50 protein-coding genes and 3 pseudogenes (1 of these 53 only partly in view) are annotated in these 54,615 nt (G+C 68.5%); 27 read left to right on the top strand and 26 right to left on the bottom strand.

The genetic code is table 11. The features are described 5' to 3' along the window. Positions 1 to 800: the 3' portion of an AAA family ATPase gene (locus ACIDOCELLA78_RS000000102115; protein WP_249675397.1), read on the top strand. Its footprint begins 10 nt before the window's first position; only the last 800 of its 810 coding nucleotides appear in the window; its start codon lies beyond the left edge, outside the window; it ends in the stop codon at positions 798 to 800. 10 nt (positions 801 to 810) lie between these two features. Here ACIDOCELLA78_RS000000102115 and ACIDOCELLA78_RS000000102110 read toward each other — a convergent pair. Then, positions 811 to 1,775, bottom strand: a pseudogene (locus tag ACIDOCELLA78_RS000000102110) (tyrosine recombinase). On the opposite strand from ACIDOCELLA78_RS000000102110, the gene aroB reads away from it, so the two are divergent. Both aroB and ACIDOCELLA78_RS000000102100 read left to right on the top strand, forming a co-directional pair. Then, the gene (gene aroB, locus ACIDOCELLA78_RS000000102105) at positions 1,755 to 3,413 is read left to right on the top strand and encodes a 3-dehydroquinate synthase (RefSeq protein WP_201728179.1); all 1,659 of its coding nucleotides are present in this window, start codon (positions 1,755 to 1,757) and stop codon (positions 3,411 to 3,413) included. The pseudogene ACIDOCELLA78_RS000000102110 and the gene aroB overlap by 21 nt on opposite strands. 9 nt (positions 3,414 to 3,422) lie before the next feature. Further along, entirely contained in the window at positions 3,423 to 4,094 is a 672-nt protein-coding gene (locus tag ACIDOCELLA78_RS000000102100) for an FMN-binding negative transcriptional regulator (RefSeq protein WP_201728178.1), read from the top strand. Here ACIDOCELLA78_RS000000102100 and ACIDOCELLA78_RS000000102095 read toward each other — a convergent pair. Further along, positions 4,027 to 4,569 carry a hypothetical protein gene (locus tag ACIDOCELLA78_RS000000102095; RefSeq protein WP_249675391.1) on the bottom strand — a complete coding sequence of 181 codons (543 nt, stop codon included), beginning with the start codon at positions 4,567 to 4,569 and terminating at the stop codon, positions 4,027 to 4,029. The genes ACIDOCELLA78_RS000000102100 and ACIDOCELLA78_RS000000102095 overlap by 68 nt on opposite strands. Positions 4,570 to 5,078: 509 nt before the next feature. Between ACIDOCELLA78_RS000000102095 and ACIDOCELLA78_RS000000102090 the strand changes: the two genes are divergently transcribed. Further along, positions 5,079 to 5,618 (top strand): cytochrome b, encoded by a 540-nt coding sequence (locus ACIDOCELLA78_RS000000102090; RefSeq protein ID WP_201728177.1) that lies wholly within the window; start codon positions 5,079 to 5,081, stop codon positions 5,616 to 5,618. On the opposite strand, the gene ACIDOCELLA78_RS000000102085 is transcribed toward ACIDOCELLA78_RS000000102090, so the two are convergent. Beyond that, positions 5,610 to 6,422, bottom strand: coding sequence for a TIGR00282 family metallophosphoesterase (locus ACIDOCELLA78_RS000000102085; RefSeq protein WP_201728176.1), 813 nt, complete (start codon positions 6,420 to 6,422; stop codon positions 5,610 to 5,612). The genes ACIDOCELLA78_RS000000102090 and ACIDOCELLA78_RS000000102085 overlap by 9 nt on opposite strands. Before the next feature lie 121 nt (positions 6,423 to 6,543). Between ACIDOCELLA78_RS000000102085 and ACIDOCELLA78_RS000000102080 the strand changes: the two genes are divergently transcribed. After that, entirely contained in the window at positions 6,544 to 7,917 is a 1,374-nt protein-coding gene (locus tag ACIDOCELLA78_RS000000102080; protein WP_201728175.1) for an FAD-binding oxidoreductase, read from the top strand. A 40-nt stretch (positions 7,918 to 7,957) separates the two neighbouring features. Here ACIDOCELLA78_RS000000102080 and ACIDOCELLA78_RS000000102075 read toward each other — a convergent pair whose 3' ends face one another. Together ACIDOCELLA78_RS000000102075 and ACIDOCELLA78_RS000000102070 are read right to left on the bottom strand one after the other, a co-directional pair. Next, entirely contained in the window at positions 7,958 to 8,446 is a 489-nt protein-coding gene (locus tag ACIDOCELLA78_RS000000102075) for a biopolymer transporter ExbD (protein ID WP_201728174.1), read from the bottom strand. Between the two features lie 4 nt (positions 8,447 to 8,450). Then, a complete protein-coding gene (locus ACIDOCELLA78_RS000000102070; RefSeq protein WP_201728173.1) occupies positions 8,451 to 9,122 on the bottom strand; it encodes a MotA/TolQ/ExbB proton channel family protein in 672 nt (223 codons plus the stop codon). Positions 9,123 to 9,410: 288 nt separating this feature from the next. Here ACIDOCELLA78_RS000000102070 and ACIDOCELLA78_RS000000102065 point away from each other — a divergent pair, with 288 nt between their 5' ends. Next, positions 9,411 to 10,463 (top strand): aldo/keto reductase, encoded by a 1,053-nt coding sequence (locus ACIDOCELLA78_RS000000102065; protein ID WP_201728172.1) that lies wholly within the window; start codon positions 9,411 to 9,413, stop codon positions 10,461 to 10,463. 126 nt (positions 10,464 to 10,589) lie between these two features. Here the strand turns inward: ACIDOCELLA78_RS000000102065 and trxA are convergent, their stop codons facing one another. The 5 genes from trxA to tsaE all read right to left on the bottom strand — a co-directional run bounded on the left by trxA (position 10,590) and on the right by tsaE (position 17,772). After that, on the bottom strand, positions 10,590 to 10,916 hold the full coding sequence (gene trxA / locus ACIDOCELLA78_RS000000102060; protein WP_201728171.1) for a thioredoxin: 327 nt from the start codon (positions 10,914 to 10,916) through the stop codon (positions 10,590 to 10,592). A 64-nt stretch (positions 10,917 to 10,980) separates the two neighbouring features. Further along, entirely contained in the window at positions 10,981 to 14,448 is a 3,468-nt protein-coding gene (addA, locus tag ACIDOCELLA78_RS000000102055) for a double-strand break repair helicase AddA (RefSeq protein ID WP_201728170.1), read from the bottom strand. Continuing rightward, entirely contained in the window at positions 14,445 to 15,272 is an 828-nt protein-coding gene (locus ACIDOCELLA78_RS000000102050) for a PD-(D/E)XK nuclease family protein (RefSeq protein WP_249675388.1), read from the bottom strand. The genes addA and ACIDOCELLA78_RS000000102050 overlap by 4 nt, the downstream gene beginning before the upstream one ends. Continuing rightward, positions 15,263 to 17,326, bottom strand: a complete 2,064-nt coding sequence (locus ACIDOCELLA78_RS000000102045; protein ID WP_249675386.1) for a hypothetical protein — start codon at positions 17,324 to 17,326, stop codon at positions 15,263 to 15,265. Before ACIDOCELLA78_RS000000102045 ends, ACIDOCELLA78_RS000000102050 begins: the two co-directional genes overlap by 10 nt. Next, complete coding sequence (tsaE, locus tag ACIDOCELLA78_RS000000102040) at positions 17,323 to 17,772, bottom strand: tRNA (adenosine(37)-N6)-threonylcarbamoyltransferase complex ATPase subunit type 1 TsaE (protein WP_201728169.1); 450 nt, start codon at positions 17,770 to 17,772, stop codon at positions 17,323 to 17,325. Before tsaE ends, ACIDOCELLA78_RS000000102045 begins: the two co-directional genes overlap by 4 nt. 69 nt (positions 17,773 to 17,841) lie before the next feature. Between tsaE and ACIDOCELLA78_RS000000102035 the strand changes: the two genes are divergently transcribed. The 4 genes from ACIDOCELLA78_RS000000102035 to egtD all read left to right on the top strand — a co-directional run bounded on the left by ACIDOCELLA78_RS000000102035 (position 17,842) and on the right by egtD (position 21,065). Next, on the top strand, positions 17,842 to 18,861 hold the full coding sequence (locus ACIDOCELLA78_RS000000102035; protein WP_201728168.1) for an NAD(P)/FAD-dependent oxidoreductase: 1,020 nt from the start codon (positions 17,842 to 17,844) through the stop codon (positions 18,859 to 18,861). 82 nt (positions 18,862 to 18,943) lie between these two features. Further along, positions 18,944 to 19,756, top strand: a complete 813-nt coding sequence (locus ACIDOCELLA78_RS000000102030) for an SUMF1/EgtB/PvdO family nonheme iron enzyme (RefSeq protein ID WP_283770818.1) — start codon at positions 18,944 to 18,946, stop codon at positions 19,754 to 19,756. Further along, positions 19,663 to 20,181 (top strand): SUMF1/EgtB/PvdO family nonheme iron enzyme, encoded by a 519-nt coding sequence (locus tag ACIDOCELLA78_RS000000102025; protein WP_307850877.1) that lies wholly within the window; start codon positions 19,663 to 19,665, stop codon positions 20,179 to 20,181. The genes ACIDOCELLA78_RS000000102030 and ACIDOCELLA78_RS000000102025 overlap by 94 nt, the downstream gene beginning before the upstream one ends. Beyond that, the gene (egtD, locus tag ACIDOCELLA78_RS000000102020) at positions 20,124 to 21,065 is read left to right on the top strand and encodes an L-histidine N(alpha)-methyltransferase (protein WP_201728167.1); all 942 of its coding nucleotides are present in this window, start codon (positions 20,124 to 20,126) and stop codon (positions 21,063 to 21,065) included. The genes ACIDOCELLA78_RS000000102025 and egtD overlap by 58 nt, the downstream gene beginning before the upstream one ends. Positions 21,066 to 21,171: 106 nt before the next feature. Here the strand turns inward: egtD and ACIDOCELLA78_RS000000102015 are convergent, their stop codons facing one another. Then, the gene (locus ACIDOCELLA78_RS000000102015) at positions 21,172 to 21,942 is read right to left on the bottom strand and encodes an enoyl-CoA hydratase-related protein (RefSeq protein ID WP_201728166.1); all 771 of its coding nucleotides are present in this window, start codon (positions 21,940 to 21,942) and stop codon (positions 21,172 to 21,174) included. Positions 21,943 to 22,150: 208 nt separating this feature from the next. Here ACIDOCELLA78_RS000000102015 and ACIDOCELLA78_RS000000102010 point away from each other — a divergent pair, with 208 nt between their 5' ends. From ACIDOCELLA78_RS000000102010 to ACIDOCELLA78_RS000000101985, 6 genes and pseudogenes are all read left to right on the top strand, one after another. Further along, entirely contained in the window at positions 22,151 to 23,167 is a 1,017-nt protein-coding gene (locus ACIDOCELLA78_RS000000102010; RefSeq protein ID WP_201728221.1) for a site-specific DNA-methyltransferase, read from the top strand. Beyond that, entirely contained in the window at positions 23,164 to 24,072 is a 909-nt protein-coding gene (locus ACIDOCELLA78_RS000000102005) for a YicC/YloC family endoribonuclease (RefSeq protein ID WP_201728165.1), read from the top strand. The genes ACIDOCELLA78_RS000000102010 and ACIDOCELLA78_RS000000102005 overlap by 4 nt, the downstream gene beginning before the upstream one ends. A gap of 6 nt (positions 24,073 to 24,078) precedes the next feature. Further along, positions 24,079 to 24,692, top strand: a pseudogene (gene gmk, locus ACIDOCELLA78_RS000000102000) (guanylate kinase). Between the two features lie 51 nt (positions 24,693 to 24,743). After that, positions 24,744 to 24,950, top strand: a complete 207-nt coding sequence (locus ACIDOCELLA78_RS000000101995; protein WP_174502592.1) for a DUF3311 domain-containing protein — start codon at positions 24,744 to 24,746, stop codon at positions 24,948 to 24,950. Between the two features lie 12 nt (positions 24,951 to 24,962). Continuing rightward, a complete protein-coding gene (gene mctP / locus ACIDOCELLA78_RS000000101990) occupies positions 24,963 to 26,492 on the top strand; it encodes a monocarboxylate uptake permease MctP (RefSeq protein WP_201728164.1) in 1,530 nt (509 codons plus the stop codon). Positions 26,493 to 26,569: 77 nt separating this feature from the next. Then, complete coding sequence (locus ACIDOCELLA78_RS000000101985; protein WP_201728163.1) at positions 26,570 to 27,763, top strand: MFS transporter; 1,194 nt, start codon at positions 26,570 to 26,572, stop codon at positions 27,761 to 27,763. Here the strand turns inward: ACIDOCELLA78_RS000000101985 and ACIDOCELLA78_RS000000101980 are convergent. Together ACIDOCELLA78_RS000000101980 and ACIDOCELLA78_RS000000101975 are read right to left on the bottom strand one after the other, a co-directional pair. After that, the gene (locus tag ACIDOCELLA78_RS000000101980; RefSeq protein ID WP_201728162.1) at positions 27,739 to 28,521 is read right to left on the bottom strand and encodes a class III extradiol ring-cleavage dioxygenase; all 783 of its coding nucleotides are present in this window, start codon (positions 28,519 to 28,521) and stop codon (positions 27,739 to 27,741) included. The two genes, ACIDOCELLA78_RS000000101985 and ACIDOCELLA78_RS000000101980, sit on opposite strands and share 25 nt — an antisense overlap. Then, complete coding sequence (locus ACIDOCELLA78_RS000000101975) at positions 28,521 to 28,946, bottom strand: DoxX family protein (protein WP_201728161.1); 426 nt, start codon at positions 28,944 to 28,946, stop codon at positions 28,521 to 28,523. Before ACIDOCELLA78_RS000000101975 ends, ACIDOCELLA78_RS000000101980 begins: the two co-directional genes overlap by 1 nt. 98 nt (positions 28,947 to 29,044) lie before the next feature. Between ACIDOCELLA78_RS000000101975 and ACIDOCELLA78_RS000000101970 the strand changes: the two genes are divergently transcribed. Next, the gene (locus ACIDOCELLA78_RS000000101970) at positions 29,045 to 30,013 is read left to right on the top strand and encodes a LysR family transcriptional regulator (protein ID WP_201728160.1); all 969 of its coding nucleotides are present in this window, start codon (positions 29,045 to 29,047) and stop codon (positions 30,011 to 30,013) included. On the opposite strand, the gene ACIDOCELLA78_RS000000101965 is transcribed toward ACIDOCELLA78_RS000000101970, so the two are convergent. The 3 genes from ACIDOCELLA78_RS000000101965 to ACIDOCELLA78_RS000000101955 form a co-directional block, all read right to left on the bottom strand. After that, entirely contained in the window at positions 29,932 to 31,380 is a 1,449-nt protein-coding gene (locus ACIDOCELLA78_RS000000101965) for a lyase family protein (RefSeq protein WP_201728159.1), read from the bottom strand. The two genes, ACIDOCELLA78_RS000000101970 and ACIDOCELLA78_RS000000101965, sit on opposite strands and share 82 nt — an antisense overlap. A gap of 61 nt (positions 31,381 to 31,441) precedes the next feature. After that, positions 31,442 to 32,761 carry an AAA-associated domain-containing protein gene (locus tag ACIDOCELLA78_RS000000101960; protein ID WP_201728158.1) on the bottom strand — a complete coding sequence of 440 codons (1,320 nt, stop codon included), beginning with the start codon at positions 32,759 to 32,761 and terminating at the stop codon, positions 31,442 to 31,444. Positions 32,762 to 32,770: 9 nt separating this feature from the next. Beyond that, positions 32,771 to 34,504, bottom strand: a complete 1,734-nt coding sequence (locus tag ACIDOCELLA78_RS000000101955; RefSeq protein WP_201728157.1) for an ABC transporter permease subunit — start codon at positions 34,502 to 34,504, stop codon at positions 32,771 to 32,773. A gap of 197 nt (positions 34,505 to 34,701) precedes the next feature. Between ACIDOCELLA78_RS000000101955 and dnaN the strand changes: the two genes are divergently transcribed. Further along, positions 34,702 to 35,826 carry a DNA polymerase III subunit beta gene (dnaN, locus tag ACIDOCELLA78_RS000000101950; protein WP_201728220.1) on the top strand — a complete coding sequence of 375 codons (1,125 nt, stop codon included), beginning with the start codon at positions 34,702 to 34,704 and terminating at the stop codon, positions 35,824 to 35,826. Positions 35,827 to 35,870: 44 nt separating this feature from the next. Here dnaN and ACIDOCELLA78_RS000000101945 read toward each other — a convergent pair whose 3' ends face one another. Next, the gene (locus tag ACIDOCELLA78_RS000000101945) at positions 35,871 to 37,364 is read right to left on the bottom strand and encodes an acetyl-CoA hydrolase/transferase family protein (protein WP_201728156.1); all 1,494 of its coding nucleotides are present in this window, start codon (positions 37,362 to 37,364) and stop codon (positions 35,871 to 35,873) included. A gap of 270 nt (positions 37,365 to 37,634) precedes the next feature. Between ACIDOCELLA78_RS000000101945 and ACIDOCELLA78_RS000000101940 the strand changes: the two genes are divergently transcribed. After that, positions 37,635 to 38,102, top strand: a complete 468-nt coding sequence (locus ACIDOCELLA78_RS000000101940) for a host attachment protein (RefSeq protein ID WP_201728155.1) — start codon at positions 37,635 to 37,637, stop codon at positions 38,100 to 38,102. A gap of 10 nt (positions 38,103 to 38,112) precedes the next feature. On the opposite strand, the gene ACIDOCELLA78_RS000000101935 is transcribed toward ACIDOCELLA78_RS000000101940, so the two are convergent. Continuing rightward, complete coding sequence (locus ACIDOCELLA78_RS000000101935) at positions 38,113 to 38,832, bottom strand: tRNA1(Val) (adenine(37)-N6)-methyltransferase (protein WP_201728154.1); 720 nt, start codon at positions 38,830 to 38,832, stop codon at positions 38,113 to 38,115. Next, a complete protein-coding gene (locus tag ACIDOCELLA78_RS000000101930; protein ID WP_201728153.1) occupies positions 38,829 to 39,035 on the bottom strand; it encodes a DUF2007 domain-containing protein in 207 nt (68 codons plus the stop codon). Before ACIDOCELLA78_RS000000101930 ends, ACIDOCELLA78_RS000000101935 begins: the two co-directional genes overlap by 4 nt. Before the next feature lie 154 nt (positions 39,036 to 39,189). Here ACIDOCELLA78_RS000000101930 and ACIDOCELLA78_RS000000101925 point away from each other — a divergent pair, with 154 nt between their 5' ends. Together ACIDOCELLA78_RS000000101925 and ACIDOCELLA78_RS000000101920 are read left to right on the top strand one after the other, a co-directional pair. Beyond that, positions 39,190 to 40,179 (top strand): polyprenyl synthetase family protein, encoded by a 990-nt coding sequence (locus ACIDOCELLA78_RS000000101925; RefSeq protein ID WP_201728152.1) that lies wholly within the window; start codon positions 39,190 to 39,192, stop codon positions 40,177 to 40,179. 24 nt (positions 40,180 to 40,203) lie between these two features. Next, entirely contained in the window at positions 40,204 to 41,049 is an 846-nt protein-coding gene (locus ACIDOCELLA78_RS000000101920) for an alpha/beta hydrolase (RefSeq protein ID WP_201728151.1), read from the top strand. Positions 41,050 to 41,135: 86 nt separating this feature from the next. Here ACIDOCELLA78_RS000000101920 and ACIDOCELLA78_RS000000101915 read toward each other — a convergent pair whose 3' ends face one another. Beyond that, positions 41,136 to 41,933 (bottom strand): phospholipase D-like domain-containing protein, encoded by a 798-nt coding sequence (locus ACIDOCELLA78_RS000000101915; protein ID WP_249675381.1) that lies wholly within the window; start codon positions 41,931 to 41,933, stop codon positions 41,136 to 41,138. Next, positions 41,921 to 42,538, bottom strand: a complete 618-nt coding sequence (locus tag ACIDOCELLA78_RS000000101910; RefSeq protein WP_249675378.1) for a phospholipase D-like domain-containing protein — start codon at positions 42,536 to 42,538, stop codon at positions 41,921 to 41,923. The genes ACIDOCELLA78_RS000000101915 and ACIDOCELLA78_RS000000101910 overlap by 13 nt, the downstream gene beginning before the upstream one ends. Positions 42,539 to 42,662: 124 nt before the next feature. Between ACIDOCELLA78_RS000000101910 and ACIDOCELLA78_RS000000101905 the strand changes: the two genes are divergently transcribed. Continuing rightward, entirely contained in the window at positions 42,663 to 43,271 is a 609-nt protein-coding gene (locus ACIDOCELLA78_RS000000101905) for an endonuclease/exonuclease/phosphatase family protein (protein ID WP_201728150.1), read from the top strand. On the opposite strand, the gene ftsH is transcribed toward ACIDOCELLA78_RS000000101905, so the two are convergent. Further along, positions 43,232 to 45,127: an ATP-dependent zinc metalloprotease FtsH gene (gene ftsH / locus ACIDOCELLA78_RS000000101900; protein ID WP_201728149.1), complete on the bottom strand. Its 1,896-nt coding sequence runs from the start codon at positions 45,125 to 45,127 to the stop codon at positions 43,232 to 43,234. The two genes, ACIDOCELLA78_RS000000101905 and ftsH, sit on opposite strands and share 40 nt — an antisense overlap. 319 nt (positions 45,128 to 45,446) lie before the next feature. Between ftsH and ACIDOCELLA78_RS000000101895 the strand changes: the two genes are divergently transcribed. Then, on the top strand, positions 45,447 to 50,207 hold the full coding sequence (locus tag ACIDOCELLA78_RS000000101895; RefSeq protein ID WP_201728148.1) for an NAD-glutamate dehydrogenase domain-containing protein: 4,761 nt from the start codon (positions 45,447 to 45,449) through the stop codon (positions 50,205 to 50,207). 18 nt (positions 50,208 to 50,225) lie between these two features. Here the strand turns inward: ACIDOCELLA78_RS000000101895 and ACIDOCELLA78_RS000000101890 are convergent, their stop codons facing one another. From ACIDOCELLA78_RS000000101890 to ACIDOCELLA78_RS000000101875, 4 genes are all read right to left on the bottom strand, one after another. Further along, a complete protein-coding gene (locus ACIDOCELLA78_RS000000101890; RefSeq protein ID WP_283770817.1) occupies positions 50,226 to 50,777 on the bottom strand; it encodes an AMP-binding enzyme in 552 nt (183 codons plus the stop codon). Beyond that, positions 50,678 to 51,859, bottom strand: a complete 1,182-nt coding sequence (locus ACIDOCELLA78_RS000000101885) for an AMP-binding protein (RefSeq protein WP_283770816.1) — start codon at positions 51,857 to 51,859, stop codon at positions 50,678 to 50,680. Before ACIDOCELLA78_RS000000101885 ends, ACIDOCELLA78_RS000000101890 begins: the two co-directional genes overlap by 100 nt. Positions 51,860 to 51,943: 84 nt before the next feature. Then, positions 51,944 to 52,654 (bottom strand): SDR family NAD(P)-dependent oxidoreductase, encoded by a 711-nt coding sequence (locus tag ACIDOCELLA78_RS000000101880; protein WP_201728147.1) that lies wholly within the window; start codon positions 52,652 to 52,654, stop codon positions 51,944 to 51,946. 19 nt (positions 52,655 to 52,673) lie between these two features. Further along, positions 52,674 to 53,450, bottom strand: a complete 777-nt coding sequence (locus tag ACIDOCELLA78_RS000000101875; protein WP_201728146.1) for an SDR family oxidoreductase — start codon at positions 53,448 to 53,450, stop codon at positions 52,674 to 52,676. Positions 53,451 to 53,623: 173 nt separating this feature from the next. Between ACIDOCELLA78_RS000000101875 and ACIDOCELLA78_RS000000101870 the strand changes: the two genes are divergently transcribed. The 4 genes and pseudogenes from ACIDOCELLA78_RS000000101870 to ACIDOCELLA78_RS000000101855 all read left to right on the top strand — a co-directional run. Further along, on the top strand, positions 53,624 to 53,770 hold the full coding sequence (locus tag ACIDOCELLA78_RS000000101870; protein WP_249675375.1) for a hypothetical protein: 147 nt from the start codon (positions 53,624 to 53,626) through the stop codon (positions 53,768 to 53,770). A 22-nt stretch (positions 53,771 to 53,792) separates the two neighbouring features. After that, positions 53,793 to 54,077: an acetamidase/formamidase family protein gene (locus ACIDOCELLA78_RS000000101865; RefSeq protein WP_249675372.1), complete on the top strand. Its 285-nt coding sequence runs from the start codon at positions 53,793 to 53,795 to the stop codon at positions 54,075 to 54,077. Further along, positions 54,074 to 54,364, top strand: coding sequence for an acetamidase/formamidase family protein (locus ACIDOCELLA78_RS000000101860; RefSeq protein WP_249675369.1), 291 nt, complete (start codon positions 54,074 to 54,076; stop codon positions 54,362 to 54,364). Before ACIDOCELLA78_RS000000101865 ends, ACIDOCELLA78_RS000000101860 begins: the two co-directional genes overlap by 4 nt. Beyond that, positions 54,325 to 54,615: pseudogene (locus ACIDOCELLA78_RS000000101855) on the top strand (acetamidase); the annotation flags it as partial. The gene ACIDOCELLA78_RS000000101860 and the pseudogene ACIDOCELLA78_RS000000101855, both read left to right, overlap by 40 nt.

The raw sequence follows: 54,615 nt of genomic DNA, 5'->3' as shown, positions 1-54,615 counted from the left end.
TCAATGACCGCGCGCAGCGTCATCCCGTGACGCCAGCGCCGCACCGGCAGCCGCGCCTGATCGCCATTGCCTCGGGAAAGGGCGGCGTTGGCAAAACCTGGCTTACCCTCTCGCTGGCGCAGGCGATGAGCGCACGCGGGGCGCGTATTCTGGTTCTCGACGCTGATTTTGGGCTCGCCAATGCCGATATCCAGATCGGTCATCTCGCCGAGTCCGATATCGGGGCGCTTCTGCGCAACGAGGCCTCACTGGCGGATAGCGTTGTCACGGTCGGGCAGGGCGGGTTCGATCTCCTGGCGGGAGAGGCGGGCTCGGGCACTTTCTCCGGCATCGAGCCGGCGGTGATCGAGCGCCTTGTTCGCAATCTGCTCGACGCGAGGGCCAGATACGACATCGTCCTGCTCGACCTTGGCACAGGCGTCGAGCCTGCATCGCGCCATCTCGCGGCGCTGGCCGACACGCTGGTTCTGATCTCGACCGGCGATCCGGCGAGTTTGACCGATGGATATGCCGTTCTCAAGCTGCTCCAGCGCGATCGGGCGGAGCGTGGCGCGCCCGTGGACGCGCGGATCGTGATCAACCAGATCGAGACCGAACGCGCCGGCCGAAGGGCTCATGCCGCTCTGGCGCGTGCCGCCCGCGGCTTCCTGCGCCTTGATCCTCCGCTGCTCGGCATCATCCAGCGGGACGAGAATATCGGTGAGGCGATCCGCGGCCAGCGTCTGTTTCTCTCCGAATTCCCGCAATCCCCCACCGCGGCGGCCCTGCAGTCGATTGCCCGTCGGCTGCTCGCGAAATAGGGCCGGGTGTTCAGGAGTGTTGTTCGCCGGGCCCTGAACCGCCGCGGGCCATCGGATGATGGTCTTCCATGAGTTTTTGCAGTCGCGCCGCGAGCACATGCGTATAGATTTGTGTTGTCGAGATGTCGGCATGGCCGAGCAGCGTCTGCAGGCTCCGCAAATCCGCGCCGTGGGCGAGAAGATGGGTCGCAAAGGCATGGCGCAGGGCGTGCGGCGAAAGCCGGCCGGGATCGATCCCGGCGGCGAGCGCGACCCGCTTCAGCAGACGCGCGAAGGCCTGTCGGGTCATCGGCATTCCTTTGCGGCGGCCGGGAAAGAGGTAGCGCGCCGGCCGCTCGGGATTGGTGTCCAGCAATTTCCTCGCCGCGTCCCGTGCGGCTTCGGAAAGTGGCACGATCCGCTCGCGTCCGCCCTTGCCGCGGATCAGCAGCATGTTGCCATCCTGCGGCAGCGCATTGGCGGGCAGGGCCAGCATTTCTGAAATCCGCATCCCCGTCGCATACAGAATTTCCAGCCCCGCCTCGGCCACCCGCCCCGAGGTGCCGGAGAGAGCAGCCGCCGCAGCGAGCAGCGCGCTCACTTCCGCTTCGGTGATCGTGTTTGGAAGCGTCCGCGGCTGCTTCGGCGAGGATGTGAGGGCGGTGGGGTCGTCGGGGCGCTGCCCGTCGCGCAGCAGGAAGCGCTGGAACTGCCGCAGCGCCGAGAGGCGCCGCGCCTGGGTCCGGGCGGAGAGGCCTGCCGCGGCCAGGCTCGCGAGATAGTCGGTCACGATCGCGGCATCAGCGGCGGCCGGTCCGCTGCCGTGCGCGGTGCAGAATGCCGCGAAATCGGCGAGATCGGCCTGATAGGCGAGAACGGTGTTCTGCGCCGCCCGCGCTCGGCAACCATCGATTCGAGGAAAGCTTCGATATGCCGCTCTAGTGCCATGCGGATTTTGTGGTAATCCGCGCAACGATGTCCGACAAGAGTTTTCATGCCGCTGGCGTGCCCGGCGCTTATCGAGGGTGCAGCATCGTGCTGATCGGGCTGATGGGCGCGGGGAAATCGGCGGTGGGCCGGAGGCTGGCGGCGCGGCTCCAGCTGCCGTTCCACGACTCCGATGCCGAAATCGAGGCGGTTTCGGGCAAGACGGTTGCCGAGATCTTCGCAACCGAAGGCGAGGCAGCTTTTCGCTCCCGCGAACGGGAAGTGATTGCCCGCCTGCTCGGCGGTTCACCAGTCGTGCTCGCGACCGGTGGGGGCGCTTTCATGGACCCGGACACCCGCGTTGTGATCGCGGCGCGAGCGGTCTCGGTGTGGCTGCGCGCGACCATCGGCGTCTTGCTTGGCCGGGTGCGCGGCCGGACCCACCGGCCACTGCTCAATCAGGGCGACCCTGGCGAAATTCTGTCGCGGCTTTCCGCGCTGCGCGGGCCGGTCTATGCCGGAGCCGACATCATCGTTGACAGCACCGAGGACTCGCCGGACATGACCACGCAGACCGTTGCCGCCGCCCTTGCCCGCCACGCGCCGGCGCAGACAGTGCGGATCGACCTGCCCGACGCCGGCTATGACGTCGTGATCGGCCGCGGCTTGCTCGATGGCGCGGGCGCCCGCCTTGCCGGGGCGCTGCCGGCGCGCCGTGCCGTGGTGGTCACCGATGCCAATGTCGCGCAGACCCATTTGCCGCGGCTTGAGCGCGCGCTCGACGATGCGGGCTTCATCCATGAGCGGCTCATCGTTCCGCCCGGCGAGGGATCGAAGAGCCTTGCGCGTTTCGCCGCGCTGGTCGAGGACATTCTCGCGCTGCAGCCCGAACGGCAGACCGCGATCATAGCGCTCGGCGGCGGTGTCATGGGCGATCTCGCCGGGTTCGCTGCGGCGAGCGTGCTGCGCGGGCTGCCTTTTGCGCAGATCCCGACCTCGCTGCTCGCCCAAGTGGATTCCAGCGTCGGCGGCAAGACTGGCGTGAATTCACGTCATGGCAAGAACCTTGTCGGTGCGTTTCACCAGCCCCGCCTCGTGATCATCGACAGCGATACGCTGGCGACCCTGCCGCGCCGGGAGGCCGCCGCCGGCTATGCGGAAATCGTCAAGGCGGGGTTGATCGCCGATCCCGCGCTGTACGACTGGTGCGAGACGCATGGCGCGGCGCTGCTCGGGGGCGATCAGGGCTTGCAGGAAGAGGCGATCGCCCGCGCCGTCGCCTTCAAGGCACGGGTGGTAATGGCCGACCCGCGTGAGCAGGCGAAGCAGGACGGCCGCGCGCTGCTCAATCTCGGCCACACTTTCGCCCACGCCTTCGAAGCAGAGACCGGCTATGGCACGGCGCTGCTGCATGGCGAAGCGGTGGCGATCGGCCTGGTCTGCGCGTTCGATCTTTCGGCCCGGCTCGGCCATTGCGATGCGGCGATCGCGCCGCGCATCGCCGCGCATCTGCAAGCGGTCGGCCTGCCGCACCGGATCGGCGGCTGGAGCGCCAATGCGCTGCTCGGCCATATGCAGCGTGACAAGAAGATGCGCGATGGCAGGCTTGCCTTCGTGCTGGCCCGCGGCATCGGTGGCGCGTTCACCAGCCGCGAGGTGCCGGTGGAGGCGGTTCGGGCGACGCTGATCGCCTGCGGCGCGGGCTGATCAGCGCCGATGTATACCCCGCCGGCCTTCGCCGAGGATGATCCGGCGGTCATCGCCGGCATCATCCGCGCCTGTCGCCTGCCGATCCTGGTGACGGCGGGCGCGGCGGGGCTGGAGGCGACGCATCTCCCGCTGTTCCATCGCACCGATCCGGCGCCTCACGGCACGCTGGTCGGGCATCTTGCCCGCGCCAACCGCCAGTGGCAGGCGCTGCGCGATGGCGCGCCGACGATGGCGATTTTCCAGGCACATGATTTCTACGTCTCGCCCGGCTGGTATGCGACCAAGCGGGAGACTGGCCGTGTCGTGCCGACCTGGAATTACGAGGCGGTGCATGCGCGCGGGCCGGTGGAGATCGTCGAGGATGCGGTGCTGCTGCGCCAGATCGTGGCGACTCTGACCGACCGCGAGGAGGCATCGCAGCCCGTGCCGTGGCTTGTGGATGATGCGCCGGACGACTTCATCGTCGCCCAGCTGAAGGGGATCGTCGGGCTCGTGATGCGGATCGACTCCGTGATCGCGAAGCGCAAGCTCAGCCAGAACCGCCCGCCGGCCGATCGCGCCGGCGTGATTGCCGCGCTCGCCGCATCCGGCCGCGACGAGGAGGCGACGCTCATGCGGGAGCGGGAGGCAGCGGCGGATCGACCTGGCCCAGAACCCAGCCCTCGACCGCGCGGATGATGGCCGAATCGCCCGGAAGCCCCGTCTCCGTGCCATCTGGCGCCCCATCGATCACCCGGACCAGCCCCAGCACGCCAAGCAGGGAGTCGAATGCATCCTCGCCCTCAGGTGCGGCGCCGAATCCATCGTCTATCCGGGCGATCAACTCCGGCACGGGATCGTGACGCCAAGCGGTGAAATAGGCGTGCAGGGCAGGGGCGAGGCTCGACCGGTCCGATTGTCGACGCTTGCTCCCGGCCAGTCTGAGGCCGGTCTGCACCATGGCTTCGGCGGGATAGGTCTCGGCAACGGCGATACCATCCGGTGCGAGCAGGTTGTGAAACGCTCCGGCAAAGGGCCAGAGGCGCAGTGTGAGCCCCTGTGCCAGGGCGGGCAGCAGGCAATCCCGCCAGCCTGAAATGGCCGCCTTGCCGCACTGGTTGGCCCCATCGTCCAGAACAGTGGCGCGCCGGCCGGCCGCCGCGCGGTCCGGCAATCGACCGCGCGGCGCAGCGAAGCCGCGTCGTCCAGCCCAAGCGCGGCCGCGAGGCGGGCCATCTGCCCGGCGCCGGCGACGGTTTTCAGCGGGTAGAACGGTCGCCCGAGGCTGATTTCGGCAAGATTAGCGCAGGGGTGAAACAGGGGCGCGGCGGGATCGAGCCGTGCAAGCCACGCCGCGAAATCGTCGATGCCGGCGGCGCGCGCATAGGCACGGGGTAGGCCGAGCGGGAAGTCGACGCCGAGCGCAACAGCAGCACCGGCGGCGCGTTCGAGCAGGCGGGCGGCAAGGGTTGCGGCTTCGCCCACTGGCTCCGGCGCCCCGATCCGCCAGCGCCCACCCTCTCGCCTGGCGACGCTCATCCAGCGCTTCGCGGGGCTCACGCTCCAGTCGGCATGAACCGCGAGGACCGGGCTCACGAAATTGTATGGTTGCCGCAACGAGCCTGCCATTGCTGCGCCATTTTCCTGTAGTCAATCAATACGAACATCATTCGAGGTCAATCCATGGACGCCCGTTATCGCCCATCCATCCAGGTTCTGCACTGGCTGATCGCCGCAACCGTCATCGGACTCGTGATTGCCGGGCTGCTGCTGCATTACGACCTGATTTCGAAATCCGTTCACCGGCCGCTTGCGGTCATCCACATGAGCTTCGGCCTTGCCATTCTCGCGCTGATGGTGGTTCGCCTGTTCATCCGGCGCCGCTCCGGCGTGCCGCCTCTGCCGGAGACGATCGGCCGGCCGTTCCAGATCGCGGCGCATGCGACACAGATGCTGTTCTACGCGCTGCTGCTGGCGATGCCGGTTTTCGGCATCCTGTTCGTCGAGGCGCATGGCCGCAAGGTGCCATTCTTCGGGCTGTTCACGCTGCCGGTTCTCGTCGGCAAGAATCATGGCGTGCAGGAGGTTTTCGAATTTCTCCATTTCTGGGGAGGGATCGCCATCATCCTGTTGCTGCTCGCCCATGTCGGCGGCGCCGTGCGGCACGAGATGCGCGGCGAGCGCATCATCCGGCGGATGCTGCCCGGCCGGCGCTCAGCGTGAGGGCATGGCGGGTGCAAGCCGGCCGCCGAGGCGCACCGGCTCGACCGCCAGTGCCCGCCCGTCCGAGGCGATGCGGATCAGCGCGCCGCACACCGTCGCCTCGCCTTCGGTCGGGTGCAGCCGCTCGCCCGGCATCTTGCGGATGAACCGGCCAATGGCCGCCTCCTTGGTCATGCCGATCACGCTGTCGTAATCGCCGCACATGCCGACATCCGCCATGAAGCCGGTCCCCCCGGCCATGACGTGGTGGTCGGCGGTCGGGATATGCGTATGGGTGCCGAGCACGGCGGTTACGGCGCCGTCGAAGCGATGGGCAAAGGCCATTTTCTCGCTCGTCGCCTCGCCATGGAAATCCACCATGATCGCCGCGTGGGTGACGCCGAGCCGCACGCGCGCCAGAACCCCTTCCAGCGCGCGGAACGGGCAGTCCATCGGGTCCATGAACAGCCGGCCCATCACCTGGGCGATCAGCACGCGCCTTCCATCCGGCAGGGTGATGTCGACCACGCCATCGCCCGGCGTGCCGGGGGGAAAGTTGAGCGGCCTGATCACCCGCTTCTGCTGCGCGATATAGGGGATGATCTCCTTGCGGTCCCAGGCGTGGTTGCCGAGGGTGATGGCATCCGCCCCGGCGGCGAACAGGGCGTCCGCCATGTCCGGCGCGAGGCCGAAGCCGTGGGAAGCGTTCTCGCCGTTGACCACCGCCACATCGGCGCCGAGTTCCCGTTTCAGCCGCGGCAGGGCGGCGATGACCGCTTCGCGCCCGGACCGGCCCACCACGTCACCCAGATAGAGGAGTTTCATCGCTGTCATCTGCATGGCGACATGCGGTATTCGCTCCGCGCCGGTTGGGCAAGTCGGGTCGGGGCGGCATGCGCCTGTTCCGGCACATGACTTTGCGATGAAATGCCGTTAGCCTGACATCATGGAAACGCAGAGCACGATCGATGCCGCCCGCGCCATTTTCGGCGAGCGGCTCAGCCTTAACGCCAATATCCGCGAAACCCACGCGCATGGCGAGGCCAACGCGGCCACCAGCCTGCCGGATGCGGTGGCGTTTCTCGAGTCGACCGAGGAGGTTTCGCGGCTGCTGCGGCTGTGCCACGCGGCGGGCGTGCCGGTCACGCCGTTTGGCGCGGGCACCTCGCTCGAAGGCCATGTGACCCCGGTGCGTGGCGGCATCAGCCTCGATCTGACGCGGATGAACCGGGTGATCGAGGTGAACGACGCGGATCTCGACGGCCGGGTGGAGGCCGGGGTGACGCGGCGGCAGCTCAACACCTATCTGCGCGATCACGGGCTGTTCTTCCCGGTCGATCCCGGAGCGGATGCGACAATCGGCGGAATGTGCGCGACGCGCGCCTCCGGCACGACCACGGTGCGCTACGGCACGATCCGCGACAATGTGCTGGGGCTGCGCGCCGTGCTCGCCGATGGCACGGTGATCGACACTGGCGGGCGGGTCCGCAAATCGTCCACCGGCTATGACCTGACCCGCCTGCTGATCGGCTCGGAGGGCACGCTCGGCATCATCACCGAGGTGCAGCTGAAACTCTACGGCATTCCCGAGGCGATCGGCGCCGCCGTCTGCGGTTTCGCCGACGAGCACGCGGCGGTGGCCGCGGTGATCGAGATCATGCAGACCGGCATTCCGGTCGCCCGCATCGAATTCGCCGATACCGCGCAGATGGCGGCCTCGATCGCCTATTCGAAGCTCGATCATCTCATCGCCGGCCCGACGCTGATGTTCGAGTTCCACGGCAGCGCGCAGGGTGTTGCCGAACAGGGGGCCATGGCCGAGGAAATTGCCAGGGCCCATGGCGGCAGCGGCTTCGCCTTCGCGACCGAAACCGAGGCGCGCAACCGGCTCTGGCGCGCCCGCCACGATGCCTATTGGGCGGCTCGCGCGGCCTATCCCGGCAAGGGCGCCTTTGCGACCGACACGATCGTGCCGATCTCGCGGCTGGCCGAGGCGGTTTCGCTGGCGCGCGAGGCGGTGACGCGCTCCGGCCTCGAAGCCTGCATCGTCGGCCATGTCGGCGATGGCAATTTCCACGTGCTGATCCTCTATCCTGAAGGCGAGGAGGGCCGGGCGAAAGCCTGGGAGCTTGATCGTGAAATTGTCGCCCAGGCGCTTTCGTTCGGCGGGGCGGCGAGCGGCGAGCATGGGGTGGGGCTCGGCAAGCGGGAGTTCCTGCCGCGCGAGCACGGGGCGGCGGCGCTTGGGGTGATGCGGGCGATCAAGCAGGCGCTCGATCCACGCGGTATCCTCAATCCTGGAAAGATGTTTCTCGACTGAAGGCCGGCCGGGCCGTTCAAGGCCCGGCCAACCCGTCGGGTCAGTTGCCGCTGGACGGCGCGGCGGCGGCGGCGGGGGCTGCCGGCGCTGCTGTCGCGGTCGTTCCTCTGGCGGCAGAAGCCGCAGCTCCGGCAACCGGCTGTGCCGCGATGCCGATATCGGTCACGCCAGCCTTTCGCGCGGCGTCCATCACCGTCACGAAATGCTGGAAGGCCACTGCCTTCGACGCGGCGATGGTCACCTCGGTCTTGGACGGATCGCCATCGCCCTGGAACATGGCGGTGAGCTGGTCCGGCGTCAGCACCTGCTTCTTCACCTGGATGCTGCCATCGGCAAGAATGTTCACGGTGAATTTGGGGTGCTTGAGATGCGTCGTCTGCGTCGAGTTCGGCAGCTGCATCGGGATTCCGGCATCCGGGATCATCTGCAGCGTGACGATGATGAAGAATACCAGCAGAAAAAGCATCACGTCGATCATCGGGATGATCTCGACGCGCGCTTTCCGGGCCTCGAAATAGCGCATGTTCATGAAATCAGGCCGCCACCGCGCTGCGAACCGCGGGGCGGCTGCCGGCATGGGGCACCACCGGCGCGCCATCGGTGCGGTTCAGCACCATGGTGCGGATCGTCTCGAGCTGGTGGATGATCAGGCGGACCTGGTTCTGCAGCATGTTGAAGGTGGCAAGGCCGACCATGGCGATGAAGATGCCGCAGGCGGTGGCCACCAGGGCATCGGCCACGCCGCCGGTCACCTCGGCCGGTGCATGGCCGGGCGTGGCGAGCACCGAGAAGGCGTGGAACATGCCGATGATCGTGCCGAACAGGCCGAGCAGCGGGGCGAGCGTCACGATCGTGTCCAGCACCCACATCCGCCGGTCGAGCCGGGGTGCGACCAGCATGATCGCCTCGTCCATCCGGCTGTTCATCGCGGCGTGGTTGGTATCGTGCATGTGGTTCAGGGCGGTATCGAGCAGCAGCGCTTCCGGCATCCGGCCGGCATAGTCGCGCAGCGTCACGAGATCGTCCTCATTCACACGGCCCATGGCGGCCATGCGGCGGACGATCGAGCTGCCGCGAAGGATCGCGCGGCGAAGATACCACATCCGATCGATGATCACCGCGACAGCGATGACGAAAAGACCGGCGAGAACGTAAAGCACCCCGTCGGAATAATTCGCGAGGTGAATGATATAATCCAAGGTCATGCTGACTCTCCGAGACTCCGCCCGGAGCATTCCCAGGCCGGTGCCGGCGCGGGAGGACTTCGGCCGGATCGTTTTGCCCGACAAACACGACAGGGCGCGCCCACATTGCGGGCCGCCTCCCGTCACACCGCGTGTAGACGAGCCTGAGGCGCTTTAGTGTGAAGCCTCGATGACAGTTGTTACGAAGGCGCATCGCGGGCGCCGCGCGATGGCCGCTCACAGGCCGTGCCCTTGTTCCGCTGGCGGCACCGCACGACATCTGCCGCAACAATTCAATGGAGCATCCCGATGGAATATCGCCAGCTCGGCCGGTCCGGCCTGAAGATTTCGACGCTGACGCTCGGCACCATGACGATGGGCGGACGCGGCGTGTTCGGGAAGGTCGGCAATGTCGGGCGTGCCGAGGCGCGGCGGCAGATCGACATGTGCGTCGATGCCGGCGTCAATCTCATCGATACCGCCGACATCTATTCCACCGGCGGCTCCGAGGAGATCATCGGCGAGGCGCTGGGCGGCAAGCGGCCGCAGGGGCTGCTGATAGCGACCAAGGTGCGGTTTCCGATGGGACAGGGGCCGAATGACCGCGGCCTGTCGCGCCATCACATCATCCAGGCTTGCGAGGCGAGCCTGGCGCGGCTGCGCACCGATGTCATCGATCTGTATCAGGTTCATGAATGGGACGGCCTGACCCCGCTCGAGGAGACGATGCAGGCGCTCGACATGCTCATCCGCCAGGGCAAGGTGCGGTATGTCGGCTGCTCGAACTATTCCGCCTGGCATGTCATGAAGGCGCTCGCGATCGCCGAGCGAACGAATCGCGAAAGGTTCGTCAGCCAGCAGATCCACTACACGCTGGAGGCGCGGGAGGCCGAGAACGAGCTGATCCCGCTCGCGGTCGATCAGGGACTGGGCGTGCTGGTCTGGAGTCCGCTCGCTGGCGGGCTGCTCTCCGGCAAGCATCGTCGCAACCAGGACACGCCGCCCGGCACACGCCAGCTTGCCGGATGGAGCGAACCGCCGATCCACGACGAAGACCGGCTCTGGGACATCGTGGAGGCGCTGATCGAGGTTGCCGGCGCGCATGGCGTTTCCGCGGCGCAGGTCGCGCTCGCCTGGCTGCTCGGGCGGCCGGCGGTGACCGCGCTCGTTATCGGCGCACGCAACGAGGAGCAGCTGGCGGATAACCTGCGGGCCGCGAGCCTGACGCTGACCAAGGAGGAACGTTCGATGCTGGATGCGGTAAGCCAGCGCCCGCTGCATTATCCCTACTGGCACCAGGCACAAACGGCGAAGGACCGGCTCGGCGCGGCGGATCTCGCGCTATTGGGGCCGCATCTCTGAACGGCTCAGTCCGGCGGCAGTAGCTGGGCGTCGGTCGTGCCGGTTCGCGCGCCATCCGATTGGTCCGGATGGCGCGCCCGATCGTGACCGGGCGGACGCGGCGCGCCGTGCCCGCCCGCAGGTCTGTCAGATGTTCTTGTCGAGCCAGGCCTTCAGCACGCTCTTCGGCGCGGCGCCGACATGCTGGGCCGCCGGCTTGCCGTCCTTGAACAGGATCAGGGTCGGGATGCCGCGCACACCATATTGGGTCGGCGTCATCGGGTTCTCGTCGATATTCACCTTGGCGACGGTGACGCGCCCGGCATATTCGCTGCCGAGTTCCTCGATCGACGGCCCGATGATCTTGCAGGGACCGCACCATTCCGCCCAGAAATCGACCAGAACCGGCTCCTTCGAGTCGAGAACCGAGGTTGAAAACTCCGCGTCGGACACGGCTTTCGTGGCTGCACCCATGATAATGCTCCTTGAAGCGATATGTTGCATACGAGAATGGCGTCTCGCCCGGTGACGATCAAGCTTATGGCTGCTCCGGCTTCGGCGCATGCCGGGCCAGCGTCGCGGCGGGCACCGGCATGACACGGCCCCGCGATGTCCAGACCAGCACCGCCTCGACCCGCCGATCGGGATATATTCCGGCGAGAACCGCGGCATAGGCGGCGAGCTGCGCCGCATAGGCTTCGGGAATTCCGGCCGGATCGTCCGGCGGCCGGCGGTCGGTCTTGTAGTCGGCGATCAGCACCCGGTCGGGCAGCACGGCAAGCCGGTCGATCAGGCCGCCGATCTCGACGCCACCGACAATGCCGGCCACCGGGGCCTCGGCGCGCGAGGCGGGGCCGAACAGCGGCGTCAGCTCAGGATGGTCGAGCACCCCGAAAACCGCGTCGATCAGGGCGGACTGTTCGGCGGCGTCAAGGCTGTGGCCTGGCTGGGCCAGATAGCGGCGCGCGGCCTCGCGCCGGCCGGCGGGGGCAAGATCGGGCAAATGCTGCAACAGCGCGTGGATCAGCCGCCCGCGTGCAAGGGCGGCGGCGCGGCCGGTCTCGCGGCCGGCCAGCGGCGAGGCCGCGGCAAGCCCCGAGCTTTCGCCTTCGGCGCTGCGGCTCGGCACCAGGCGGTCGATCCGGAGTGCGGGCTCGGGCGGCGGCGCCGCGCGCCAGCCGGTTTGCGGGCCGATCCAGCGCGGCAATGGTGAAGCGACCGTCGTGGCGATAGCGGCGGCCCGGTCCGGCGCTGCCGTCTGCGCGGTTTCGAGGCAGAGGATGCTGCCCTCCAGCGGGGGTTCCGCCGCGCGGTCGGCAACGCCGTCGAGCCTGGTGAAACCGGCGCGCACGCTCTCGTACCAGCATGAGTCCGGAAGCTTGGTTTTCGGCGCCGCGCCACAGACGATCAGATGGTCCTCGGCGCGGGTGAGGGCCACGTAGAGCAGCCGGTTGTATTCCTCGGCGGCGCGGGTGGCGCTCCGGGCAAGAGCCTGCTCTACCGCCGCGCTGCGCATGTCGGCGCGGGGGCAGAAGATGGGCACCTGACCTCCATCCTGCGGGGCGTCGAGCCAATGGATCATCTCGCGCGCCTCCTTGCCCGGCTGTCCGGTCGTGTCCGGCAGGATGACCAGCGGCGCCTGCAGGCCCTTCGCGCCGTGAACGGTCATCAGCCGCACCGCGTTGCCGGCCGCCTCCGCCTCGCGCTTGACCTCGGCGGCGGCGGCATCGAGCGCTGCGAGAAAGCCTTGCAGGCTTGGCGTTTCGCGGCTGCCATGGTCGAGTGCTGTGGCGAGCAGTTCGTCGAGCGGCTCGGCGGCCTCCGGCCCGAGCCGGGCGAGCAGCCGGGCCCGGCCGCCCATCGGCCCGAGCACCTCGGCGAAGAAGCGGTAGGGAGCGACGAAATCCGCCCGCGCCTGCGCCTCGGCGATCAGGTCGCGCGCGGCGGCGAAGCCAGCGCACTCGTCGGCGCGGGCGAACAGCGCGTCGCGCAGCGAGCCCTTGCGACCGAGCGCAAGCCGCATCAGCTCCTCGTCGGACAAGCCTCCGAGCGGGCTTGCCAGCACTGTCGCGAGTTCGACATCGTCCTGCGGCAGCAACACGACGCGGGCAAGGGCCATCAGGTCGGCCACGGCGCGGGTTTCGGTCAGCACCATGCGGTCAAGCCCGGCAACCTCGACATTGGCCTCCTTCAGCGCGCGGGTGAGGGCGACGCCGAATTCGTTGCGCTGCCTGACCAAGATCAGGACATCGCCGGGGGCAAGCATGCGCCCGCGCGACTCAAGGCGCATCGTGCCGATATTGGCGGCGATCCATCCCGCCACCGCCCGGGCAAGCCGCCGCCGTGCCGAGGCCTGTTCGGCATAGGTCTCGGCCGGCGCCCAGGGAGCGAGGTCGGGATCGGGGTCGGCGGCAATCAGCGGCCACAGCGTGACCGAGCCGGCCTGTCCGGCGCGGCTTGCGCCATGCGCCAGCGTCTCGCCGGGCATCACCACGCCGGCGCGCGCCGGCCCGCTCTCGAACACCTTGTCCACCAGGGCGAGAACCGGTGCCGTGGAGCGAAACGAGGTCGCGAGGCTGCCTTCATGCCAGCGCGCGCCGGCGGCTGACACGCGGGCGCCGATGCCCGCCCGCCAGGCGTCGAAACTCGCAAGATCGGCGCCCTGGAAGGAGTAGATCGACTGTTTCCGATCACCGACCGCGAAGATGGTGCGCGCCCCGTCGCTCCGCGCGCCTGTGCCGGCAAAGAACTCGGCCGCGATCGCGTCGATCACCGCCCATTGCGCCGGTGCGATGTCCTGCACCTCGTCGAGCAGGATATGGTCGATCCCGCCATCGAGCTTGTAGAGCACCCAGGCGGCGCCGGGATCGACCAGGAGCTGTGCCGCGCGGGCGATCAGGTCGGCATAGTCGAACCGCGCATTGAGCTGCTTCGCCCCCTGTTCGGCGGCGTGGATCGGCAGCGCGAGCCGGGTGAGGGCGGCGGAAAGATCGGCGAGGCGCCGCGCCGCGAGGCGGTCCATCATCCGCAGCAGCCGTGCCTGCTCGGCCTCGATCGATGTCCGCAGCGCCGGTTCCGCGGCATCGAGCGTCTTACTCAACAACGTTGTCATCGCGCGCGGCGCGCCGGCGCCGGTGAAGAAGCCATCCCGCCAGATATCGAGCCGGGCGGCGCGCTGCGCTGGCGGCAGGTTCAGCCAGGCCAGCAGGGCGGCGGCCTTTTCCCGCGCTTTCGGCGAGCTGCGTTCGCTCATCGCCCGAAGGGTGGCACGGATGTCGCGATCGTCGAATGCGACGATCGAGAGCAGGATCGCATCCTCGTCTTCATCGGGGGCGTCGAGCGCGGCCGCCTGCATGGCGGCGATGCTCCCGACATCCCCATAGCGGGACGCGAGCCCCGCCAGCCTTGCCTGCGCGTCGGTCAGCATCCGGTCGGTCAGGCCGGCGAAATCGGTTTCCGAAATCTGCCCCGCGAGAAGCCTGAGCGCGGCTTCCGCATTGCGGCTGTCATCACCCAGAACGGCCTCGCGCGCGGCGCGGCGGCGGCCGGCGGCCTCGGCCTCGTCGGCGACGGCGAAATGCGGCGAGATCTGCGCCTCCAGCGGAAACCGGCGCAGCAGCGACTGGCAGAAGGCATGGACCGTGTCGATCCGCATGCCGCCCGGCAGGTCAAGCACCTGGCCGAACAGCATCCGCGCCCGCTGCCGCGTCGCCGCATCGGTCGGCATGTCGAGCGCTGTGAGATCGCCATCGAGCTTGTCGTCGGTGGCGATGGCCCAGTCGCCGAGCCGCCGGCGCAGGCGGATCGCCATCTCGGCGGCCGCCGCGCGGGTGAAGGTCAGGCAGAGGATGCGGCTGGGCGGTGCGCCGGAGAGCATCAGCCGCAGCAGCCGGTCGGTCAGCAGCTTGGTCTTGCCCGATCCGGCCGAGGCGCCGACGAAGGCGGAAACCGATGGGTCGGAGGCCGCGCGCTGCGCCGCCTCGGCCATCGCGATGGCGTCGCTCATGCGTCCTCCTGCCACTCGGCACGGCGGGAAATGCCGGCGAAGGGCTGATCCTTGGGTTTGCGGCCGGGATGCGGCGCGTCGAGAAACGGCGTCGCGGCATCGGCGTAGTGGGCGAGCAGAGCGGGAATCTGCGCGCGCGCCGCCTCGATCACCGCCTCGAGCGATTGGGCCTTGTCCCCGAACAGCGCCCTCGTCTCGCCCTCGGTGGCCCCGCCGGACAGTTTCCAGTAGGCGAGTTCCCCAACCTTGCCGGCAAAACCGGGGAAGCCGCCGGTCTCGGCGATGACTGCCTCGATCGGCAATTGCGGAGCCTTGCCCTGCTCCACCGCTTTGTCGGCGGGTGGGCTGCCGGTCTTGTAATCGATGATCGCGATTGTATCGCCCCGCCGCTCGATCCGGTCGGCCCGGCCGTTGACGGTGAAACGGCCGAACCGCCACGCGCCGGGGAGTTCCACCCTGATATCGTCGGCCTCACCCTGCTCGGCGAGCCGCGCGCGTTCGATCTCGACGATCCAGCCGGCGATGCGCTCCAGCCTGACCAGCCAGAACGCCTCGAGGGCCCGGCGCAGGCGCCGTGCGCGCAGGGCGGTGGCGAAGGCGTGGGCGAGCCTGCGCGGCGCATCCTCGTCCCTGGCCCAGCCCGGCGTCGCCGCCACCTCCATCAGCGCGTCATGCGTGATGGTGCCAAAAATCGCCGCGTCGGTCTCGGCCTGTAGCGGGTTCAGCGGGCGCAGCTTCAGCACCTCGCCGGCATAGATGGCGTAGGGGTCGGCAAGCAGCGTCGTGATCTTCGAGATCGAGTAGGTGACCGGCCTCACCTCCACTGGTGGGCGCGGCTCCGGGCGACGCAGTCGGGGCATGGGGGTGGAGGGCTGGTCGAGCCCGGCCGACCAGTGGGCAGCCGGATGAGGCTGCAAAACGTGTCCGCCACCACGCAGCCGAGTTCGATCCGGGCCAGAAATCGTGAGGGCACCGCCGGGGCGCGGCCCCGCCGGCGTGGCGCCGATAGCACCACCTCGTCGCAGGCGCCGATCAGGATGCCGAGATCGTGCGCCGCCTCGCCGATCCTCTCGGCATCGTCCGGCAGACCGGCGGCGCGCCGCATGGGTCGGGACAGCCAGGGGCCGGGATCTGGCTCCGCCGGAAACACACCCTCGACCATCCCGCCGAGAACGAGCGTGTCGACCCGTTGCAACCGCGCCTCCATCATGCCCCAGATGGCGACCCGCGGGTTTGCATCGTGCGCACGCGGGCGGCGCAGCCGGGCATTGCCCAGCACCGCATCGAGCAGCGGGACCAGTTCCGCGGGTTCGACATCCGCCAGCCCGTCGAGCGCCGCGAGCTGGATGGCGAGATGCTCCGACAGCGCCGCCCCGGCCTCGCCGGCCCAGAGATCGTCCGTGATCGCTTCCGCCGCTCCGATCAGCCCCCCGAGGAGGGTTGCCGGCGGCAGGCTCGCCGGGCCGGACGATATCGGCCGGAGGCGCAGCTGAAGATCGGCGAGAAAGGCCGGAAGCGCGTCATCCGGCGAGGCCTCGTGATCGGCGGCGTGGCGCATCGCGGCAAAGCCGGGGCCGGGCAGGGCACGGCGGAGCAGCTGGTCGAGCTGGCGGGCGAGGGCACGGCACTGCCCCGGCGGCTGACCCGCCGTCACCAGCGGATGTTTCAGCAGCGCGAGCACGGGCACGGCGTCGTAGTCGCTCTCGACGCAGGTGGCGAGCAGACGCAGCACGATTGCCGGCGGCGTGTCGGCGAGACGTTCGCCCGCGCTGTCCTCGGCGCGGATGCCGAGCCGTTCGAGCTCGGCGGCAACGCGCAAGGCGAGGCCGCGATCGGGCGTGACCAGCGCCGCATCGCGCCCCGGCGTTTCCAGCGCGTGGCGGAGGGTGAGCGCGATGGCGCGCGCTTCGTCCTGTTCATCGGCGGCATCGAGCCGCCAGAGTCCATCGCCCGCCGCCGCCACAGCATCCGCCGTCGGTGGAATCGGCAGGAACGCGTTGCGGAGGAGTGCGATCCGGCCGGCCCGGCCGGTCGTCTCCCCGTCGCGCAGGGGATGGATTTCGGCGCGGTGCGCGCCGATCGCCTCGGCAAGGCGGCGAAGGCCGGCCTGGGGATGGGACGGTGTGCGATCGAGCATCGACCATGCCTCGTCCGGCAGGTCGGGGTCGAAGCCGGGCAGCACCACGCAGCCCTGTTCGAGACTTGCAACGACACGCGCGAGCCGCGTCAGGGCGGGTGGTGCTGCGGCAAGTCCGGCGAGCCAGACCGGGTGCGGCGGCGGCGCAAGGCGCCAGCGCTCGGCCTGCGCATCGAGCAGCATCCGCTGGCGCACCGCCGGATCGACCGCGCCGCGCTCGGCGAGAATCGCGGGCCATGCGCGCGTGACGATCGACAGGAAATCGAGAGTGCGCTGCCAGTGTTCGGCGAGTTCGGGTGCCACGATTCCTGGCAGCGTGTCCGCAAGCTCGATCTCGGCCTGGGCGGCGGTGTCGAGCAGGAGGGCAAGGTCGTCGGCGAGCAGCAGCGCGGCGGCGAGGGTGGTCGGCGCGCCGTCGCGCCCACCCATGCCGAGGATCAGCCGGGCGAGGACAGAGCGGCGTTCCTCGGCGGCGATCGCCGGCGGCAGGTCGAGCCCGGCGAGGATGCCGAGTGCTGCTTCGTCTGCCGCCCCGATCGCGGCGATGCGGGGCATGATCAGGGGCCCGCCTTTCGCTTCGAGAAAGGCGGCGGCGGCGGCGCGGGCGGCGCGGCGGGTGGGCAGGAACAGCACGCCATCGGCCGGGTCGCGGCCGGCATACGCCGCCTCTTCCAGCCAGGCGCGGGCAAGCTCAAGCAGGAACGGGCGATCGGCGCCGACGAACCGGACCTTCGGGATCATGGCAGAAATCTTTCGAGCAGGGCGTCCGGCCCGCGAATCGTGGCCGTGCGGTGATCGCCTTCGTCCCACTCAAGCGCGATCGTCAGCGCCTCCTGCGGCGCGAGGGGGCCGAGCCGGTCGGGCCACTCGATCAGGACGATGCCGGCAAGGGCCGCATCCAGCCCGAGTTCGGCGACATCCTCCGGGCCGCCGAGGCGCCAGAGGTCGAAATGCGCCACCGGCGGATCGAGTTCGTAGGTCTGCACCAGGGTGAAACTCGGACTCGGCACGTCGAGCGTGGCATCGCCGGCGCGGGCGCGGATGAAGGCGCGGGCAAGGGTCGATTTCCCGGCGCCAAGCGGGCCGGAGAGCAGGAGGGCGTCGCCGGCGCGAGCCTGTGCCGCCAGTTGTCGCGCAAGCGCCGCGGTGGCGTCCTCGCCGCCGAGCGATATCGTTCGAATCCCCATTGTTCGATCCTGCCCGATCAGCCGGTCTTTGCAAGTTGACCCGTGCGCGGTTTCGGCTACGCATGGGGCATGGCAGAGACGATCACCACAGATGTGGCCATTATCGGCGCGGGCCCCGCGGGCCTGTTCGCCGTCTTCGAGTGCGGGATGCTGAAACTCGGCGCCGTGCTGATCGATGCGCTGGGCGAGGTGGGCGGCCAGTGCGCCGCGCTCTACCCGGAGAAACCAATCTACGACATCCCCGCCCTGCCGGCGATCGAGGCGGCGGGGTTGATCGAGAATCTGGAGCGGCAGATCGCCCCCTTTGCCGCGCCGCGCCTGCTCGGCCGGCTGGTGACGGCGATTTCCGGCGCCTGCAGCGATTTCACCATCGGCACTGACCAGGGCGATCTCGTCCGCGCCAAGGCGATCATCATCGCCGCCGGTGCCGGCGCCTTCGGCCCGAATCGCCCGCCCCTTGCCGGGCTCGCCGCCTACGAGGCGAGCGGTGCGGTGCAATACTACGTGAAGCGGCGCGAGGCGCTGCGCGGCAAGCGGGTGGTGATCGCCGGCGGCGGTGATTCGGCGGTGGACTGGGCGCTGGCGCTGCGGGGCATTGCGGCCAGCATCGCCGTGGTGCACCGGCGGCCGAAATTCCGCGCCGCGCCGGAAAGTGCGGCCCAGCTCGCCGTGGCGGCGGCACAGGGCGAGATCGATCTCGTGATCCCCTATCAGCTCCACGCGCTGCATGGTGCCGATGGCACGCTGGGCAGCGTCGAGGTCGCCGATCTCGACGGGGCGACACGGCATCTCGACGCCGACATCCTGCTGCCGTTTTTCGGCCTCGCGACCGATCTCGGCCCGGTGGCGACCTGGGGGCTCGAACTCTCTCTTCATCACGTTCTCGTGACACCATCGACGTGCGAGACCAGCACGCGCGGGATTTTCGCGATCGGTGACGTGGCGGAATATCCAGGGAAACTGAAGCTGATCTTGCAGGGTTTCTCTGAAGCCGCGATGGCGGCGCACGCGATTCATCCGATCGTTCACCCCGAACAGGCGTTGCACTTCGAATATTCGACATCGAAAGGCCTGCCGGGCGCCGCCTGAATCCCCGCCTTCCGCGGCAAAAAAACGCTGACAAACCGCGCCCGGTCGTTCAGTCTGGGTCCAGGCATCGGAGGGATTTGTGATGGATGGCTATACCCCGCCCGGCCTGGTTCGGTCATACGAACAAGTTCGCGCCCATACCGAGGATCTGGCGCGGGCTCTTTCCGCCGAGGATCAGTGCATCCAGTCGATGGCGGATGCGAGCCCGGCGAAATGGCACCGCGCCCACACCACCTGGTTTTTCGAGCAGTTCGTGTTGCTGCCCCACGCTCCCGGCTATCGCGTGTTCGATCTGGCGTTCCAATACCTGTTCAATTCCTATTACGAGTCGGTTGGTGAACGGCAACCACGGCCGGAGCGCGGGCTGATCACCCGGCCCGAGGGGGCGCGGGTGACCGCCTATCGCGCGCATGTTGACACCGCGATGCGGGAGCTGATCGAGCGTGGCGGGGCCCCGGCCGATCTGGTGGTGCTTGGCCTCAATCACGAGCAGCAGCATCAGGAACTGCTGGTTACCGACATCACCCATGCCTTTGCCCAGAACCGTTTCGCTCCGGCGCCGGTTCCCCATTTCACCCGGCCGCCGGCGGTGCCCGGCGGCGAAGGTTTCGTCGATTTTCCGGGCGGGCTCGTCGAGATAGGGTTCGCCGAGGCCGGGTTCCATTTCGATAATGAAGGGCCCCGTCATCAAGTCTGGCTGGAACCCTATCGCCTGGCCGACCGGCTTGTACGCAATCGCGACTGGCTGGCCTTCATGGCGGAAGGCGGATACCGGACCAGCACGCTGTGGATGGCGGATGGATGGGAAGCGGCGCGCGCTGGCGGCTGGGCGGCGCCGCTCTACTGGCGGCGCGACAACGATGTCTGGTCCAGCTTTGGCCCGAAGGCGTGCTGAGGCTCGATCCCGACGCTCCGGTGATGCATGTTTCATGGTATGAGGCGGACGCCTACGCCCGCTGGCGCGGCGCCAGACTGCCGACCGAGGCGGAGTGGGAAGCAGCGGCGGCGGATCCGCGCCTCGCGGAGATGACCGGATATGTCTGGCAATGGACCGAAAGCGCCTATCGCCCCTATCCGCGATTCCGGCCGGTTGCCGGCGCGATCGGTGAATATAATGGGAAATTCATGATAAATCAGATGGTTCTCCGCGGGTCTTCAATGGCAACGCCGGAAGGGCACGCGCGGCGGAGCTATCGGAACTTCTTCCATCCGGACAAACGCTGGCAGTTCGCGGGCTTCGTCTCGCGTGGGACTGCTGAACGGTGTCGGGTCTTGCATCGCCAGAGGCCGGTATCGTCGCCGAGGCGCTCGCCGGGCTGACGGCGCCGCGCAAGAGCCTTCCGCCCAAACTGTTTTATGACGAGGCCGGCTGCGCCCTGTTCGGGGCGATCACACGGCTCGCGGAATATTACCCGACGCGCACCGAGCGCGCCTTGCTGACGCGGGTTGCGGCGGCGCTCGGCGCATGGGTGGAACCCGGTGCGGCGCTGGTCGAATATGGCGCCAGCGACGAGGAGAAGGCGGAATTGCTGTTCGGGGCGCTGGAGAGCGCCGCTTATGTGCCGATCGATATTGCCGCCCCGGCGCTGGCCGCGCTTGCCGCACGGATGCGGCGGCGTCATCCCGCGATCGCGGTGCATCCGCTCGCCGCCGATTTTCTTGCCCCGGTGCGCCTGCCGGCGGCGATTGCGGGACTGCAGCGTCTCGGCTTCTTTCCAGGATCGACGATCGGCAATCTCGATCATGACGAGGCGGTCGCGTTTCTCGCCCGGGCGCGCACGGCGCTCGGGCCCGGATCGCCGCTGCTGATCGGGGTGGATCTCGAAAAATCGCTGGATATCCTGATCCCCGCCTACGACGATGCCGAAGGAGTGACGGCGGCGTTCAACCTCAACATCCTCACCCGGCTGAACCGGGAGGCGGAGGCCGATTTCGACCCCGCGCTGTTCCGCCACCGGGCGGTGTGGAATGACAGGTTTCGCCGGATCGAGATGCATCTTGAAAGTCGGGTGCCGCAGAGCGTGCGCCTTGCCGGGCTCAGGATCGACTTCGCCGCCGGCGAGACGATCCACACCGAGAACAGCTACAAGTTTTCCGAGGCCCGCTTCGCCGCGCTGGCCGCGCAGGCCGGCTGGATTGTGGCCGAAAGCTGGACGGATCCGGATCGTCTGTTCTCCGTCCAGCTCCTGGTGTCGCGATCCTGAGACTTCGAATTTTCAGCCCCCTCGAATTTTCAGCCCCGGCGCCCGCTCTTATCGCCTTCGCCTGCATCGCTGACGGCCGGGCGCGGGAGACGGGGAACATCCAGGGTCAGGCGAAATCCGGCTTGCGCTTGGCGATGAAGGCCTGCATCCCCTCGCGCTGATGCGGGGTTCCGAACAGCGGCAGGAAGGCTGCCCGCTCATATTTGACGCCTTCGGACAGGGTGGTTTCAAAGGCGGCGTTGATGCTGCGCTTGGCTTGCAGAAGGGCGACGGGCGACATGCCGGCGATCCGCTTCGCGAGTTTCGTCGCCTCCGCCATCAGTTCCGCCGCCGGCACGACCCGGGCGACCAGATTGGCGCGTTCGGCCTCTTCGGCATCCATCATCCGGCCGGTGAGGATCATTTCCATCGCCTTAGACTTGCCGATGGCGCGGGTGAGGCGCTGGGTGCCGCCGGCGCCCGGGATCACGCCGATGGCGATTTCAGGCTGGCCGAACTTCGCGGTATCGGCGGCGAGAATGATGTCGCACATCATGGCCAGCTCGCAGCCGCCACCGAGCGCATAGCCCGCGACCGCGGCGATCACCGGCTTGCGCATGGTGGTCACCACCTCCCACGACCGGCCGATGAAATCGTCGAGCCCGGTTGCCGGCCAGGCGCGGTCGGCCATTTCCTTGATGTCGGCGCCGGCGGCGAAGGCGCGTTCCGAGCCGGTCAGGACGATGCAGCGGATCGCGGCATCGGCGTCGAAGCTGCGCAGCGCGTCGCCCAGCTCGGTCATGAGCTGGTCGCACAGCGCGTTGAGCGCCTCGGGCCGGTTCAGCCGGATGAACGCCACGGCGCCGTCGGTTTCGGTGATGATCATTTCGTAGGGCATGAAATCCTCCGCATTGTTGCGGCAGGATGGCCCAATTCGCCGATGATGCAACCCGCTTCGTCCGCCCGGATGCGAATCGGGCATTGACGCGACTACGGCGGGTTCGTCAGGTATAGGAGGGAGAGACAAACCGAGGCCCAAATTGCCCTTGACCGCCATTCGCGAATTGCCGCTCGATCAGCTTCTGCTGGGTGATGCCGTCGAGACGATGCGCATGCTGCCGGACGCATCGATCGACTGCGTCTTCGCCGATCCGCCCTATAACCTGCAGCTGCGCGGCGAGCTTCGCCGGCCGGATGACAGCGTGGTCGACGGTGTCGACGACGACTGGGACAAGTTCAGCGATTTCGCGGCCTATGACGAATTCTCCCGCGCCTGGCTCGGCGAGGCGCGGCGGCTGATGCACAAGGACGCGACGATCTGGGTGATCGGCTCCTATCACAACATCTTCCGCCTCGGCGCGATCATGCAGGATCTCGGTTTCTGGATCCTCAACGACGTGATCTGGCGCAAGACCAACCCGATGCCGAATTTCCGCGGCCGGCGCTTCACCAACGCGCACGAGACCCTGATCTGGGCGGCGCGCGAGCGGACGTCGCGCTACCGCTTCAACTACCAGGCCATGAAGTCGCTGAACGACGACACCCAGATGCGCAGCGACTGGACGATCCCGCTCTGCACCGGCGGCGAACGGCTGCGCAACCAGCACGGGCTGAAGCTGCATCCCACCCAGAAGCCGGAAGCGCTGTTGCACCGGGTGATCCTGGCGGCGACCAATCCTGACGATGTGGTGCTCGATCCGTTTTCCGGCACGGCGACGACGGCGGCGGTGGCCAAACGGCTCAACCGGCATTTCATCGGCATCGAACGGCATCCGGCCTATGTCGAGGCCGGCTGGGCCCGGCTGCGTCAGATGCGGGCGGCGCCGGCGCATCTGACGAAAGCGATGCCGAGCCGGCGCGATGCGCCGCGCATCGCCTTCGGCGTGCTGGTCGAGCGGGGCATGATCCCGCCGGGCACGGTGCTGCACGACCGGTTGCGCCGGGTCAGCGCCACCGTCGCGGCCGATGCCAGCATCATCGCCGGCACCCATCGCGGTTCGATCCATCAGGTTGGCGCGGCGGTACAGAATGCGGCGAGCTGCAATGGCTGGACCTTCTGGCATGTCGAGCGCGAGGGGCGGCTTGTCGCCCTCGATCATGTGCGCGAAACGCTGCGCCCATGACAAAGTCTCTCGCCTCGATGACCGGCTTCGCCCGCCACGCGGGCACCCATGACAATGCCAGCTTCGTCTGGGAAATCCGCAGCGTGAACGGCCGCGGGCTCGATCTGCGGCTGCGCCTGCCCGCGGGGCTGGACGCGCTCGAGCCGGCGCTGCGCGATGCGGCCGGCAAGCGGCTCAAGCGCGGCAATGTTTCGGCCACGCTCACACTCAGGCGCGAGGCCCCGGTGGCGATGATGGTGGATGAAGCGGCGCTCGAAGGGTTTCTGCGCCACGCCCTTGCGCTGTCGGACCGGATTCCCGGGGCGATGGTGCCGCGCGCCGAGGCGTTGCTGGCCCTGCCCGGCGTGATCCGCCCCGCCCTTGCTGATGAAGCCGCCGATGACGCGCAGGCGGCGCAGCAGGAAGCTCTCGCCGCCACTCTCGCGGCCGGGTTCGATGCGGCCCTCGCCGCACTCGACCAGGCGCGGCGCGAGGAGGGCGGCCGGCTTGCCGCAATCGCCAGCGACCTGCTCGATGCGATCCAGCGGCTGATCGCCGCAGCACGGGCCCATGCGCCGGAACAGGCGGCACAGCACCGCGCCCGGCTGCGGGCGGCGCTGGCCGACCTGCTCGGTGATGCCGACCCGCTGCCACAGGAGCGGCTCGCCCAGGAAATCGCGCTGCTCGCCACGAAATCGGATGTGCGCGAGGAGCTCGACCGGCTGGACGCGCATGTCGGCGCCGCCCGCGCGCTGCTCGCCGACGCCGTGGCGGTCGGCCGCCGGCTCGACTTCCTGATGCAGGAATTCAACCGCGAGGCGAACACGCTGTGCAGCAAATCCGCCTCGCTGGAGCTGACCGCGATCGGGCTCGACCTCAAGGCAACGATCGAGCAGCTCCGCGAACAGGTGCAGAACATTGAGTAGGCCGGCATGAAGCGGCGTGGCATGTGCCTCGTGCTCGCCGCCCCCTCTGGCGCGGGCAAGACCTCGCTCTCGCGCGCCCTGCTCGAAGGTGATACGTGGATGTCGCTGTCGATCAGTGCGACGACGCGCGCGCCGCGGCCCGGTGAGGTCGATGGCGAACACTATTTCTTCAAATCGTCCGAAGAGTTCGCCGCCATGGTCGAGGCTGGCGCGTTTCTCGAACACGCGACGGTGTTCGGTCGGCGCTACGGCACGCCCCGCGCGCCGGTCGAGGCGGCGCTGGCCGCCGGGCGGACATCCTGTTCGACATTGACTGGCAGGGGTTTCGCCAGCTCCGCAACGCCCTGCCGAAGGATGTGGTAGGGGTCTTCATCCGCACCCGCAGCGTCGACGAGCTGCGGGCGCGCCTCGTGGCGCGCGGCGACGACGCCGAGACCATCGAGCGCCGGATGGAGGAAGCCGATAGCGAGCTGGCCCACCAGATGGAATTCGATTTCATCATCGAGAACACGGACTTCGCTGCCGCCCTGTCGGATCTGCGGGCCATCCGGCGCGCTTGCAGGCTGGCAACCTCACGGATTGTTGAGGAAGCCTTGCCGCCGGAAGGCAAGTCTGTCTAAAGGGCTGTAACAGTGTCGTAATCGACACCCACTGAAAAACGGAGCTACCCCATGCCCGATGACAATACGGAGCGTAAGCCACGCGTTTCGTTCTGGCGGATCCTACTCGTGGTGCCCTTCGTGGCCACGCTGTGGGTTCCATTCTTCAATCACGCAAAGCCGGAAATCGCCGGCTTTCCGTTTTTCTACTGGTACCAGCTCCTCTGGGTCGTGTTGTCGGCGATCCTGATCTGGATCGTCTGGCGCGTCGAGAGCTGAGGAGCCCGAATCATGCTTGCTGCAGGCATTGTCTTTGCCGTTCTGGTCATCGCCGTCCTGGTTCTGGGCTTCTTCGCCGCGCGCTGGCGCGGCGGCGATCTCAGCCAGCTTCACGAATGGGGGCTTGGCGGCCGCCAGTTCGGCACGCTGATCTCGTGGTTCCTGATCGGTGGCGACCTCTACACCGCCTATACCTTCATCGCCGTGCCCGCGCTGATGTTCGGCGCTGGCGCGATTGCCTTCTTCGCGGTGCCGTACACGATCATCGCCTATCCGATCCTGTATGTCGTGTTCCCGAAAATGTGGCGGGTGGCGGCGAAATACGGGTTCGTCACCGGGCCTGAATTCGTTCGCGGCCGCTATGGCAACCGCTGGCTGGCGCTGGCCGTCGGCATCACCGGCATCATCGCGACCATGCCCTATATCGCGCTGCAGCTCGTCGGCATGCAGGTGGTGATCGGCGCGTTCAATCTCGGCACCGGGTTTGGCGGCCATTTGCCGCTGATCCTCGCCTTCCTCGTGCTGGCCGCTTTCACCTACACGTCGGGCCTGCGCGCGCCGGCGATGATCGCGGTGGTCAAGGATACGCTGATCTATCTGACGATCATCGTCGCGATCATCGCGATCCCGTCCTCGCTCGGCGGGTTCGGAAACATCTTCGCCAAGATTGCGCATGCGAAGCTGCTGCTGGCGGCCCCTGGCCCGCACACCACGGGCATCTATTCGGGCTATGCGACACTCGCGCTGGGCTCGGCCATGGCGCTGTTCCTCTACCCTCACGCGCTGACCGGCATTCTCTCCGCCCGGTCGAGCGAGACGGTGCGGAAAAACGCGGTGATTCTGCCGGCCTACTCATTCATGCTCGGCCTGATCACGCTGCTCGGCGCCATGGCGATCGCCGCCGGCGTCGCCGCGGCGCCGCAATTCGCGGCCGGCTTCAAGACCTACGGGCCCAGCTTTGCGGTGCCGGCGCTGCTGATCCAGACGCTGCCGGGCTGGTTCGTCGGTGTTGCCTTCGCGGCCATCGCCATCGGTGCGCTGGTGCCGGCGGCGATCATGGCGATCGCCTCGGCCAACATCTTCACCCGCGACATCTGGAAAGAGTTCGTTGCCCCCGGCATGTCGCCCGGCGCCGAATCGCAGATCGCCAAGCTGTTCTCGATCGTGATGGTGATCGGCGCGCTGATCTTCATTTTCGGCCTGCCGCAGAAATACGCGATCCAGTTGCAGCTGCTCGGCGGCATGTGGATGATCCAGATCTTCCCGGCCATCGTGTTCAGCCTGTTCACCCGGTTCTACAATGGCTGGGCGCTGCTGGTGGGCTGGGCCGTCGGCATCGGGCTGGCAACGCATTTCGCACTGCTCAACCACCTCAAGGGATCGATCTATCCGTTCCATATCGGCGGCCTGACGTTCCCCTGCTACATCGCGCTGGCGACCTTCGTCGTGAACGTGCTCGTGGCCACCGTGCTGTCGCCGGTGTTCCACGCCATCAAGTCGGACCGCACGCGCGACATCACCAGCAGCGCCGACTACGCCTGAGGAATGGCGCACGCCCCGCGCCATCGCCGATGAGCGGCTCCACGCCCCGCCGGCGCGGGGCCGCTTTCGGTTTCATCATGGCCACGATCCTGCTGGATATGCTGGCCATGGCGATCGTCCTGCCGGTGTTGCCCGCGCTCATCACCGGACTTGTGGGCGGCCGGTCGGTGCTCAGCGCGCATGTCTTCGGCGCTTTTGGCGCGGCCTGGGCGGCGATGCAGTTCATCGCCTCGCCGATGCTGGGCGCGCTGTCCGACCGGTTCGGCCGGCGGCCGGTCATCCTGCTTTCCTGTCTCGGGCAGGCGGTGGATTTCACCGTGATGGCGCTGGCTCCCTCGGTGGGCTGGCTGCTCGCCGGGCGCATTCTCTCCGGCGCGTCCTCGGCCAATATCGCCGCCGCCAACGCCTATATCTCCGATGTCACGCCGCCGGAGCGCCGGGCGGCGGCGTTCGGTGTTTCTGGTGTTGCCGCGGCGATCGGCTTTGTGCTCGGACCAGCGCTCGGCGGATTGCTCGGTGCGGTTTCGCTGCGGCTGCCATTCTGGTTCGCCGCCGGACTTTCCCTTGCCAATTTCCTGTATGGCCTGGTCGCGCTGCCGGAATCGCTGGCGCCGCGCCGGCGCCGGCGGATCGGCTGGCGGGGCCTCAACCCGCTGGATGCGCTGAGCTTCTATCGTCGGCCGGGCGTGGCTGCCCCGGCGACGATCTACGCGCTCGGCACGCTTGCGCTGCAAGCGGTGCCGTCGGTCATGGTGCTCTACGTGCAGGAGCGGTTCGGCTGGCGCCCACTGCTGATCGGTGCCGCCCTCGCCGCCGCCGGGGTGGGGTTTGCCGTGGTCGGCGGTGTGATGGTCGGGCCAATGGTGCGCCGGCTCGGCGAGCCGCGGACGCTCATCCTCGGCCTGATCGGCGGCGCTGCCGGATTTGTGCTGTTCGGCCTCGCGCCCGATTCGCGAGTGTTCTGGATCGGCGTGCCGGTACTCTCGGCCTGGGGGCTGGCGATGCCGGCGGTGCAGGGGATCATGGCGCACCGGATCGGCGGGCGCGAGCAGGGCCGCTTGCAGGGGCTGCTCGCCAGCCTGAACGGGCTGACCGCGCTGGTCGGCCCGTTGCTGTTCACCACGATCTATGCGGCGACGCTGGGGCCTGACGGCACGGCGGACGTGCCGCAATCCGGCACCGCCCTCGTCGTCGCCGGTCTGCTGCTGCTCGCCTCGCTGATCCCGCTGCGCTGGGCGGTGCGGTATCAGGTCGGAAGACCGAACCCGTAGGCGTCCATCCGCAGGATGGCGTGTTCGGTCGAGTTGTGCAGCCGCCGCGCCGCGCCGCCATCGCCGGCGCCGATCGCGGCGAAGAGCGGCAGAAGATGTTCCTCGGTCGGGTGTTCGTCACGCGCATGCGGCGCGCGGGCGCGATAGTCGAGCAGGGCGCCGATGTCGTTGCCGGCAATGGCCTCGTCCATCCAGGCGCTGAATGCCGTCACGTCCTGCGTCTCCGGCGCGTCGACCGGCTGGCCGCGGAACCGCCGCAGATCATGGGTGAAACTGCCGGAACCAAGGATCAGCACATCCTCGCGCCGCAGCGGCGCGAGCGCCCGGCCGATGTCGAAAGCGTGGTGCGGGCCGAGCCGGGTCTGGACCGAGAGCTGGAGCACGGGAATATCGGCCGCCGGAAAGGCCAGTAGCAGCGGCACCCACGCGCCATGATCCAACCCGCGTTCCGGGTCGAGCCCGGCCGGGAAACCGGCCTCGCCGAGCAGGGCGGCGATGCGCTGTGCCAGCGCCGCATCGCCTGGCGCGGGATAGGCGAGCTGGTAGAGCGCGCGGGGGAAGCCGAAGAAATCATGGATGGTCTCGTTGCGGGCCACCGCATTGACCATCGGCGCGTCCGTCTCCCAATGCGCGGAGACAACGAGAATGGCGCGCGGCCGGGGCACTATGCCGGAGAGCCCGGCGAGGAAGTTCCTCGCCGGGGTTTCGGTCAGCGCCAGCATCGGCGAGCCGTGGCTGACGAAGAGAACGGGTTGCATCACGCGCTCCTCCGGCCGAACGGGGTCGGGACGAGGGCATAGGGACCATCGCCGATCAGGGCGAGCGCCACGAGGGCGATTGCCCAGAACGCGGGATATTCCCATCCGCCGCCCTTCGCCGTGAAATAGAAGCCGTTATGGATATGCACCAGCGCGATGGCGCCGATCAGGTCGGGCACGATCAGCAGCGCGGCGAGGCGGGCCCAGATCCCCAGCACCAGCGCAATGCCGGCCGCCAGTTCCCAGAGCATGACGAACAGGCCGAACCAGCCCGGCAGGCCGAGGCTGGCGAAGAAATGTTCCGTCCCGGCAGGGGTGAAGATGGCGTATTTCAGCCAGTCATGGGCGAAGAACAGGAAGCCCAGGGTCAGGCGGAGCAGCAGCGCGCCGTAGCCGGCGGTTCGGGTGTCGATTGTCGGGTCCATGTGCGTAATCTCCTTCGCCGCACAGATAACCATGCGATAATAGTTGGGTAATATCAAAATTTTTGGTTATCATCATGCGAATTCGCATAGGACCGAAGATGGATTGGGACGATTTGCGCAGTTTTCTTGCCATTGCCCGCGAGGGCACGCTGTCGGCGGCGGCGCGGCGGCTCGGCGTGCGGCAATCGACGATGGGGCGGCGGCTCGCCGCACTGGAGACGCGGGCCGGGGTTCGGCTGCTGGAGCGCACGCCGCGGGGCTTCCGGCTGACCGCTGCCGGCGAGGCGGCGCGCACCGAGGTGGAGCGGATGGAGGCGGCGGCGCTGGCGGCCGAGCGCGCGGTCAGCGGCCGGGATGTGCGGCTGGAAGGCATGGTGCGGCTGACCACCGTCGCCGATTTCGCCTCCGCCGTGCTGATGCCCGCTCTCTGCGATCTTGCGTCCCGCTATCCGGGGATCGTGGTCGAGCTGATCGCGGACGACCGGACCTTTTCGCTGGCGGCGCGCGAGGCCGATCTTGCAATCCGCCTGGCGCGGCCGCGCGGGCAGTCGCTGCTCGGCCGGCGGATCGGCACGGTATCGTTCGGCCTCTATGCAAGCGAGGCCTATCTCGCCGCGCATCGTGCGCCCGCCCTGCCCGGGAGCGCAGGCGAGGGGCACCGGCTGATCCTGTCGCGCGACGAGACCGGCGCCTATCCCGAACTCGATGCCCTGGCGGCGATGGCGCCGAAAGCCGTCGTCGCCCTCAGGACCGACAGCCGGGTGAGCCAGCTCGCCGCCGTCCGCGCCGGGCTCGGGATCGCCGTGCTCGGGCATCACGTCGCGGCCGGCGCGGGGCTGACACGGCTTGATTCACCGCCTCTGCCGGAGCGGGAAATCTGGCTGGTGCAGCACGAGGATACGCGCGACGTGCCGCGGATCCGCGCCGTGGCCGATGCTGTGGCGGCCAGGATGCGCGCGGCGGCGCCAGTGTTTGCCGGGCGGGTTCAGGCGCCCGCCACCCCGGCACCGACGAGTGTTGCCGGATCGCAGAGCCGGTCGAACGTCGCGGGGTCGACCCCGCCATAGCCGGTCGCGGCCGCGCGCAGCGTCAGGCCGTGTTCCGCCGCGTGATGGGCGATGGCGGCGGCGCGGTCATAGCCGATCTCTGTGCTCAGTGCTGTCACCAGCATGAGCGAGCGGCCGAGCTGTTCATCGATCCGCGTGCGGTTCAGTTCGGTCCCCTCGACCGAAAACCGGCGGAAGGCGGTGCAGGATTCCGTCATGGTCCGGCAGGTGCGGAGCACGTTGTTGACGATCAGCGGCCGCATCGCGTTCAGCTCGAAATTGCCCTGGCTGCCGGCGAAGGCGACCGCCGCGTCCTCGCCGATCGTCTGGATGCAGACCATCACCAGCGCCTCGCACTGGGTCGGGTTCACCTTGCCCGGCATGATCGAGGAACCCGGCTCGTTCTCGGGGAGCACGAGCTCGCCGATCCCGCAGCGCGGGCCGGAGGCGAGCCAGCGCATGTCGTTGGCGATCTTCATCAGTGCCACGGCGAGGCCGCGCAGCGCGGCCATCGTCGCCACCATCGCATCGAGCGAGGCTTGCGCCGCGAACTTGTTCGGCGCGGTGACGAAGGGTTTTCCGGTGATCGCGGCGATGCGCGCGGCGATCGCCCGGCCGAAGCCGGCGGGGGCGGCGAGGCCGGTGCCGACCGCGGTGCCACCGGCGGCGAGTTCGAGCAACCCGCCGCGCGTTGCTTCCACCCGCGCCAGCGCATCGCGAAGCTGATGCGCGTAGCCCGACCATTCCTGCCCCACGGTGAGCGGCACCGCGTCCTGCAGATGGGTGCGGCCGGTCTTGGGAATGTCCATCCAGGCGGCGGCCCTGGCCTCGATGGCGCCGGCAAGCGCGTCGATCGCGGGAATGACATCTTCGTCCAGCGCCGCGAGGGTCGCGACATGCATCGCCGTGGGGAAGGTGTCGTTGGAGGATTGTGAACGGTTGACGTCGTCATTCGGGTGGATCGGCGCGTGCGCGCCGGGTTCGGCGCCGAGCATCTGGTTCGCCCGCGCGGCCAGCACCTCGTTGAGATTCATGTTGGACTGCGTGCCCGAGCCGGTCTGGTAGACATGCAGCGGGAAATGATCGTCCAGCGCGCCGTCCATGGCGTCCTCGGCGGCGCGGACGATCGCCGCCGCCTTCCAGCCGGGCAGCGCGCCAAGCTCGGCATTCGCCTGGGCCGCCGCCTTCTTGACCAGCGCATAGGCACGGTAGAGCGCGAGCGGCATCCGTTCGCCGATGGCGAAATGGCGCAGGCTGCGCTGGGTCTGGGCCCCCCAGTAGCGATCCGCCGGCACCTTGATCGCGCCCATCGAATCATGCTCGGTGCGGGTGCCGGTCGCATCGATGCCGACCGGCACGTCACGCAGTCTTTCTGGCCCGGTGCTCATCAAAATCACATGGCGTGCCGCTCCCGCCGGTTAAAGCGGGCAGGGGCGAGGCTGGTGGCGCTTATTCCTCCTCGATATCCTCGAGGCTGAACTGCTGGGCTTCCTCGTCATAGGAATAGATCTCGGCGTAGCGCCCCCAGGAGATCGCCGTGCGCAGGGTTTCCTCGGCGCGCTCGGGCGACATGTGATCCTCAAGCTCGTCGCGGAAGCGAACGGCGGAGGCGCGGTGGTTCCAGCGCTCGTCTATGACCTGGCGAATTTCGGCGACCAGTTTGACATTGGCCAGCGCCGCCGCGGCGAAGATCTGCTTGCGCTCCTCGGTGTCGGCATTGACGAAGTTGCGCCCCTGCTCGGTGAGGCGGATGTCGCCATCCTCAAGCTCGGCGAACCGCAGCAGTTGCAGGGTTTCGCCGAGCGGCAGCAATTCGTCGGCCTCGTATTGCAGCACCGAGGCGAGCGCCGGCAGGTCGGCCCGCCCGTCATAGGGCGGGGCGGCGAGGGTTTCCATCAGGCCGGACATCAGGTTGGTGCCGATCGGATGCAGTGGGGTGGCGAAGCCGGTCGCCGGGCGTGCGGCCTCGGCCTTCAGATCGGCCGGCGACTTGCGCCGCGTCATCACCGCGTAAATGTCGTCCACCATCTTGCGGAAGGCGGGGTCGAGCCGGTTGCGCGGATGCGGAAACGGAACCCGCAGCTCGTGCGCGACCCGCCCGGGATCGGACGAAAACACGAGGATACGGTCGCACATCAGCACCGCTTCCTCGATATTGTGGGTCACGATCAGGATCGACTTGACCGGCAGCTTGTGTTCGGACCAGAGGTCGATGAGGTCGGTGCGCAGGGTTTCGGCGGTCAGCACGTCGAGCGCCGAGAACGGCTCGTCCATCAGCAGCAGGTCGGGATGGGTCACCAGCGCGCGGGCAAGGCCGACGCGCTGGCGCATCCCGCCCGAGAGTTCCTTGGGATAGGCGCCGTCATACCCGCCGAGGCCGATCAGGTCGATCGCCTCCTCGGCGCGCTCCTCGCGCTCGCGCCGGGCCACGCCCTGCGCCTCCAGTCCGAGTTCAACGTTTTCCTGCACCGTGAGCCAGGGAAACAGGGCGAAACTCTGGAACACCATGGCCACGCCGCGCACCGGGCCGCTCACCGGCGCGCCCTTCCACGACACGTCGCCGCGGGTCGGGCGCAGCAGGCCGGCGATGATCCGCAGCAATGTTGACTTGCCCGAGCCGGAGCGTCCGAGCAGGCCGACGATCTCGCCCTCGCGCAGGGTCACGTTGACGTCGTCCAGCACGATGAGTTCGCTGTTGGCTTCCTTCGGATAGGATTGCCGGCAGTTGCGGACATCGAGCAGGATGCCGGGCGCGGTTTGCTGGTCCATCTCTCCTCCTTATCCGAAATTGGTCCGTCGGCTGGCATAGGCGTAGAGCGGCCGCCAGACCAGCCGGTTGAAGCCGAGCACGAACGCCGCCATCACCGCCACGCCGAGCACGATGCGGCTGGTATCGCCCGCAACCGTCGCCTGCGCGATATAGGCGCCGAGCCCGCGCGCGACCAGCGTGGTGTGGCCCCAGGACGCCACTTCCGCGACGATCGAGGCGTTCCATGCCGCACCCGTCGCGGTGAGCGCGCCGGTGACGAAATAGGGCAAAATGCCGGGAATGATCAGCCGGCGCCAGCGCAGCAGCCCGCGCAGGCGGAAATTCGCCGCCGCCTCCCGGAGATCGCCAGGCAGCGCGGCGGCGCCGGCAACGACGTTGAACAGGATGTACCACTGCGTGCCGAGGATCATCAGCGGCGTCAGCCAGATATCAGGGGCGAGGCGGAAATAGACCACGCCCGCGACCACGACCGGGAAGACCAGATTGGCTGGAAAGGCGGCGAGGAACTGTGCGGCCGGCTGAACCAGGCGCGTCGCCCACGGCCTGAACCCGACCCAGACGCCGACGGGCACCCAGACCAGGCACGAGATCGCCAGCGCCGCGATCACGCGGGCCAGCGTGTAGAAGGCGAGCACGATACAACGGGCAAGATCGCTCCAGTGCATCGTCCGCGCGCAGAACGCGACCACCTGCGCCGAGGCGATGCCGGCCGCGATGATCACGACGGCATAGAAGGCGGCGTCGCCGATCCGGCTGGCGGCGCGGTCTCGCCCGGCGGAGGCGAATGTCCGTTCCGCCCTGCCAAGGCGCAGGCGAACGACGTGGGCGAACTGGTCGCTCAGCCAGTCCCCCGCCGCGCGGAGAAGAAAGGTCCGGCGCAGCAGCCGCAGTACCCAGGGCTCGGCCTCGCCGGCGGAGGGCACGGTCTCGAACCGGAACTTGCCGGACCAGGCGACGAGCGGGCGGAACAGCAGCTGGTCGTAAAGCAGGATCACCACCAGCATGGCCAGCAGCGCATAGACGATCGCCGCGAAATCACGGTGTTGCAGCGCGACCGCGACATAGGAGCCGATCCCCGGCAGGGTGAAGGTGGTGTTGCCGACCGTGATCGCCTCCGAGGCGACGACGAAGAACCAGCCGCCTGACATCGACAGCATGGTGTTCCACACGAGGCCGGGCACGGCGAAGGGCACGTCGAGCCGCCAGAAACGTTGCCAGGGCGTCAGTCCGAAACTGCGGCAGGCCTCGATCAGGTCGGCCGGTTCGGTGGTGAGCGACTGATAGAAGCTGAACGCCATGTTCCAGGCCTGGCTGGTGAAGATGACGAAAACGACGGCCAGTTCGGCGCCGAGTTCCTGCCCCGGGAACAGGTGCAGGAAGAACAGCACGGTGAAGGAGATGAAGCCCAGAATGGGGATCGACTGGAGGATGTCGAGAATCGGGATGACGATGATCGCCGCGCGCCGGCTCTTCGCGGCCAGGGTTGCCACCGTGAAGGTGAAGCCGAGCGAGACCAGCAGGGCGGCGAACATCCGCAGCGTCGTGCGCAGCGCGTAGCCGGGCAGCCACGCCGGGTTCAGATGAATCTGGCCCGATTGCATCCGCGCGAGCGGCGTCAGCGTTCCCTGTGCCACATGCGCGACCCCGATCAGCAGGGCGAAGACCAGGGCGATCGCCGCCGCGTCCCACGCGTTGGGCAGCCGGCGGCCATGAACGAGGGCGGGCGGGACTGGTCGTGTCATGTGCCGATCCGCTTTGAAACGAGTGCCGATTGTCGAACTGAAGCCGGGCGCTGCACCCCGCTTGCCCTGCCTTAGCCCGGCTTTCCGTCGCTGTCACCCACCGCCGGCGCGCGGATGGTTCAATTCCGGTTCGAACTGGGCTATGCAGCAAAACCCGGGTGCGGAAGCCGCCCGGCGAGGCTGACTGGAAGGATCGCATGAAGCTCAAGGCGGATCGGGCAACGCTGCTGAAGGCGCTGGCCCATGTTCAGAACGTGGTCGAAAAACGCAACACGATTCCCATCCTGGCCAATGTGCTGCTGGCGGTGAGGGAAGGGCGGCTGACGGTCGCCGCGACCGATCTCGAAATCGCGCTGATCGAGGACGTCGCCGCGACGACCATGCGGGACGGATCGGTGACCGCGCCGGCCGCGACCCTCTATGAGATCGTGCGCCGTCAGCCGGACAATGCCGAGATCGAACTCGACCATCCGGGCGGTGACGCGCCGCTCGCGCTGCGCGCCGGGCGCTATGCGACCAAGCTCGTCGTGCTGCCGACCGATGAGTTTCCGAAGCTCGACGCCGGCAAGCTGACCCACCGTTTCGCGGTGCCGGCGCAGGCGCTGCGCGGGCTGATCGACCGCACCCGGTTCGCGATCTCGACCGAGGAAACCCGCTACTATCTCAACGGCATCTACCTGCACGCCGCCGAATCGGACGGTGTGCCGGTCCTGCGTGCCGTGGCGACGGACGGGCATCGTCTCGCCCGGGTCGAGGAGCCGCTGCCCGAGGGCGCGGCGGGGATGCCCGGCGTGATTGTCCCGCGCAAGACGGTGAATGAAATCCGCAAGCTGCTCGACGAGGCCTCCGGCGATGTCTCGATCGGGCTGTCGGAAACCCGCATCCAGTTCGAGCTGGACACGATGCGGATGACCAGCAAGCTGATCGATGGCACCTATCCCGACTATTCCAAGGTCATCCCGATCGGCAACGACAAGGTGCTGCGTGTCGAGACGGCGGAATTCTCGGCCGCGGTCGCGCGCGTCTCGGCCATCGCCTCCGAGCGCAACAAGCCGGTCAAACTGTCCGTGGGGCGCGACCTCCTGGTGCTTTCCGCCACCAGCCCCGACCAGGGCACGGCGACCGAGGAACTCGATGCCGCGCAGGTCGAATATCATTCGACACCGCTCGAGATCGGCTTTCAGGCCCGCTACCTCAACGATGTGACGGAGCAGATCAAGGGCAAGGTGGAGTTCTGCTTCGCCGACGGCGCCGCGCCGACCCTGGTGCGCGCCGCCGGCGACGAGAGCGCGATCTTCGTTCTCATGCCGATGCGGGTCTGACGCCGCGGTGTTGCGCCGGAGCTTCCGCGCGTGGCACCAAAGCCTCACTCCAGCATGGAGCCGGTCTCGCGCAGCCGGGCGTGCCAGCTCAGCGCCTGCTCTATCAGATGCGGCGTCTGCCCGCCCCGGCTGCGGGCTGCCTCGTTGAAATAATCGCGCAGCGCCTCGCGGTAGAGCGGATGCGCGCAGGTGTCGATGACAAGCGACGCCCGCTCGCGCGGGGCGAGGCCGCGCAGATCGGCCAGCCCCCGTTCGGTGACGATCACATCCACGTCGTGCTCGGTATGGTCGACATGCGAGACCATCGGCACGATGCTCGAAATCTTGCCGCCCTTGGCCAGCGACTTGGTGACGAACACGGAGAGATGGCCGTTCCGCGCGAAATCACCGGAGCCGCCGATACCGTTCATCATGTGCGTGCCGCCGACATGGGTGGAGTTGACGTTGCCGTAGATGTCCACCTCCAGCGCCGTGTTGATGCCGATGATACCGAGGCGGCGGACGATTTCAGGGTGATTGCTGATTTCCTGCGGGCGCAGCACCAGCCGGTCGCGATAGCGGCCGATATCGCCCAGAACCCGCTCGTAGAGCGGTTTCGACAGTGTCATCGACGAGCCGGAGGCGAAGACGAGGCGGCCGCTGTCGAGCAGGGCAATCGTGCTGTCCTGCAGCACCTCGGAATACATGGTGAGGTTGCCGAAGCGGCTTTCGGTGAAGCCGTGCAGCACCGCGTTGGCGATGCTGCCGATGCCGGCCTGCAACGGCATCAGCGAAGGTGAGAGCCGGGCCTCGCGCACCTCGTGGTCGAGGAACTCCAGCAGGTGCCCGGCGATCGCGGCGGTGTGGTCATCGGGCGGCTCGATGCGCGAGGGGCTGTCCGCCTTGCTGGTGATGACGATGCCGATGATCTTCTGCGGGTCGATCGGCACATAGGGCAGGCCGATCCGGTCGCTCGGCCGCATCACGCCGAGCGGCTCGCGATAGGGGCGGCGCGAGGGGAAGTAGATGTCGTGCAGGCCTTCGAGTTCCTGCGGCATCGTCATGTTGATCTCGACGATCACCTTCTCCGCCAGCACCGCGAAGCTCGCGGCGTTGCCGACCGAGGTGGTCGGCACGATGCCGCCTTTCTCGTTGATCGCCGTCGCCTCGACCACGGCGATATCGACCGGGCGAAGCTGGCGCGCACGCAGTTGCTCCACCGTTTCGGACAGGTGCTGGTCGATGAACATCACCTTGCCGTCGTTGATCCGCCGTCGCAGCGCCGGATCTGCCTGAAAGGGCATGCGGCGGGCGATCACGTTGGCTTCTGCCAGCGTCTTGTCGATATCGTTGCCGAGCGAGGCGCCGGTCATCAGCGTGATCCGCAGCGGATCGTGCCGGGCGCGCTCGGCGAGGGCCACCGGCACCTCCTTGGCGTCACCCGCCCGGGTGAAGCCGCTCATGCCGACCACCATTCCGTTCCTGATCGACAGCGCGGCCTCCTCGGCCGACATCACCTTGCCCCAGAGTGTTTCCTGCCTGATCCGGTCACGATACATCCCGCGTGAACTCCCTGTGTTGCCGGTATTTCCGGCGGCGCGGTGTGCCTGCGATTGCGAAACGTTTCCATGACGGAAATCAACCGGACCACGCGCTGCCACGGTTGTTGCGCATGGCTGGCGTGCGGATCGTCAAGGATGGCGGCCCCACAGGCCGCGCACCGGCTCCTGTCTGCCTGATAAGCTGCGCATCTTCACCCGATCAGACAACTCCCTCAGCCGGCACGTTGGGCTAGGATCGGCCGATCAGATCGTGTGGAGCCCGCCACGATGGCCAGCAGCGAGAATCTCCTGATCGTGATCGCCGATGGCGCGCAGGCCCGGTTCGTGCGGGTCCGCCCTCCCGGCAAGTTCGAGACCGAGCGGCGCTTCGAATCCGTGACCGCGCATCTGCGTTCGTCGGATCTGCGCAGCGATGGCCCCGGCGCCTCGTTTCATACCGGCGCAACGGCGCATCATGCGGTGCAGCCCCGGCATGATCCGCACCAGATGGAAAAGACCGATTTTGCCCGCACCGTCGCCTCTGAACTGAACGCCCTGCCGGAAGGCAGTTTCGGCGGGCTGATCCTGGTGGCGCCAGCCCGCCTTCTGACGACGCTGCGCGATGCGCTCGCTCCGCTGCCGGCGCGCAACCTGATCGGCACGCTGGCGCACGATCTGGTGAAAGTGCCCGACCCGGACCTCTGGCCGCATCTGGAGCCGGTGCTGCCGGCCGGCCTGCATCCCGCGCGGCGATGAGGCCGTGGGCTCAGAGATCGATCGCCGCCCCGTCGCGCAGCACGAGATTGGCGGCTTCGCTGAACCCTTCGCCCTCGTGCAATACGAGTCCCGGAAGCAGCACGGTCGGGCCGCGACCGCCGCGGATGGCCTGGAGGATGAACAGCTTCGCAGGCCGGCCCGGCCGCGGCCAGAGCGGCAGGATGCGCAGGGAGCCGCAGCCGGCGGCGCGGGTGGCCTCGAGTGCCGCGTCGATCGAGGCGGCGGGCAGGATCAGCGACAGGCTCCCCCGCGGGCGCAGCAGGCTTGCGAGAGATGCCGTCCAGGCCGCCAGCAGCCCGCCTGGCGCCTCATAGGCGAGTCGCCGGCCGGGATCGGGCGATGGCGTGTCGGCCGGGGCGCGCCAGGGCGGGTTGGCGAAAGCGTGGTCGAACGGCCCGGCGAGAGGCGGGCAGGTGATGTCGGCGGCAATGACGGCGAGTCCCTCCTGCCCGTTCGCGCGCAGGTTGGCGTGGGCGATGGCGGCCAGCGCAGGGTCACGCTCGATGCCGGCGCCGCATAGTCCCGCTACCCGGTGGGAAAGGCAGAGCAGCCCGGCGCCGGCGCCGGTTCCGGCCTCGATCACCCGCTGGCCGCGCCGCGCCGGCACAACGGCGGCGAGCAGCACGGGCTCGATTCCGCTGCGATGCCCGGTTGCCGGCTGGGCGTATCGGATGCGGCCGGCGAGCAAGGTGCCTTCGGTGCGGGTCATGTCTCGCCGGCTTCGAGCAGAATCCGGCGGGCTTGCGCCGCCTCGTCCGCGGCAACGGCGATCCGGCGCGGAAAGGCGCCGATATTGCCCTCGATCGCGGCGATGTTCTGATCGAGCAACACTGGCGCCAGCCCTGCATCGCGCAGCAGCGCCATCAGGAAATTCAGCCTGATCGTGTCGTTGGACGCTATGATCGTTTCCACGCCGCTCGTCTCCCGCGGGTTGGGGCGGATGACCCGCCGCCTTGACCCCTCAACCTTCCGGCCGATATGCTGTCCGTATCTCAATGGAAACACAAGGTTGACACCGGCTGTGGATGGACTGCTGACGTCGGGACAGGATGCCGGAAACGCGCGCATGCATTCGCATGACGACTCACTGAATCGGCTTGCCTCCGTCCTGCGGGACGATCTGGACGAGACGAACCGGACGATCGTCGCCCGCATGGCGAGCGATGTCCAATTGATCCCGCAACTCGCCGCGCATCTCGTGGCCGCGGGCGGCAAGCGGCTGCGGCCATTGCTCACCCTGGCGGCCGCGCGGCTCTGCGGCTATCGCGGCGAGCGCCATATCCGCCTCGCCGCCTGCGTCGAGTTCATCCACACCGCCACGCTGCTGCATGACGACGTGGTGGACGATAGCGAGCTGCGCCGCGGGCTGGCCAGCGCCAACGCCGTCTTCGGCAACAAGGCCTCGGTGCTGGTGGGCGATTTTCTGTTCGCCCGCGCCTTCGAGCTGATGGTCGAGGATGGCTCGCTGGAGGTGCTGCGGATTCTCTGCAACGCCTCGGCCACCATCGCCGAGGGCGAGGTGCTCCAGCTTTCGACCCAGAACGATCTCGGCACCGACATACCGCGCTATTTCAAGGTGATCGAAGGCAAGACGGCCGCGCTCTTCGCCGCCGCCTGCGAGGTTGGCGGTGTCGTCGCCGGATGCGACCGGGACATCTGCGCGGCACTTTCGGCCTATGGCGCGGCACTCGGCATGGCGTTCCAGCTTGTCGACGACGCGCTGGACTACGCGGCCGATCAGAACGAGCTGGGCAAGACCGTGGGTGACGATTTCCGCGAGGGCAAGCTGACCTATCCGGTTCTGGTCGCCCATGCCGGCGGCGACGACGCCGAGCGCGCGTTCTGGCGGCGGACCATCGAGACCGGCGAGCAGACCGAAACCGATCTCGCCACCGCGCTCGATCTCATCGCCAGGCACGATGCCATCGGGCAGACCCTTCGCGAAGCCGGCGCCTTCGCGCACAAGGCGAAGGCCGCGCTGGCCGCCCTGCCGGACGATCCGCTGCGCGCCCTCATGATGGAGGCGGCGGATTACGCCGTCTCCCGCCATCGCTGACCCTGCTGCCGGGAGAGACAACGCATGACCATGCCGCCCTTGCGCGGGCTCTGCGCCGAATGGGGCCGGATGAGCCGCACCGAGCGCGACCGCGCCTATGACAACACGTCAGCGGTGCCGGAAAGCCCGGCGCTGAACGAGGCGCGGATCGCCGCCTCGCGCGAATACCGCGCCCGCCACGCCACGGCGCTCGACCTGCGTTACGGCCCGCGCGAGCGCAATCTGTGGGACATCTACCCGGCGGAGACGCCCGGAGCGCCGTGCCTCGTGTTCATTCACGGGGGATACTGGCAGCGCAACCGGCGGGAGGATTTCGCCTGCCTCGCCGAGGGCGTGCGCGCGCATGGCTGGTCCTGCGCCCTGCCGGGCTACACGCTCGCGCCGGAGGTCACGCTCGCCGAAATCGTTGCCGAGATCCATCAGGCGCTGGACTGGCTGGCCGCACACGGCGCCGCCCAAGGTGTCACCGGACCGGTGGTGCTTTCGGGCTGGTCGGCCGGCGGGCATCTCGCGGCGATGGGGCTGAACCATCCGCGCGTGACGGCCGGCCTCGCCATTTCCGGCGTGTTCGAGCTTGGGCCGCTGCGCGATACCTATCTCGACGAGAAGCTCCACCTCACCGACGAGCAGGTGGCCGCGCTGTCGCCGCTGCGGCTGCCAGTGGTCGCGAAGCCGCTCGCCATCGCCTATGGAAGCCGGGAACTCGCGGCTTTGGTGAGCGATAGCCGCGACCTGCACGCGTTGCGCGCCGCGAGCCACGCGCCGGGGCCGCTGGTGCCGGTGGCGGGAGCCGATCATTTCACCATCCTGGACGCGCTGCGGCGCCCGGATGGCGAACTGACCCGCACGGCGCTCGGGTTGCTGCCGTAGATCGGTTTGCGATCCTTCCGGATCGGATGTGGGCCTCTATTGTATGCGTTGAAAGCTAGCGCACCGCCCGGCCAGGCGGTCGTCAATCACAGATAGGGCAAAAGCAGCCTCGCCGCCGCGTCACGCAGCGGCGCGAGGCCGGTCGAAGCTGGCACTTGCGGCAACGCCGCCGCGGCGGCGACCTTGCCGTCGATCAGAGCATCGATTTCGGCGCAGAGCCGGGGATCATAGCATTCGACGTCGAACTCGAAATTCAGCCGCAGGCTCCGCGTATCCCAGTTGGAACTGCCGACAAGGCACCAGGCGCCATCGATCGTGACCAGCTTGGCGTGGTTGAAGGGCGCCGCGCCGAGCCGGACATGCGGGCGGATGGCGGGAAAGAAGCGCAGATGGGCGCGCATCGCCCAGTCCATCAGCCTGTGGTCGCTCCGCGCCGGGATCACGATCTGCAGTTCGACCCCGCGCAGCGCCGCCTGGGCGAGGGCGAATTCCAGCCGCGTATCAGGCAGGAAATAGGGGGTGACGATTCTGATCCGGCGCTCGGCGAGGGTCAGCGCGGCTCCAAGGATCGTCTCGAGGTTGAACAGGTCGCCGTCCGGCCCGGAGCGGATGCCGCGCGCGGGGGTTGCGCCGGCGTCCGCGATCTCCGGCCACCATGCCGGGCCGTCCAGCGCCTCGCCGGTGGTGAACAGCCAGTCCTGCGCGAAGCTCGCCATCAACTGCCGGGCAAGTGGTCCCTCGATGCGCAGGTGAACATCGTCCACCCGCTTGCGCGCCTCGCCATGCGCAAGATTCTCGGCGCCGATGTTCAGACCGCCGGTGAAGCCGGCTTCGCCATCGACGATCAACAGCTTCTTGTGATTGCGCAGGTTCAGCAGCGGCATGCGCCAGGGGCCCAGCTATGGAGAAACTTCGCGCATGGCACGCCGGAGCGGCGCAGCGCGCGGAAGGTGGCCGCGCGCAGCCAGCCGCCGCCGACGCCATCAATCAGAACGCGTACCGCGACCCCGCGCGCCTGCGCCGCCGCAAGCGCTGCGATGAAGGCGCGACCGACATCGTCATGGCGGAAGATGTAGGAGGCGAGGGCGATGCTGTGCCGCGCCCCGCCGATCGCATCGAGCATGGCCGGATAGGCCCGGTCCCCGCCATGCAGGATCGCGACGGCATTGCCTTGCCGCACAGGCACGCCGGTGACGCGCTGGCCGACGCGGGCAAGCGCCTGCAGCGGGGGCGGCGCTTCGGGCGGTGCGGCGTCGCCGAAGCGGACGCCGAGGTTTTCGGCTTGCGTGGAGAGGCGCCCCGCGCGGCGGTTGATTCGATTGATACCGAAGGCGAAGTAAAGCGGACCGCCGATGATCGCCGAAAGCCAGGCCACGGCGATCCAGCCGAGCGCCGCCCGCACATCCGCCTTGCGCAGCAGGGCGTGCCGGGTCACCGCGGCGGCGATGCCGATATGGATCGCCAGAGCCAGGAGGATCAGCGGCGGCATCCGCGCCACCCGTCATGGGCTGCCATGCCGACATGCATACACAAGATCGGGGCGTTGCCACCATATCCTGATATGCAACAAGCGGCCGGCGGGTCCTGCCGCGCGGATGACGGGAGACGTGCGGATGCGGTTGATCAGCTGGAACCTGCTTCGCCGGGTCGGCGCCGAGGCCCGCGAGGTCGCGGCGCTGATCGATGAACACAAACCGGATCTCATGCTGATGCAGGAGGCCACCGAATCCATCGCGCAGGTTACCGATCTCTGCGGCGGCTGGTTCTATCGCGCGCCGATGCAGGGGCGGATCTACGGACTCGCGGCATGGAGCCCGGTGCCGCTGATCGAGCCCGGAACGGTGCGGTTGCCCGCTTCGGTGATGCCCGGCCGGGTGCCGCCGCGCCTCGCTCTGGTGGTGGAGGCGGGCGGGATCACGTTTGCCAACGTTCACCTCTCGCACGGCCAGATGCTCAACCGGCTGCAGCTTCGTCATATTGCGCGGCTCATCGATGGCCCGGCGGCGATCCTTGGCGACTACAACGCGGTCGGCCCGATCCGCCTCAGGGGGTTTCGCGATGTCGGGCCGCGCCAGACCACCTGTCGTGCCGGCGAGATGGTGCCGTTCCGGCTCGATCGCTGCATGGTGCGTGGCTTGCACGCGCACGAGACGCGGGTGCTGGCGCGCGGCAGCTCGGACCATCACCCGATCGTGGTGACGCTCGCCGCCGCCTGCGGCTGATCCGGCGCCGGCAGGAAGGGCAGGGCGGAGGGCCGGATCACACGGGCCTCGACGAGCCGCAGTTCGGCGGCGGCGAGCGTTTCGCGGCGGAGCAGATCATCCGCCACCTCGTCGAGCAGGGCGCGGTTCTGCCGCAGGATCAGCCGCGCCGCTTCGAAGGCGGTATCGAGAATGTCCCGCACGGCGGCATCGATCGCATCCGCCGTCCGCTCGCCATACCGGCGCGGTCGGAGATCGCCGGAAGCAGCCCCGCCGAGCCAGGCGCTGCCCGTATCCGTTTCGTAGGCGACCAGCCCCAGCTCCGGCACCATGCCATAGCGCAGCACCATGCTGCGGGCGATTTCGGTGGCCTTGACGAAATCGTCGGCCGCCCCGGTCGAGACCTCGTCGAACACCAGCGATTCGGCGGCGCGCCCGGCCAGCAGCACCGTCATCCGCTGGAACAGCTCCCGCCGGTCCATCAGGTAGCGGTCCTCGAGCGGGCGCTGGATCGTGTAGCCAAGAGCGGCGATCCCGCGCGGGATGATCGAGATCTTCTGCACCGGATCAGCACCCGGCAGCGCCATGGCGACCAGCGCATGGCCGGTTTCGTGATGGGCGACGATGTCCCGCTCATGCGGATTGAGCAGCCGGTTGCGCTTTTCCAGCCCGGCAACGATCCGCTCGATCGCCTGGTTGAAATCCTCCAGCGTCACGGCATCGGCCCGGCGGCGGGTGGCGAGCAGTGCCGCCTCGTTTACGAGATTGGCGAGATCGGCACCGGTGAAGCCCGGCGTCAGCGCCGCGACCTGCTCGATCGAGACATCCGGAGCGAGGGTGATCCGCTTCGCGTGGATGCCCAGTATGGCGATGCGCCCCTTGCGGTCGGGCCGGTCGACCAGCACCTGACGGTCGAACCGGCCGGCGCGCAGCAAGGCTGCGTCGAGAATCTCGGGCCGGTTGGTCGCGGCGAGGAGAACGACGCCGGTACTGCTGTCGAACCCGTCAAGCTCGGTGAGCAACTGGTTCAGCGTCTGCTCCTTCTCGTCGTGCCCGCCGCCGGTGAAGATGCCGCCGCGCGCGCGGCCGAGCGCATCGAGTTCGTCGATGAAGACGATCGCCGGCGCCTGCCGCCGCGCCTGCTCGAACAGGTCGCGCACCCGTGCTGCGCCGACGCCGACGAACATCTCGACGAATTCCGACCCCGAAATCGAGAAGAACGTCACCCCCGCCTCGCCGGCGACGGCGCGGGCCAGCAGCGTCTTGCCGGTGCCGGGTGGGCCGACCAGCAGGATCCCCTTCGGGATGCGCGCGCCGAGCCGCCCGTATTCCTTCGGATCCCGCAGGAAATCGACCACTTCCTGCAACTCGGCCTTCGCCTCGTCGACTCCGGCGACATCGGCGAAGGTCACCTTGATGTCCTTCTCGACATAGATTTTCGCCCGGCTCTTGCCGATCGACATCATGCCGCCAACACCCGAATCCCCCGCCATGCGGCGGATCAGGAACAGCCAGATGAGCCCGAAGAGAAACACCGGCAGAATCCAGCCGAGCGCGCGTTCGATCAGCGTGGGCCCGGGTGTGGCGGCGAAGCTGATGCCCGCGGTCCCGAGCGTCGTTGCCAGTGCGGGATCGACGCGGTTGGTCTCGAAGGTTGCCGGCGTCTTGGGCGCGGGATTGGTGAAACGGCCGGTGATCCGGTCCTGGTCGATCCGCAGGTCGGTCACCCCGCCAGACTTCACCAGTGAGAGAAACGTGCTGTACGGGATCGAGCGAACGTCTGGCGGACGGGCGATGAGGGTCTGGATCAGCAGCACGCCGATCATCGCCGCGATCAGAAACCAGAAATTGATCTTGTGCTCGCGCCTGATGTCCATGTCCGTCGGGCCCTGAAGGTTGCGGCGACAGTCTAGCCCTCCCGGCTCCGCCCGCCTTGAGCCGGATCAAACCGGACATGCGGGGCGAGAGGCAAGCTGCGGGAGACGTGAATTGACAAGCCTCCGGCCGGGATCGACAGTCCTGCGACACGGCGGACGAAGGGAAGCGCGTCATGCTCGAGTCAGCGACGAGTGTCGGCAAGGCTGCGGCGTTGTCCGGTACAAGGAGAACCCAGCGCGCAATTTCGGGTCTGTTCTGCGTGCCGCCGGCATCCTGCCGCGCGCACGCGCGCCGACCGAACCGCGGCGAGGACCGGTCATGAGCCCGGCTGGCAGCGTTTCGGGCAACCAGGACGCAACAGTGGGCGCGCGGCAGGGGCCGGCGCGCGAGGCGCTTCTGGGAGGGGTTGCCGCCGCCATCCGCCGCTTCCTGCACGGGCCGCAGGCGGAGGCGGCCTGCGTCTTCCTCGATCATTACGCGGCGGGGATCGCGACGGCGGATCTCGCGGCGCGACCGGCGGAGGAGGTTGCGGCGGCGGCGCTGTCGCTCTGGTCCTTCGCCCAGGAACGCCGGCCGGGCGAAAGCCGGCTGCGCGTCTTCAACCCGCGTGGTGGCGGCGAGGGCTGGGGCCATGCGAACGCGGTGCTGGAACTGATCAACGACGACCGGCCGTTCCTCGTCGAATCCGCCCTTGCGGTGCTGCAGCGTTTCGATCTGCCCGTGCATGCGCTGGTGCATCCGGTGCTCGCGGTCGAGCGCGACGAGGCCGGGGCGCTGCGTCGCATCGGTGCCGGCGCCGCGGAATCGATGATCCAGGTCGCGTTTGGCCCCGAGACCGATCCGGCCCGGCTGGAGACGATCGGCGGCGAAATCTCCCGCGCGATGGAGGATGCCGCCGCCGCCGTCGCCGATGCCGTCGCCATGAACCGGCACCTCGCCGCGCAACTCGCCGAACTGGCCGAAGGGCCCGAGCGCGACCTGCTGGGCTGGATCGCCGATGACAATTTCATCCTCCTCGGGGTGCGGCAGATCGGCTTCGCGGCTGATCTCGCCCTCGCCCCCGCCGCCGAGGGGCTTGGCGTGCTGCGCGCGCCCGATGTCGCGCTGTTCGACATCCTGCGCGATGCCGGATCGTGGCGCGCGGTGGCGGAGGAGGCGCTCGACCGGTTCGGCCGCGTCGCCGTCGCCAAGGCCGACATCCGCAGCCGCGTGCAGCGGTCCCAGCTCTACGACGTCGTCGTGGTGAAGCGCTGCGACGCGCAGGGTCGGCCGGTCGGTCTCACCCTGTTCGCCGGCCTGTTCGCGCCCGACTCCTACAACCGCAACCCCCGCAGCATTCCGATGCTGCGCGAGAAGGTGGAGCGGATCATGCAGGATTCGGGCGTCGGCCTCTCCGGGCATGACGGCCGGACGCTGCGGCACATTCTCGATACCTGGCCGCGCGACGATCTCTTTCAGGGACCACCGGAAGACATCCTCGCCGCGGCGATGCGGGTGATGGGGCTGCAAGTGCGGCCGGAACTGGCGCTTTTCCTGCGGCGCGATCCGTTCGGGCGCCATGTCTCGGCCATCGTGTTCGTGCCGCGCGACCGGTTCGACACGGCGCTGCGCCTCGCCCTCGCGGAGATGATCAACCGCGCCGTGGGCGGGGAACTCGCCGGCTACGCGACGGCGATGGGCGATGGGCCGCTGGCGCGGGTCAATTTCATCATCGCCGCCGATCCGCAGCGGGCGCGGGCGCTGGATGTCGCCGCACTCGAGGCGGCAATGAAGGAGGCGGCTCGCAGCTTCCGCGAAAGGCTGGCCGATGCGCTGGCCGGCGAGCAGGGCGACATGCTGGCGGCGGCGACGCTGGCCGGCTGGGGTGATGCCTTTCCGCCGGAATATGCCGCCTCGACCCCCGCCCATGTCGCCGTGCGGGATATCGAGGCGGCCTCCGCGGCGCGCGCCTCCGGCCGCTTTCGCCTCGCCCTCGCCCGGCCCTTCGGCATGGCGGAGGACCGGGTGGTTCTCAAGCTCTTCCGGGCTGGCGAGGCGGTGGCGCTGTCCGACATCGTGCCGCTGATCGAAAGCCTCGGCCTGCGGGTGATCGAGGAGGTGCCATATCGCCTTGCGGCGCGTGACGGCGCGGTGATGCTCCAGCGCCTGACGCTGGAGACGGCGGATGGCGCCGTCTTCGACCTTGCCGGACGGGCTGGCGCGGTGCTGGACGCGATCGAGGCGGAATCCGACCAGCGCGTCGAAGTCGACGGGTTCAACCGCCTGATCCTCCGCGCCGGGCTCGACTGGCGCGAGGTCTGGCTGATGCGCGCGATGTTCAAATGGTGCCGCCAGGTGCGCGCCCCCTTCAGCCAGAACGCGGTGGAGGCGGCGCTCGCCGCCAACCCGGCGGCCACCCGCTTGCTGATCGAGCTGTTTCACACCCGCTTCGACCCTGACCGGGTGCGCGAGCCGGAGGCCGAGGCGGCGTTGGATACGCGCTGGCGCGACCTGCTCGATGCGGTCCCCAATCCCGAGGAAGACCGCATTCTGCGCCGCTACCGCCGGCTGCTGGATGCGGTGCTGCGGACCAATTTCCACGATGAAGCGACGCCGGTGATCGCCCTCAAGATCGACAGCGCCCATGCCGGCGACATGCCGCTGCCGCGGCCGATGTTCGAGATCTTCGTGCATGGCGCGCGGATGGAGGGCTGTCATCTGCGCGGCGGCATGATCGCGCGCGGCGGCATCCGCTGGTCGGACCGGCGGGACGATTTCCGCACCGAGATCCTGAGCCTGATGAAGGCGCAGATGGTCAAGAACGTCGTCATCGTGCCGGTCGGCGCCAAGGGCGGATTCGTGCTCAAGCGCCCGCCGGCGCCGAGCGGCGACGCCAATGCCGACCGCGAGGCGTTCATGGCCGAGGGCATCGCCTGCTACCGGCTGCTGATCAACGCGATGCTCGACGTGACGGACAATCTCGAAGGCGGCGCCGTGACCACACCGCCGCGCATCGTCCGGCGCGATGGCGACGATCCCTATCTCGTCGTCGCCGCCGACAAGGGCACCGCGACCTTCAGCGACATCGCCAACGAGATCGCGGTCGCCCGCGGCTTCTGGCTGGGCGATGCCTTCGCCTCCGGCGGTTCTGTCGGCTACGACCACAAGGCGATGGGCATCACCGCGCGCGGCGCCTGGGTGAATATCGCGCGGCATTTCGACGAGCTCGGCCACGACATCCAGAGGGAGGACTTCAGCTGCGCCGGCGTCGGCGACATGTCGGGCGACGTTTTCGGCAACGGGCTGCTGGTCAGCCGCCACACGAAGCTGCTGGCCGCCTTCGATCATCGCCACATCTTCCTCGATCCCGACCCCGATCCGGCGAAAAGCCACGCGGAACGGCAGCGGCTGTTTGGGCTGAAGCGCTCGTCCTGGGCCGATTATGATTCAGCGCTGATCAGCGCGGGCGGCGGGGTGTTTCCGCGCCACGCCAAGACCGTCGAGCTGAGTGCGGCGGCGGCGGCGATGCTTGGGCTCGAAGCCGGTGCGCATGAGCCCGAGCGGGTCATGCGCGCGATCCTCTCCATGCGGGTCGATCTGCTGTATTTCGGCGGCATCGGCACCTATGTGAAGGCGGGGTCCGAAAGCCAGGCCGATGCCGGCGACCGCGCGAACGACGCGATCCGCGTCGATGGCCGGCAGATCCGCGCGCGGGTGATCGGCGAGGGGGCCAATCTCGGCGTCACCCAGGCGGGGCGGATCGAGGCGGCGCAGGCCGGCGTTCGGCTCAACACCGACGCGCTCGACAATTCCGCCGGCGTCTCGACCTCCGACCACGAGGTCAACATCAAGATCCTGCTGGCGAGTGCCATGGAGGCAGGCCGCCTCACGACGCATCAGAGGGTCGATCTGCTCGGCTCGATGACGGACGAGGTGGCCGCCCTGGTGCTCCGCGACAATCACCAGCAATCGCAGGCGATCTCGCTCGATGCGCTTGGCGGCGCCGCCGATCTGCCGGCCCAGAACGCGCTGATGAGCCAGCTGGAAGCGGCCGGCGTGCTCGACCGCGCGGTGGCCGGCCTGCCGGACGCGGTGGCGATGGCGGCGCGCGCGGCCGCTGGCCAGCCGTTGACCCGTCCCGAACTCTGCACGCTGATGGCGCATGCCAAGCTGCATGTCGGCGCTGCGATCGACGCCTCGACGCTGGTCGACGATCCCGCACTCGGCCACCTTCTCGCCGACTATTTTCCGCACACGCTGCGCGAACGCTTCCGCGCCGAGATCGACGGGCACCGGCTGCGCCGCGCGCTGATCGGCACGACGGTGACCAACGAGTTGATCAACCGGATGGGCGCGGCGTCCTTCGGGCGGATCGCGCTCGAATCCGGGCAGGAACCGCCGGCAATCGCCCTCGCGGCACTGGTCGCTGCCGCCGCGTTCGATCTGCCCTCCCGCTGCCACGAGGTCGAGGCGCTGGGCATGGCGGTGCCGGCGGCGCAGCGCCTCGCGATGCTCTTCGCCCTGCGCCGTCTGCAGGAGGCGGCCGCGCGTATCCTGCTGGCCGGCCCGCCCCTGCGCGCGATCGGCGACGAGGTCGAGGCGCTGCGGTCCGGTCTCGCGGAACTCGGCGCCGCTTCCTGTGCGAGGCTCGCGGAATCGGAAGACGTGCGCGCCCTTGTCGCGCATGGGGTGCCGCAGCCGCTCGCCGCCTTCACCGTGGCCCTGCCTGAGCTGATGGTGGCGCCGATCGTGGTCCGGCTCGCCGGCCGGCACGGCCACGCGCCGCAGATGGTGCACATGATCTGGTCCGACGCCGGCGAGGTCTTCATGCTCAACCCGTTGCGCGCGGCGCTTGCCGGTGTCTCGGCCGGTGGCGGCTGGACGACAAGGGCGGTCGGCGCGCTGGCGGATGAGCTGAACGAGATCCAGAGCGCGCTGGTCGAGGCGACGCTGGCTGGCGGCGGCGATCCGGCGTCCCTGCGCTTTACCCTGGGCAATGCCGCCGAAGGTGCCATCGCACTCGCGCACGAAGCCGCCCTGATGCCCGATCTCGCCGCACTGGTGGTCGCCGCCCGCGCGCTGCGCCGGCTGTGCGGCTGAGGCCGGAGGCGGCGCCGCTCAGCCCGTCGCGCTATCCGCCTTGCCGGTCAGGTGGTTGGCGAAGCGGGCGCGCAGCTCGGTCTTGAGCAGCTTGCCGGTCGCGCCATGCGGCAGTTCGTCGACGAAGATCACGTCATCCGGCACCGCCCAGCGCGCCACCTTGCCCTCATAGACCGCGAGCAGTTCCTCGCGGGTGGTGCTCGCGCCCGGCTTCAGCGCGACGATCACCACCGGCCGCTCGTCCCATTTCGGGTGTTTCGCAGCGATCGCCGCGGCCTCGGCGACCGCCGGATGGCTGACCGCGATGTTCTCGATATCGATCGAGCTGATCCATTCGCCGCCCGACTTGATCAGGTCCTTGCTCCGATCGGTGAGGATCACGAATCCGTCGGGGTCGACCATGCCGACATCGCCGGTGGGAAACCAGCCATCCTCGGTCGTGCCTTTCGGCATCCGGTAATAGCCGGTGGTTACCCAATGGCCGCGCAGCTCGATGTCGCCGGCGGTCTCGCCGTCCCACGGCACTTCCTCGGCGCCGCGCCGCGCCCGCAGGTCGATCCCGAACAGCACTCGCCCTGGCTCAGCCGCTGCCGCCGCGCGGTTGCGGCATCGACGCCGGGCACCGGGGTCGCCACCGTGGCGATCGGGCTGCTCTCGGTCATGCCCCAGGCATGGACGATGGTGACGCCCAGCGCGTCATACGCATCGAACAGCGCCTCCGGGCAGGCAGATCCGCCGACGGCCATGCGTTCGAGCGTGGTGAAGCGGGCGCCGGTCTTCTGCACATGGGCGAGCACGCCGAGCCAGACCGTCGGCACGCCGGAGGCGTAGGTCACGCGTTCGGCCTCGATCAGGTCGTAAAGGCTCTGCCCGTCGAGAAAGCGGCCGGGCATCACGAGAGAGGTGCCGGCGGCGGCGGCGGCATAGGGCAGGGACCAGGCGTTGACATGGAACATCGGCACCACCGGCATCAGCCGGTCGGCCGCCTTGAGGCCAATCGCATCCGCCGCGTTCACCGCCATCGCCTTCAGCACGGTGGAACGATGGGTATAGAGCACGCCCTTCGGCCGGCCCGTCGTGCCCGAGGTGTAGCACAGGCCGCTGGCGGTCCGCTCGTCGAAGCGGGGCCAGTCGTAGTCATCGGTTTCGGCGCCGATCAGGCTTTCGTAATCGGCGATTGCCACGCCGGCGGGCAGGGTGATGCAGGGCAGGTCCGCCGCGTCGCAGAGAAACACCACCTGGCGCAGCAATCCCGCCGGCAGCTTGCCGGCAACCTGTTCGACAAGGGACGCGAAATCGGCCTCGGCGAACAGCACGCCATCCTCGGCGTGCTCCAGAATATAGGCGATGTCGTCGGGCGCGAGGCGCGGATTGACGGTGTTGACCACGGCGCCCGAGCCGGAAATCGCGAAATAGAGTTCGACATGCCGATGATTGTTCCAGGCGAGGGTGGCCACGCGGTCACCCGGCCGCACGCCGAGCCGGCCGAGCGCGCGGGCAAGCTGGCGGGCCCGCCGCGCCGTATCCACCCAGCTCTGGCGATGAATGCCGCCGGCGAGGCGCGAGACGATTTCCGCCCGCGGATGATGCCGGGCGGCGTGGACCAGAAAGTCCGAGATCATCAGTTCATGGTGCTGCATCAGGCCCAGCATGGACGGCTCCCGTTCTTTGGTTTCTTTGTGCGCGGAACATGCGTCAAACCATCGGCGCGCGCAATCGCCGGGCGGGACGGACGCTCAGAACCGCTCGACCCACGGCCTGAGTTCAACCTCCCAGGTCCAGGCGCTGCGCGGCTGGTGCAGGACATGGAGATAGGTCTCGGCGATGGCCTCCGGGTCGAGCAGGCTGTCCGGCGCATCCGCCGGCACCGGGCGGCTGGCGGAGCTGATGCCGCCATCGATGACGAAATGCGCGACATGGATGCCCTTCGGCGCGAGTTCCCGCGCCATGCTCTGGGCAAGGCCGCGCAAGGCGAACTTGCCCATCGCGAAGGCGGCCGATTCGGCATAGCCCTTCACGCTGGCCGAGGCGCCGGTGAACAGGATGGCGCCGCTTCCGGCATCCAGCATCCGCCGCGCCGCGCGCTGGCCGACGAGAAAGCCGCCAAAGGCCGAAACCGCGAGGGCGCGCGCAACCGCCTCGGGATCGAGGGTCGCGACCGGGCCGCGCACCCGTCCCGACGCGTTGTAGACGACCACATCCGGCGCACCGCCCTTGGCTTCCACCTGTTCGAACAGCGTGGCGACCGCCGCCGCGTCGGCGGCATCGCAGGCAAAGGATTGCGCCCCGATACCGTCGCAGAGCGGCGCGAGCTTGTCGGGATTCCGCGCGGCGAGTGCAACGCTCATGTCCTGCGCGGTGAAACGTCGGGCGAGGGCGGCGCTCAGCCCGCTGCCGGCGCCGACGATCAGGGCGCGGCGATAATGCCGTCTGGCTTGATCCGTCATGTCATCCAACCTTTCGTTGTCAAACGACGCAGGCGGTGGAAGCGCCGTCCATTGTGATGTTCACGCCCGTCACATAGCTGGCGCGGGGCGAGGCGAGGAACAGCACCGTATTGGCGATGTCCTCCGGCGTCGCCATCCGACCAAGCGGAATCCGGGCGATGCCGCGGGCTCGCGCCTCGTCGACGCTGATCCCGGCGAGCCGCGCATCCGAGGCAAGCCCCTCGGCGACGCGCCCGGTCTCGGTCAGTCCCGGATTGAGGCCGACGACCCGCACCCCCTGTTTCGCATAGGCGGTGGCAAGGCCGGCGGTTGCCAGCATCAGCGCCGCGTTCGCCGCCCCGCCGGCCAGATGCACCGGCGAGGCGATCTTCCCGCCATTGCCGATCACGTTGACGATCACCCCGCCGCCGCGCGCCGCCATCAGCTTCACCAGCGGATCGATCACGTTGATGTAGCTGAAATACTTGGCGTCCATCGCGGCGCGCCAATGGGCTGGGGTCAGCTCGTCGGGCGGGGTGCGCCGCGCCGCGCCGGCGCTGTTGACGAGAATGTCGATCGGGCCGAGTTCGGCCTCGGCCGCCGCCACCATTGCGCCCGCCTGACCAGGATCGCTGAGATCGGCCGCGAAGGCCGCGCCGACCCGCAACGTCGCCCTCGCCGCATCGAGATTGGCCTGCTGGCGCGAGCAGATCGCGACTTCCGCCCCCTCGGCGATGAATGCCGCGGCGCAGGCAAAGCCGATGCCCTTCGAGCCGCCGGTCACCAGCACACGCTTTCCGCTCAGGCCGAGATCCATCGTTTTCTCCTTCGGCAAATTGTTTCGTGACGGCACGGATATGCTGGCGGATGTGGGGTTCCGGGGGCTGGATGCAATTGCGCGGGGCGCGCAAACGCCGCATCATCCGGCCGTTGAGGCGACGGCACTTGCGGCTGGCGGGCGCTGTGTCCGCGCGGCGATGGAGGGGAGACATGGCGAAGGCGACGAACTGGATTGCGAGATCGATCGTGGCGCGGCGGGGCGTCGGCTGGGCCCGCAAGCCGCGCGTCCACCAGCTCACCGAGGACATGCAGGGCCAGTATCACTACACGATCGGCCCTATTCCGAACCGGTGCTGACGGTTGATCCGGGGACCGTATCGTGGTCGAGACCCGCGACGCCTTCGAGGGCGCGATCCGCACCGAGCGCGACAAGCCGAGCCGCCGCCTGCGCATGCCCTTCGTCAATCCGCAGAACGGGCCGATCATGATCGAAGGCGCGGAACCCGGCGATGCGATCGCCGTGCATATCGAACGGATGCGCCCGCGCGGCGAAGATCCGCACGGCACCTGCTGCATGATCCCGCAATTCGGCGCGCTCACCGGCACAGCCCTTACGCAACACTCAATCCGCCGCTGCCCGAAATCACCCGCAAGGTGCCGGTGAACGAGAAGGAGGTGCGCTGGAGCGCGCGCGTCGTGCTGCCCTATGCGCCGCATATCGGCACGCTCTCCACCTCGCCGGAAATCGACAGCATCAACTCGCTGACGCCCGGTTCGCATGGCGGCAACATGGATCTGCCGGACATGGGGCCGGGCAGCATCACCTATCTGCCGGTGCGCTCGCCGGGCGCGCGGCTGTTCATCGGCGATGCCCATGCTGCCAGGGCGATGGCGAGGTGTGCGGCACGGCGGTGGAATACGCCTCGGAAACCACCATCCGTGTCGACCTGATCAAGAACTGGGCGCTCGAATGGCCGCGGCTGGAGCGCGAGGATTTCATCATGGCGATCGGCTCGGCCCGGCCGCTTGAGGATGCGACGCGCATCGCCTATCGCGATCTCGTCTTGTGGCTCGAGGCGGAATACGGGTTCGACCGGTGGGACGCCTACATGATGCTGAGCCAGTGCGGCCGGGTGCGGCTCGGCAATTTCGTCGACCCGAATTACACGGTCGGCGCCGGTATCCTGAAGAAATACATCGAT

The sequence above is a fragment of the Acidocella sp. C78 genome, assembly GCF_907164655.1.
This window is presented reverse-complemented; position numbering and strand designations above follow the sequence as displayed.

Coding starts and splice junctions, on each gene's coding strand:
- tsaE (WP_201728169.1), bottom strand. CDS start 17,772: ATGGGGATTCGAACGATATCGCTCGGCGGCGAGGACGCCACCGCGGCG.
- ACIDOCELLA78_RS000000102045 (WP_249675386.1), bottom strand. CDS start 17,326: ATGATCCCGAAGGTCCGGTTCGTCGGCGCCGATCGCCCGTTCCTGCTT.
- ftsH (WP_201728149.1), bottom strand. CDS start 45,127: ATGGACATCAGGCGCGAGCACAAGATCAATTTCTGGTTTCTGATCGCG.
- ACIDOCELLA78_RS000000101960 (WP_201728158.1), bottom strand. CDS start 32,761: ATGGACCAGCAAACCGCGCCCGGCATCCTGCTCGATGTCCGCAACTGC.
- ACIDOCELLA78_RS000000101920 (WP_201728151.1), top strand. CDS start 40,204: ATGACCATGCCGCCCTTGCGCGGGCTCTGCGCCGAATGGGGCCGGATG.
- ACIDOCELLA78_RS000000102065 (WP_201728172.1), top strand. CDS start 9,411: ATGGAATATCGCCAGCTCGGCCGGTCCGGCCTGAAGATTTCGACGCTG.
- ACIDOCELLA78_RS000000101875 (WP_201728146.1), bottom strand. CDS start 53,450: ATGGATCTCGGCCTGAGCGGAAAGCGTGTGCTGGTGACCGGCGGCTCG.
- ACIDOCELLA78_RS000000101935 (WP_201728154.1), bottom strand. CDS start 38,832: ATGACCCGCACCGAAGGCACCTTGCTCGCCGGCCGCATCCGATACGCC.
- ACIDOCELLA78_RS000000101915 (WP_249675381.1), bottom strand. CDS start 41,933: ATGCCGCTGCTGAACCTGCGCAATCACAAGAAGCTGTTGATCGTCGAT.
- ACIDOCELLA78_RS000000102070 (WP_201728173.1), bottom strand. CDS start 9,122: ATGACCTTGGATTATATCATTCACCTCGCGAATTATTCCGACGGGGTG.
- aroB (WP_201728179.1), top strand. CDS start 1,755: ATGTCCGACAAGAGTTTTCATGCCGCTGGCGTGCCCGGCGCTTATCGA.
- addA (WP_201728170.1), bottom strand. CDS start 14,448: ATGAGCGACGCCATCGCGATGGCCGAGGCGGCGCAGCGCGCGGCCTCC.
- ACIDOCELLA78_RS000000101895 (WP_201728148.1), top strand. CDS start 45,447: ATGAGCCCGGCTGGCAGCGTTTCGGGCAACCAGGACGCAACAGTGGGC.
- ACIDOCELLA78_RS000000102005 (WP_201728165.1), top strand. CDS start 23,164: ATGACAAAGTCTCTCGCCTCGATGACCGGCTTCGCCCGCCACGCGGGC.
- ACIDOCELLA78_RS000000101885 (WP_283770816.1), bottom strand. CDS start 51,859: ATGCTGGGCCTGATGCAGCACCATGAACTGATGATCTCGGACTTTCTG.
- ACIDOCELLA78_RS000000102075 (WP_201728174.1), bottom strand. CDS start 8,446: ATGAACATGCGCTATTTCGAGGCCCGGAAAGCGCGCGTCGAGATCATC.
- ACIDOCELLA78_RS000000102010 (WP_201728221.1), top strand. CDS start 22,151: ATGCGCATGCTGCCGGACGCATCGATCGACTGCGTCTTCGCCGATCCG.
- ACIDOCELLA78_RS000000102035 (WP_201728168.1), top strand. CDS start 17,842: ATGGCAGAGACGATCACCACAGATGTGGCCATTATCGGCGCGGGCCCC.
- ACIDOCELLA78_RS000000101925 (WP_201728152.1), top strand. CDS start 39,190: ATGCATTCGCATGACGACTCACTGAATCGGCTTGCCTCCGTCCTGCGG.
- ACIDOCELLA78_RS000000101965 (WP_201728159.1), bottom strand. CDS start 31,380: ATGAGCACCGGGCCAGAAAGACTGCGTGACGTGCCGGTCGGCATCGAT.
- mctP (WP_201728164.1), top strand. CDS start 24,963: ATGCTTGCTGCAGGCATTGTCTTTGCCGTTCTGGTCATCGCCGTCCTG.
- ACIDOCELLA78_RS000000101955 (WP_201728157.1), bottom strand. CDS start 34,504: ATGACACGACCAGTCCCGCCCGCCCTCGTTCATGGCCGCCGGCTGCCC.
- ACIDOCELLA78_RS000000102085 (WP_201728176.1), bottom strand. CDS start 6,422: ATGAAACTCCTCTATCTGGGTGACGTGGTGGGCCGGTCCGGGCGCGAA.
- ACIDOCELLA78_RS000000101985 (WP_201728163.1), top strand. CDS start 26,570: ATGGCCACGATCCTGCTGGATATGCTGGCCATGGCGATCGTCCTGCCG.
- ACIDOCELLA78_RS000000101975 (WP_201728161.1), bottom strand. CDS start 28,946: ATGGACCCGACAATCGACACCCGAACCGCCGGCTACGGCGCGCTGCTG.
- ACIDOCELLA78_RS000000102080 (WP_201728175.1), top strand. CDS start 6,544: ATGGAAACGCAGAGCACGATCGATGCCGCCCGCGCCATTTTCGGCGAG.
- ACIDOCELLA78_RS000000101945 (WP_201728156.1), bottom strand. CDS start 37,364: ATGTATCGTGACCGGATCAGGCAGGAAACACTCTGGGGCAAGGTGATG.
- ACIDOCELLA78_RS000000102100 (WP_201728178.1), top strand. CDS start 3,423: ATGTATACCCCGCCGGCCTTCGCCGAGGATGATCCGGCGGTCATCGCC.
- ACIDOCELLA78_RS000000101940 (WP_201728155.1), top strand. CDS start 37,635: ATGGCCAGCAGCGAGAATCTCCTGATCGTGATCGCCGATGGCGCGCAG.
- ACIDOCELLA78_RS000000101910 (WP_249675378.1), bottom strand. CDS start 42,538: ATGCCGCCGCTGATCCTCCTGGCTCTGGCGATCCATATCGGCATCGCC.
- ACIDOCELLA78_RS000000101880 (WP_201728147.1), bottom strand. CDS start 52,654: ATGACGGATCAAGCCAGACGGCATTATCGCCGCGCCCTGATCGTCGGC.
- ACIDOCELLA78_RS000000101970 (WP_201728160.1), top strand. CDS start 29,045: ATGGATTGGGACGATTTGCGCAGTTTTCTTGCCATTGCCCGCGAGGGC.
- ACIDOCELLA78_RS000000102090 (WP_201728177.1), top strand. CDS start 5,079: ATGGACGCCCGTTATCGCCCATCCATCCAGGTTCTGCACTGGCTGATC.
- trxA (WP_201728171.1), bottom strand. CDS start 10,916: ATGGGTGCAGCCACGAAAGCCGTGTCCGACGCGGAGTTTTCAACCTCG.
- ACIDOCELLA78_RS000000101980 (WP_201728162.1), bottom strand. CDS start 28,521: ATGCAACCCGTTCTCTTCGTCAGCCACGGCTCGCCGATGCTGGCGCTG.
- ACIDOCELLA78_RS000000101870 (WP_249675375.1), top strand. CDS start 53,624: ATGGCGAAGGCGACGAACTGGATTGCGAGATCGATCGTGGCGCGGCGG.
- ACIDOCELLA78_RS000000101905 (WP_201728150.1), top strand. CDS start 42,663: ATGCGGTTGATCAGCTGGAACCTGCTTCGCCGGGTCGGCGCCGAGGCC.
- ACIDOCELLA78_RS000000102015 (WP_201728166.1), bottom strand. CDS start 21,942: ATGCCCTACGAAATGATCATCACCGAAACCGACGGCGCCGTGGCGTTC.
- ACIDOCELLA78_RS000000102025 (WP_307850877.1), top strand. CDS start 19,663: ATGGGAAGCGGCGCGCGCTGGCGGCTGGGCGGCGCCGCTCTACTGGCG.
- ACIDOCELLA78_RS000000102030 (WP_283770818.1), top strand. CDS start 18,944: ATGGATGGCTATACCCCGCCCGGCCTGGTTCGGTCATACGAACAAGTT.
- ACIDOCELLA78_RS000000101995 (WP_174502592.1), top strand. CDS start 24,744: ATGCCCGATGACAATACGGAGCGTAAGCCACGCGTTTCGTTCTGGCGG.
- dnaN (WP_201728220.1), top strand. CDS start 34,702: ATGAAGCTCAAGGCGGATCGGGCAACGCTGCTGAAGGCGCTGGCCCAT.